We start from the raw sequence: 41,294 nt of genomic DNA, 5'->3' as shown, positions 1-41,294 counted from the left end.
TTGGCCGGGTCGGTGGAGGTGCGGTAGGAGAAGGCGGTGCCGCCCCACTGGTAGGCCAGGACCCAGATGTTCTTGGGCGCGAAGTAGAACAGGGTCGGGGCGACGGTGGAGAAGTTCATCTTGGTCTGGGTGGCCGAGGCCATGTCCGACCAGTTGGTGAACGGGGCGAAGTTCATCGAGCCCCAGCTGCTGCCGGTGTCGTGGGTGGTGGCGTAGACCAGGTGCTTGCCGTTGTAGACGACGTTGGTGAAGTCCTTGAGCGACACCCAGCCCGACTTCGGGTTCGCCAGCGGGCCCGTCGAGGTCCAGCGGTAGCTCGTGGGGAGGTTGCACGTACCGGGCGACGTCGGAGTGGACGTCGGCGTGACCGTCGGTGACGGGCCGGTGGAGGGGCTGGTGGAAGGACTGGGCGAAGAGGTCACGCCGCCGGTGCAGGTCACGCCGTTGAGGGCGAAGCTCGTCGGCGCCGGGTTGCTGCCGGTGGAGGCGCCGTTGAACCCGAAGTTCGTGCTGCCCCCGGTGGGGAGGCTGCCGTTGTAGTCCACGTTGGACACGGTGACCTGGGAGCCGGACTGGGTGTGGGAGCCGCTCCACAGCTGGGTGATGGTCTGCCCGGCGGAGAACGACCAAGTCAGCTTCCAGCCGTTGATCGGGTCACCGAGGTTGGTGATGTTCACGCTCGCGCCGAAGCCGCCCGGCCACTGGTTGGTCACCGTGTAGTCCACGCGGCATCCGGCTGCGGCGTTGGCCGCCGGTGCGTTCACCGCGCCGACCGTACCGGCCACGCCGACCACGGTGGTGACCCCGGCGGCGAGCCAGAGCCGGAAACGAGGGATTTTCATGCGCACTCCTGGGGTGTTTTCCGCGATGAGAAGCCGTCAACGCTCATATGAAAATCCCGGCGCCCTCACGAGCCGGTCTCAGTCGCGCCCGGGTGAACCGCCATGGGCGCGGCGGGAGGAGATCCCCGTGCCCCTGTCACCAGCACCGGTGTTTCCCGGAATGCTCAGCCGCGGTCGACCGGAAAGGCCGTCGCGAGCGTTCCGAATGCAGAGAGCCGCATTCCGGCCGATATTCCCGTGAATGTTCGGCGGAAGTGGCGGTACGGAATCCCGCCCGTGGCGTCGCCGTACCCGGCCGCGAATGACGACCTCGACCCGGTGTTTGAGGACGACCATTGATGTTAGCGTTAACATTATCTCGCCGACTGACTCTCTTCTCTCGGTGGTGTTCTCTGGGTGGTGGTGAGGCGGAGCAAACCCGACACCGCCGGGCCGCGTCAAGTCCCGCCCCGGGCTCCTCGCCTCTCCACGTGGGGTTCACCGTCCCTTTCCTGGGAGTGGTCGCAACGCTCCGGGCGGGCCACCCTGAAAGTTTCACCTCCCGGGGCACGGTCCCGATCGGGCGGCCGGGCCTGCGAACGATGCCGCACACCAAACGGGAGATACCGTCTCGGGGCACGGTCCCGATCGGGCGGGCGGGCCCGGTGACGACCAGGACGTGCCGGCCGCGCCTGGTGGCCGGAGTTGCCGACTCGGGAGGTGACGGCTTCGATGAACCCCGTGTCCCGCCCGTCCTCCGCGCCCGTATTCCGGCACCGGCCGCTCCGCCGGATGCTCGCCGCCGTCCTCATGCTCATGTGCCTCGGTCCGCTCACGCTGACGGGCTGCACCCGATCGGAGGGGCCGCCGGCGCTGCCGCCCGCCGGGGTCTACGAGCACGCCGCGGCGGATGAGAGCTCGCGGGCCGAACCGGTCCCGGCCGGCGGCGCGTCAGGGGCTCTCACCCGGCCACTGCGGGAGGCCGGTTGGTTCTGTGCGCAGGTCCGGGCCAATGCGGACGGCCGTGCCCTGTGGTGCCGGATCGGCCGCCGCGACGAGGCGGACACGGTCCAGCAGCAGGTGGCGCAGTTCCTGCTCGACCGTGACGACCGGCTCGCCTGGGCGTGGTTCCCGCCCGCCCCCGCCGGCCGCGAGGACGACCAGGTCGCCGCGGCCGCCGCGCCGGCGCTGACCGCGGTCTGGCCCGGCGCCGGTGACCGTGTGCGGCAGGAGATCGACGACTTCGACCTCGAGACCCGTATGACGCGGCCGAGTGACGGCATCTCCCGGACGCGGTGGCGGGACGCGCACGCGGACTACGGCTACGACGGGCACAGCGGACTGGTCGTCACCGCCCGGGACGCCTCCGTACGGCGCTGGCCGTTCGGCTCCGAGCACTACGCGACCACGATGAGCTCCGCTGTCGATGATCTTCTGGCCGGTGGTTACGACTGCTTCTATCCACCCCAGCAGAGCTGCAACCGCCTCCGGTCGAACGGCTACTTCCATGTCACCCTCCGCGGTGACCAGATCATCACGGCCCGGTTCGGCATCGGCAGCCTGATCGAGTCGGGGCGGCAACGGCACCCGATCGCCGAGGAGTTCCCGCACGGCCTCACCTTCCTCACCGAGGCGGTCCGCCGTCCCGTCACGGAGCGCATCGAACGGTCCCGGCGATCCGGCACAGGCTTCACCGGCATCGTGGCCGGAACGGTCGTGATCATCGATGCGAGCCGGGGCGCCGTCGAGGGAGACGACCTGGTGGCGTACTTCGACATCCAGATCGGCGCACCGCTGGCCGCGACCTGATCACACGGGCCGGAGCGGTGCCTCGGGCAGCTTCGCGACTCCTCATGGGCGGTCGATCCGGCGGGCGGGTGAGGGCCGTGGAGACGATCGATGCCCGGATAGGGGATATGTTTCCGGCCCGGTCTCACGTGCCCGGAGCGGGTGACGGGAACCGAACCCGCGCCGACGGCCTGGAAAGCGCGTGAATCACGCCTCATAAGGCGTTGAGCTGGGTGTCCGGCCGGGCGCGGACAGCCGTGGCGGCCCCCGTCACGCTGTCCGGCGGCATACGGCGACCGTTCGGTAGGGGCCCCTATCAGCCACCCCCAGAAAATAGGTTTATTCCATGTTCATTCTAGATTCATTCATTGTTTATGTGCGAAACATGTAGCGAGCGCGGCGGTGATGACTCGCCGTTCGGTAATACCTCTCGCTACTGGAGGCGATCCCCATGTCAGCACCGGTGTCCCGTCGTTCGTTCCTCGGCCGCAGCGCCGCAGGAGGTCTGGGAATCGCTCTCGCAGGAAGCATCGAGGCCATCGCGGAGACCGGCACCGCCCGGGCCGCCACCCGCACCCTCCAGGGGTACGGCCCGCTGGTCCCCGATCCGGCCGGGCTGTTCAGCCTGCCTTCCGGGTTCTCGTACAGGATCGTCGCCGAGGCGGGCGTGACGCGGCTGGACAGCGGCGAGCCCACTCCGAGCGACCCCGACGGCATGGCCTGGTTCGCCAGGCGCGACGGCGGGGCGCTGGTGTGCAATCACGAGATCGTCTTCGAAGAGCCCTATGCCGTGCCCACGCTGCCCCGCCTCACCTACGACCCCGGCGCGCGCGGCGGCACCACCACCATCGAACTCACCGCCGGAGGCGAGCGCGTCAGGGAGTACGTCAGCCTCGCCGGCACGCTCAACAACTGCGCGGGCGGCCGCACCCCGTGGAACTCCTGGCTGAGCTGCGAGGAGGCGGAGTACCTGGCGACCGGGCCGCTTCAGAAGGACCACGGCTACGTCTTCGAGGTGCACGCCCTCGACCAGGAGGCCAACCTGGACCCCGTTCCGCTGAAGTTCCTCGGCCGCTACGCGCACGAGGCCGTCGCGGTGGACCCGCTCACCTACGCCATCTACCTCACCGAGGACGCCGACAGCCCCAACGGCCTGTACTACCGCTGGCTCCCCCCGCAGCGCTTCCGCGGCGGCAAGGGAGCCCTGCGCGCGCTGGCCCTGTCCCCGGGGGGCGACACCGCGGGGCAGCTGCAGGTGATGAGCTGCTACGAGGGCCGCAGGCACGTCAACGACCTGTCGGAGGCCACCCGGCCGGGCACCACCTACCAGGTGCGCTGGGTGGACGTGCCCGACCGCGACGCCCGCACCACCTCGATCCGCCGTCAGCTGACCAACGGCCAGGTGACCCGCGCCCACAAGCTGGAGGGCGCCTACTGGGGCGAGGGCGGCGCGTACTTCGTCTCCAGCTTCGCCCGCGCCTCCGACGGCAGCGCCCGCGAGCACGACGGCCAGGTGTGGTTCTACGACCCCCGCACCGGCACGGCCACCCTCAAGACCATCTTCGGCGTCAACCCCGACCCCGCGACCGGCTACGACGGGCCCGACAACATCACGCTGTCACCGCACGGCGGGCTGATCCTGGCGGAGGACGGCGAGGGCTACAACCATCTGGTGGGGGTGACCCGGGACGGCGTCCCCTACCTGCTGGCCCGCCACGAGGCCAGCGAGAGCGAGCTCTCCGGCCCCACCTTCAACGGCGACGGCTCGATCCTGTTCGCCAACATCTACTCGCCCGGCCACGTCCTGGCCATCACCGGCCCGTGGAAGCGCACCTGAGCACTCACCGGTATGTTCGGCCGGCCGTGAGTGACCGCGGCCGGTCCCCCGTCACCCTGTCCGCCGGCACGCTGACGGAACGGCGCTCAGGCTCGTGATCTCAGCCGTCGCCACGCGCTCTGGACGGTGTCGCCGGCGAGGTCGTCCCGGGCACGCCTGCCCTGTCCCGTGCGGGCGGTGGGTCAGACGGCGCCGGTCTTCACCGCGGCGACCGCCAGCGTGGTGTAGGCCATCGTGAAACGGCCCCCGATCGCGTCGACGGCGGTCCCGACGGCTGCCAGCACCTCGGCCAGTCTGTCCGCCGGAAGCCGGGTGAGGCCACCGGTCGTGGGCAGCAGGTCCAGCCATTCATCGCGGGTGTAGGGCTGCTCCCAGTCGAACCGCCACTGCTCCGGGTCGCCGAACCCGCTGTCCGTCTCCCGGATTCCGTCGGAGAACGTGGCCATCATCGTCTGGTAGACGTCAGCTGCCTGCCTCGGCGGCCGGCCGTTGAACGGCGAGTCGGGCACCACTCGCCGGTAGGCCGTGGCGAAGGCCTCCGCGACGGCGGGGGGAGGGGCGAAGGCGTGCGCGAACACCGCCAGCAGGCCACCGGGCCGCAGCACCCGGGCCGCCTTGACCGCGCCCGCGACCGGGTCCACCCAGTGCCAGGACTGGCCCGCGATGACCGCGTCGAACGATCGGCCGGCCGGATCCCATGCCTCGAACGTCGCCACCTCGACCTCGATCCCGCTGCGCCGCGCGAACTCGGCCATCCGCGCGTCCGGATCGACGCCCAGCACCGTGCAGCCGGCCGCCTGGAACTGTCTGGCCTCGATGCCGGTGCCGCAGCCGACGTCGAGGACGTCGGGACCGGGGGCGACGGCGATGATCCGCTCCACCAGGGCGTCGGGATAACGGGGCCGGGCCCGGTCGTAGCGTTCGGTGTCCACCCCGAACGACTCCGCCATCCGCCGGGCCTTGTGAGGTTCGTTCCCGGAAGGGGGTGATTGTTCCTGCGGTTTAGTGGGCATGCGCCCACCATAGTGGGCGTGTGCCCACCTGACAATCGGGTAGCCTTTCGCGGGGAGCGTAAGGAGGGATGTGCGGTGCCGACCGGGGTGCACATCCGCGACGCGCGCCGGCAGCTGTTCGACGCCGCCGAGCGCGTCCTGCTCCAGGACGGGCCGAACGCGCTGACCAGCCGCGCGGTCACCATCGAGGCGGGCGTCGCCAAGGGCGTCCTGCACCGGCACTTCCCCGACTTCGACGCCTTCCTCACCGAACTCGTGCAGGACCGCATCGCCCGGATCGATGGTCAGGCCGCTGCCCTCCGCGAATCCGCCGGAACCGGCACCGTCGCCGGTAACCTCACCGGCGCGCTGATAGACCTGTTCGACCCCGTCGCGGTGGCGATCGTCAGCCTCGTCATCTTCCGGGACGAACTGCGCGTACGGCTGCGCCGAGCCAGGCCGGCCCATGGCATCCCGGTCCTGGCGGAAGCCACGGCCATGCTCGCTTCCTATCTCAACGACGAGTGCGAGATGGGCCGTATCGCAGCCGACGCCGACGTCGACGCGCTCGCGCTCTCACTGATCGGGGCCGGGCATCTGCTCTTCGCCGGCAGAGAGGACGCCCCGCCGGAGATCGGAGCCGTCGACACGGTCGTGACCACGGTCATCGCCGACGTCATGCAACGACGACTGCTGTAGACCGCCCAGCGGCGAACCGCTCACCGCAGGGCCATGGGAAGCAGGTCGCGCCCTGACGAATCATGACCAGTACGGTGCGGCTGCCGCCACAGACCGTCTATGACGTTCTCGACGCTTTGGAGCGCGCGGAGCTCGTCGAAGCGGTTACGGCCCTGCGTAGCTGAGCGAGAGCCGCAGCACCGGATGCCACAGCCATCAAGTGCAATCGACGCCCCGCATGCACACCACTGATCGCTCCCCTGACAGGAACGCGAAGCGTCTGCGCCTCCGTCGTCCTGATGCCCGGTGGACCGGGGAAGCCATGGACCGTCGATCGCCCCCGACTCTCACAAGGATCACATGAAGGTGGCACCGGTCCAGGATGCTTCGGTTTCCCCGGTCACGTACGGCCCTGGCTCGGGTAGCGTGATCACTACGGAGCCGGGGTTCCCTGGGAGACAAAAGAGGTCGAGCATGCGAGATGAGCAGGCTCCCTTGTGGCGAGTGGGTCTTCGTGGTCTCGGGCAAGGCGCCGCCGGAGGTTTTCTGGCAAGCCTCCTCCTGCTGTGGCTCTGTAACAGCGATCTCTGGCCCCTGAGTACGGTCTTCGATTGGCAGAGCGTCATCGGTTATACGGTGATCGCGGGCTGGATCAGAGGCTTGAGCGTGGTCCTCACTGAGCACAAACGCCGGAAGGCGGCCACCAAGGAGGCCGGCCAAGTGGCGTCCGGCTCGACGGAGCGTGCCGCAACCGACGAAGCCTCATAGGCATCCCGATACTGCGCCGAGCGCATCGGGGCGACGGCATGACCCCTGCTGCCGGCCGTCTACGGCACGGTCCAGGACGCCTCGGGTACGGCACCGGCAATGGTGGAGGCTCTGCTCCCCGCCGATCGGCACGAGCTGGAAGACGCCTATCCGATCAGCTTGAATTCCGCTCTTCCATCGTCCGCCTCGTCCAGCCCCGAAGGGGCAACAGTTCGGGGAGAGCGGGGCAGGCGGGCCGACGCGCCGAGCGCGAGCAGCAGCAACCCCGCCGCGACCCATGCGGCCCAGTCCCCCAGGGCGGTGTAGAGGGTGGCCGTGCCCTCCTGAGGCAGGGTGGCCGTGACCGTGGTCATGCCCGTCATGCCGGTGCGGCGCTCGGTCACGATCCGGCCGCGGTCGTCGCTGACCGTGAGCAGTCCCCCGCGTGCGGCGCGGGCCACCGCCAGGCCGTTCTCCACGCCGCGCACCACCGCCATGCGGCTGTGCAGCCACGCGTCCTCGTCGAAGTCCCAGGACGGCGCGAGCAGGGCGGCGACGCCGGCCTTGCCGTACTCCCTGACCAGGCCGGGGAAGTCCAGGTCCTTACAGATGATGAGGCCGAGCCGGTCGCCGTCGAGGAAGGCCAGGCCGGTGCCGGGCCGGAACCCGAGCTCCACTCCGGGGATCATGTGGTGCTTGTCGTAGCGCACGCCGGAGGGGTAGCTCACCGCGCTGTTGGTCGCCATGGCGATCCCCGCGATCACCTCCGCGCCTGGTCTGGCGAACGGCAGGTCGGCGGTCTTGAAGACCTTCTCGGGCAGCACCACGATCTCCGCGCCGCGGGCCACCGCGGCGTCCACGGCCTCGCCGTACCGGCGGACGAGATCCTGGGAGTCGTCCGTCGCGATCAGCGCGACCTTCCGTCCTCCGGTGTCGGCAGGCGTCGCGAGCCGCACGAAACCGTGGGTGAGCGTGAACGCGACCAGTACACCCGAGACCACCGCGGCGCGTGGCCGCAGGACCGCGATGGAGGCGGGCACGAACAGCAGGAGGAAGGTGATGCCCCAGACCCCGGTGACCGAGGCGGTCTGCAGGACGGGCAGGCAGTCGGCCTGCGTGTACGCCAGGTTCCACCAGGCGCCGTGCGGTGCGGCGAGGTTCATGACGTATTCGGTGGTGACCCAGACGGCCGGTACGGCCGAAGCCGCCAGGAGCGGCCTGCCGCGCACGATCAGCGTGCGGAAGAGCAGCACGCCCAGGCCGTAACAGATCGCGGGGACGGCGATGAAGGCGGCGGCCAGTACGGGTGGCATCTCAAGGGGTCCGGTGAAGTACGGCCACATCTGCGCCTGGCTGATGAGCCAGACCAGCGTCCCGGCGGCGAAGGCCGTACCTCTGCCCGCCCGGCGAGCCAGGAACAGGACGGGGAGCGGCGCGAGCCAGGTGACCCACCAGACGGGATGGAGACCGGTGCCGAAGTGCGTCAGGACGGCGGAGGCGAGGGTGAGGAGGATGCGTTGCATGCCGACGATCGTGCTTTTCCCCACCCCGCGGGCGCGTCATCCGCGGGTGTGATCTCCGTTGTCACTCCTGCCGGCGACCACCAGCCCGGACTCGTAGGCGAGCACCACGGCCTGGACCCGGCCCCGCAGGTCCAGTTTGGTGAGCATGCGGCTGACGTGTGTCTTGACCGTGTGCTCGGTGACCACGAGCGCGGCGGCGATCTCCGCGTTCGACAGACCGTGCGCGACCAGCCTCAGCGTCTCGCGCTCGCGTTCGGTCAGTGCGTCCAGCCTTGCCGCCAGCCGGGGGACGACGCCGTGGGCGGGTCTGCGCACCAGGTCCTCGAGCAGCCTCCTGGTCGCCGCCGGGGCCAGCAGGGCCTCACCCGAGGCGACGGTACGGACGGCGTGAGCCAGCTCGTCACGCCGGATGTCCTTCAGCAGGAAACCGCTCGCTCCCGCCCGGACCGCGTCGTAGACGTACTCGTCGAGATCGAACATGGTCAGCACGAGCACCTTGGCGGCGGTGGTGGCACAGATCTCCCCGGTCGCCTCGATGCCGTTCTTACCCGGCATGCGCACGTCCATCAGGACCACGTCCGGCCGGAGCCGCCTGGCCGCGGCGATCGCCTCCTCACCGTCGGCGGCCTCACCGACCACCTCCATGTCCGGCTGCGCCCCCAGGATCAGCCCGAACGCCGCACGGAAGAGGTCCTGGTCGTCGGCGATGAGCACCCGCAACATGCGGCCTATTCAAGCGGAAATTCGGCTCTCACCGTGAACCCCCCGGCCCGCCCCGGCCCGGCCCTGAGCGTCCCGCCGCATGCCGCCGCCCGTTCCCGCATCCCGGTCAGCCCGTACCCGCCGCGCTCGCCCGGCCCCCGCCCGTCGTCGGTGATCTCCACCGTCAGGCGCTCCCCCCAGGTCAGAGCGACGTGTACGGCACGCGTACCGGAGTGCTTGCGCACATTGGTGAGCGCCTCCTGAACGATCCGGTAGACGGCGGCCTCGACGCTCTCGGGGACCGGGCGCGGGGGACCGGCGATCGTGCTCACCACATCCAGACCGCTGCGGCCGAGCAGCGCGGGGAGGTTGGCCAGACGTGGCTGGAACAGCAACTCGCTCAGGCGCTCGTCGGCATGGCCGCCCACCGGTCCGCTGCCTCCGCCGGGGGTCCGCAGCGTGGTGAGCACCTCCCGGAGTTCGGCCAGCGCACCTCTTCCCCTGTCGGCGATCGCATCGAAAACCGCTTCGGCCCTGTCCGGGTCGTTGCGTGCCACCACCGGCCCGGCTTCGGCCTGGACCACCATAAGCCCGACGGAGTGGGTGATGATGTCATGCATGTCGCGCGCGATCCGAGTGCGTTCCTCGGCCGCCGCTGCGATGTGCTCCTGCTCCTGCCGCCGCGCCCGCTCGGTGAGCTCGGTGGCTCGCGAGCGGCTCGCCCTGACACTGGTGCCCAGTGCGTAGGCGGCCACGAAGGCGGTCCCCACCAGCCGGAAGGTCTCGTCGTTCTCCCCCGGCAGCACCAACGAGGTCCCCACGGCCACCACGATCCCCGGAATGGCCGCCAACCTCTTCCACGTGGGACTCAGGTCGGCGATCGTGTAGACGGCGAGCAGCGGCCCGAAGGGCAGCAACGGCTTCTCCCACATCACCAGCACCGACATCGCCGCCCCGACCACCACCGCCACCGCCATCGGCGCCCGCCTGCGCCACCCCACCGGCGCCGACGCCAGCAACCCCAGCCCGATGATCCACCACGGCGCGGGGGCGGGCAGGAGAAGCGGCATCACCGTGGCCAGGACCACGCCCGCCGTAAGCGCCCCGTCAACCACCCTGTGAGTCCGGCCCGCTGTGAACATCCGCCCATTATCTGGATCCGTCCGCCCGCCGCCCTCACTCTCAAGAGTGATCATTCCGGCCACGCCACGCAGCGGGACGTGAGCTCATGGGCCGCCTTCCATGTACCCATGGCAGACAGGACGATCAGGCTCCTACCTCAGCTGCTCACAGACCGGCCGCGACGAGCACGCCCTTGGCGATCATTCCGGAGTCGGAGCGTCCGGCAGGGGCCATGAGGTTGAAGGGGTGATGATTGCGGCTGGACCGGTACGTTTTGCACATGCAGATCATCTACCGTCCACGTTGGTCGCTCGCCTTTTTCTCCGGTGGAGTCGGTGCCATCGTGCTCGCCGTCGTCTATTGGGCCCTGGCCATCGCCCTCGGCCTGCCCGCGAATCTGACGGCAGGGGTCGCCCTGTCCGTGAGTGTGCTGTATCTGCTCTTCATCGTGATGAAGGTGCGGCGCCGGAGCCTGACGGTCACCGAAGAGGGAATGATCTCTCAGAGAGATACCTTCAGGGTCGCGGTGAACTGGGCGGACTTCGTTGGTGTGCAGTCCGAACGCATCGGAGGTCTGTATTCGGTCGACGTGATGACCTTCAGCGTCGGCGCCGTGGAGCCGGTGGATGTGAAGGGCCGTAAGCGGAAGGCGGTTCCCCCGAAGGTGCACACGATCGGTGCCGATCGACGGATTCAGGTAGGCGTATACGCCTCTGATTGGCATACGGGGCCGATCGGCGAACTGGTTGCGCGTCACTCCTCGCAGGGCGAGGCGGTCGGGTAGGAGCCAGGAAAGTCTCGCCCTGATGTGGCGGTGCGCCGCGGGGGTCGGTGTCTGCGTTGGGTACGGCGGGTGTGCGGGGCGGTGGACGGCCCTGGGCGCCGCCGGCCGGGACCGGCGCTCACGCCGCACGCCCGCCCGGTGGACGGAAGCGGGCCGGGTACGGCGCCGCCATTTGATACCCACAAGAACGATTCGGCAAGCTGTACCTACGGGGAGAGTCTGCCCCATATGACGGAGGAGCTGACCTGAATGATCCTCTCAGTGATTCAGGGCGTTGTGTTTTCGGCAGGGTGTCTGAACGCCGTAATGGGCATCTATTCCGTGACGACCAATCGGCTTCCCCCGCTGATTCCAATCCGAAAACGTGATTTTTACAAGCCTCGCCTCTATGGGTGGGGAGTGCTGCTCGTGGGGATCTTCGTCTTTCTCGTGCTGCTGGGCCAGTGGGTGATGGATTGGTCGCCTGATCTGACATTCGCACTGATGATCCCTGCGATCGGATGTGCCGTCGCAGGGCCGTTCCTGGTGCTTTCGTCGAAGTCTTCCTAACGGGTGTCGTAAGACCTTGCGATATCGCCATTCGAGTAGTTCAGGGCGGTGTGCCGTAAGGACTCTGCGGACGGTGACATATCGCTCGTGGAATTCCTTGGTGAGAGCTTCGCGGCGGTGGCGCTGCCGGATGATGCGCTCCAGGTCCCCAGCGCGGTTGACGAGGTCGGTGAGGGAACGGCGGTCGATGAGTGGTTCGACGCGCTTGATCAGGAGGATCAGGAGACGGCGGTGTTCTACGTCGATCTGCTGGCCGAGCGTGGTGTCCTGCTCGACGAGCCATACACCCGGCAACTCCGCGGCAAGCTACGAGAGCTGCGGTTCCACCTGCACCGGGAGGCGGTACGGATCACGTACTGGATCGCTCCGGGAAGGCGGATCGTCATGCTGACGGTGTTCCGCAAGCAGCGGATGCGGGAGTCCGTCGAGATCGAGCGTGCGTGGCGGGCCATGCGGCGGTGTATCGCTGAGGCCCACACCGCAGATGAGGAGTGAGCGGCATGGGGGAACGCAGAGCGTGGGCGGACAAGAAGGCCGAGATCATGAGCCGCCCCGGTGCAGGAGCGGCATACGAGGCGGCCAGGATCCGCTTCGAGCTGGGTGAGGCGGTGCGGCTGCGGCGTGAGCAGCTCGGGCTGACCCAGGCGGAGCTGGCCGAACGCACAGGGCTGAAGCAGCCGGCGGTGGCGCGGTTCGAAGCGGGGGGACGATGCCCACCATCCCGATGCTGGAGCGGCTGGCGGAGGCTCTGGAGATGCGGCTGAGCGTCCGGTTCCAGCCGCTGCGGGAGGCGAGCTGATCTCACCGGATCGGCATTCGACCTCAAAGGTGCTGGAACCATCTCTGAAACAATCAAGGCCCAGGGCGGGAGTCTGTCCTCACCTGGGCCTTTGAGGGTGGAGCGGGTGACGGGAATCGAACCCGCGCTGTCAGCTTGGGAAGTACATCGAGTACGACTGGTAGGGCTGCCGGCCTGGGCTTCGAGCCGGTCGTGAGTGACCGTGGTTGACCCCTCGTCACCCTGGTTAATGGCCCGCTAATGGCCCGGCGGTCACCCTGGCTCTACCTCGCAACATGGGATCCTCGGCACATGTATACGATCATGAACAGCTTTCCCGATCCCCTACCCGAGTTCTCTGCTTGCGGCTGCTCGGACATCTACTACTGCCCGCAGTCCAGAGAGGTCGAATGCCCCCGGCACAGTGGCTTCGATGTCTGCTGCGACGTACTTGATCAGCACATCCTGCTCCATGCATGACCACCAGTTTGGAAGGCTTCGGGCCATCGTCGCTTGACTTGCGGATGTGCAGGCCAGGAGGCATACGACACTATCCGCGAGTCCCCGTAAGTACCCCTCATTGACTGCCTTGTCTGGCACGACCGTGGCACGAGAATTCATTTCTCGCTAGTTCACATGAGAACTGACATGATCCATACCCCGCTATGGCAGGAATGGAAGGGCACGCTGCATGAGTGAAAGCGCACCGGAGTTGACTGCTGAGCTGATCGTGGACAGCGCCGTTCCCCTGTATCCGGTGGTCTCCCCGGACGGCCGCTGGGTCGCCTATGCGGTCACCCCGATCGGAATGCGGGAGGAGCATCCGACCGGCGCCCTCTGGGTCGCCGCCGCCGACGGGAGCTCACCCCCCAGGAAGCTGACCGCGGGGACGGCGAAGGACTCCGTCCCGCGGTGGGCGCCGGATTCGGCGTCGCTCTTCTTCGTCTCGGACCGGATGAAGCGGGGCGTCCCCCAGTTGCACCGGATATCGCTCGACGGCGGGGAGGCCGAGGCCCTGACCGCTTGGAAGGGCGGGATCTCCGATCATCTCCCGCTCGCCGATCCCCATGTGGTGGCCGTGGTCGCCGCGGACGAGCCGACCGAGGAGGACGAGCGCAGGAAGGCCGAGCGCGACGACGCGAAGGTGTGGGGAGAGCGGGTGCCCTACGGCCGGTTGCGGCTGCTCGATCTCGGCACTGGAGAGCTCCGGGTGGTGGAGCGACTCGGCGACAGGCACGTCGTCGAGGTGGTCCAGCGGCCGGACGGCGGCCCGTTGGCGGTCATCAGCTGGGCCTGCCCTGAGCTCGATTCCAGCGCTTCCACCGCCGGGTTGCACGTGGTCGATCCTGTCACCGGTGCGGTCCACGATCTCGGCCGGATCGAGTGGCAGGCGTGCTCGCCGACCTGGTGGAGCCTCCACGACGTCTGGCATGTGGCCTACCTGGCGGTGACCCCGCCCAGCCCGGTCGGAGGCCTGGCCGTTCTCGACGTCACCGTACCCGCGGCCGATACCGCGGGCGAGCAGCGCAACCTGACCGCGGGCATGACCGTCTGCCCGACCGACCTCGCGCAGGTCGCGGACGGCCCGCCGCTGGCGCTGTTCGCCGACGGGCTCGACACCGCGATCTACCGGCTCGACCCTGAGGCGCAGCGCTTCGTGCGGATGTCCACGCGAGACGGCCGTGTCGATTCGCTCACGGTGAGCCGCTCGGGTGAGGTGGTCGCCGCTCGGGCGAGCACGGCCTACGAGCCCATGAACGTTCACGCCGGACCTCCCGGCGGTCGGCTCATCCGGCTCAGCGACACCAGACCGGAACTGCGCCAGATCAGGTGGGGAACCCAGGAACGGCTCTCCTACAAGGCGTCCGACGGCCTCGACCTCGACGGGCTCCTGATCCTGCCGGCGGGCAGGAGCCGGCAGGACGGCCCGTTCCCGCTCGTCACCCTGGTGCACGGCGGTCCCGACGACCGGTACACCGACGAGTTCAATCTCGCCTGGTTCCCCTCGGGGCAGTGGCTCGCGACCGCGGGATACGCGGTCTTCCTGCCCAACCCGCGAGGCGGTTGGGGACACGGCCATGAGTTCGCGGCGGTGGTCGCGGGCCGGGTCGGTCTGGAGGAATGGACCGACATCGTCAGCGGGATCGACCTGCTGATCGCCGACGGAGTCGCGGATCCGGACCGGCTCGGAATCGGCGGAGGGAGCCACGGCGGATTCATGGCCGCCTGGGCGATCGGGCAGACCGACCGGTTCAAGGCCGCGCTGATGGGCTCCGGCATCAGCGACTGGGGAATGCTCGTCGCGACCGGCGAACAGGCAACCTTGGATGCGGGGCTCGGCGGCAGTGCCGGCTGGGAGGGGTCCGGCCCGCACCCGCACGACCGGCTCAGTCCGATCTCGTTCGCCTCGAAGATCCGCACCCCGGTGCTGATCCGGCACGGCGAGAACGACACGAACGTGCCGCTCAGCCAGGCGACGTTCTTCCACCGCGCGCTGCGTCACTTCGGCGTCGAGCACGAGTTCGTCGTCTACCCGCGAGAGGGACACTCCTTCAGGGAACGCAACCACCAGATCGACGTGCTCCGGCGTACCCGCGCGTGGTTCGACCGATGGCTCGGTGACCCGGCATCGGATCAGAACCGGATCTGACCCGGCCGCCCTGTTCCCGCAGAGTGGGTTCGCCGCCTCCGGGGGACCTTGGTGGTGCCTGGGCAAGGTCGAGGGGCGTGGCCGGCGAAATGCAGTAACCACCCGTAGGAGGAGAATCGACCCCCTGACCTACAGTTTGCAAGACTGCGGCGTGGAGCCTCATGAGCTGCTGTACTCCAGGTTAGAGACGATTTCGCCTTGCCCGTGAGTCCCCGTGATTCCCTTTCGGCGCCCCTCCTGACGGGCACGCAACGGGCACGGCGTCAGTACACACCTACCCAAGGCGTGGGGGCCGGTCGTGGGTGACCGTGGTCGCCCCCTCCCTCGCTTCTGTACGGCAACGGTGAACCAGTTGGAGGCGAGGTGCGTCGTAGAAGGCGTGAGGGCTTCTCAGCTCGTACTGGTGGCCGGCGCGATTGTGCTGGCCGGATGCGGCCAGGGGACCGCCTTGGTCGCCCCCAAGTTCGCCGGACGCTGACGAGCACGCGGCCGTGGTCGCGGAGCGGTGGCGGACTACAGGGCTGTCCGAGGAGTGGGTGCGCGGGTTCGTCCCCCAGGAGACACTCACGGTCTTGGGTAAGGATGTCCGGTTCACCGATCGCAGCAAGTTGGCCTTCGTCGCCGGGAAATGGGAACTTCACGCGGATCTGCCAGGCAGCGCTCCCTCCCACGGTGAGATCCGGTGGCTTGACGGGACGGCAATGACATTGCCGCTGCTGCGGGCTTCGGCGGCGTACGAGCAGATGAGTGTGCCTAACCTGCACCAGAAGTGCGCTCCAGGCGAGTGCGGGCTGCTCACGGTCATTGGGGCGCGCCTGGGCGAGGTCCAGATCCAGACCAGCCGGGGTCCGGCCATCGTCCCGGCGTGGCAGTTCAGCGTGCGGGACGTACCAGGCACGTTCAGCCGGGTTGCGATTGCTCCGACGGCACGCTCCAGCCCTCCCCCCGCTCTCGGAGCGGCCGAGGTCAACGGCTACCAGCCGGGGGAAGGGACGGCCGTCCGGCTCGAATACATGTCTGGCAGCTGTGACGAGCTGCACGGCGTGCGAAGCTTCGAGGCGGACGACCTGGTGATGGTCGATCTCGATATTGAGACGTCCGACGGTGTCTGCACTGCTGTGGGATTGGTCGGGGCCACCGAGGTCACACTGGCCAAGCCACTCGGCGACCGGATCGTGCTGGACGCGTCGAGTGGGCTGCCGGTGCCGTACGGGGTAAACCAGTCCCCGGCTATGCCACCGCCGGATATTTCACTGCCCTCGCCGACCCCGGATGTCTCCCTGCCAAGTCACGCCTCGCTGCCACCGTGGTCCCCCTCTCCAGGATGAGTCCGGATTGTCTTGCGCGGTGGGTGGCCCGGAGTGAAGGAAGCCCGTAGAAACGATCAAAGCTAGGGTAGGGAAATCTGTCCTTGACCTGGGCCTTCGAGCTTGGAGCGGGTGACGGGAATCGAACCCGCGCTGTCAGCTTGGGAAGTGCATGACTCGCGCCTTGGTCTTGCCTGCGCGGCGCGCACACCCCGTCCGCCTGATCATCCCGTCTGCCGTCGGCCCGCCCGTAGGGGAAGCGGGGCAGGGCCTGAGGGTCAAGGTGGAGCGCCCCACTGGACGAACGACCTTGACCCTCAGGCCCTGCCCCGCTCGGCTTGTCCCGGGTCGATGGCAGACGGGATGAGCAGGCCCCCTACCTCAGCCACTGACGGGCCGGGGATGATGAGCAAGCCTTCGGTGGTCATCCCGGAGCCGGAGCGCCCCCGCCGGAGGCGTTGTAATGTCGCCGAGTGGATCTCTACCTCGCTGATGTCCCTCCGGGGCTCACTCGTAGGGCACGCGACTTCATCCAGGCTCATGGCCTGCGGGTGGACTCCCTAAAGGTTGATCAGTACCGGGACGGCTGGCTCTCGTCGGGCATCCCGAAACCGGAGATCGATCGGGTCGCGGAGTATGCGGCTCGCTGGGGTGGGCTTGTGCTTCCTCCGGCTCCGCATTACGACGGTGGTCCTTGGACCCTGTGCCCGGATATCCCAGAAGGTTCACCGGCTGAGGGTTGGTGGTTCGAGGCCGGTGCACCGCGGACGGCGGTTCCCTATTCCTTCATGATCGGCCCTGGTGGTGAGTTCGGTGTCCAGGGCGATCGTTGGGTGCCGCTACACGCGACGGTCGAGGGCTGGGTGGAATCGGTGGCCCTGGCCTATCACGCGGCCACGTACGCCAAGAAGATCGTGAAGGTTACGGCTGACGAGGTCGAAGCGATCCGACTCGAAGGTCATGAGCCGGTGCGGGAGGTCGCAGGGCTGGCGGACACCTGGTGGAGGGGACCGGATTCACTGGTGGCCGTCTACAGAGGAGAGGCAGAGTGCATGTCTGCTCCCGTGTGCCGGACCGCGTTCATCTATACGGGCCTGGACCACTGGGGCCTGCATGGCTGAGATTCACCGTGGTGATAAGCGAACGTAATCCGCCTTGGGGCGGCGGCGGTGCGGCCCCAAGACGGCGGCGAAGGGGTGGGTACGGCGAGTGTGCGGTGCGGCGGGCGGCCCGCGGTCCCGCCGCCGGCCGAGACCGGCGCCCACGCCGCACGCTCGGGCGGCGTCCGGGCGGCGGGCCGTGCGGCGGCGCGCCGTGCCGCCGCCTTGATATCTATGAGCACAATTCGGCAACGTAGGTGGCAAAACGCCTGACCAGAGAGTCTCAAGAGCGAAAATGTCGGTGCTCCCACGTAACGTCCTAGCTATGGAGACGGAGGCCGTCATTAAAGGATCACGCGCGCGAGAGGACAGGCCATACAAGGAGCTAACGACAGCTCGCACCATCTTAGTAGCGGCCAGCGTGGCCGCCGTCGGGCTGATCATGCTCTACATAAGCGGCCTCAATGTATTTCCTGATGGAATTAAAGCACTTCTGAACAATCTCGGCTCGGCATTCATTGTTTCGGTGGCGCTCGCTGTGATTTGGGATCTGTGGGGACGCAGATCATTTAGTCGTGAGATTCTAGAGACGGCGCGAACGGCAGCCGAGGTAGAAGCTTCAGGACTTACTCATGTTGGCACTAATTATGTTGAAGATCCCGATTGGGAGAATCTATTTCAGGGCGTGCGGAAGCTAGACATATTTGTTGCGTATGGCAGGACGTGGAGAAACGCTCAGCTGCCCCGGCTTAAGGCCGTTGCTTCTCGACCGGACGCCCGTATCCGGGTTTATTTGCCAGATCCAGAGGATGCAGAAGCGATCAAGCATCTAGCTGATCGATTTTCTATGAGCCCCTCGGACCTGGTTAGTGCAATCAAGGAGGCGAAGCGGGACTTTGGAGCTCTAAAAGTTGATGGAGGTGCCGCTGTAGAAATTTACTACCGCAAAGGAGATGCGGTCTTTAGTTGCTACAGATTCGACAAGACGGCGATATTTATTCTGTATTCTCATGCACGCAAGCGGGCTCAGGTCCCTACGTTTGTTTGTCGAGCTGGAGGATCGCTATATCAGTTTGTGCTTGACGAATTCAAGGGAATACACGACCAAAGTACCCTCGCCACATAAGGAGGCGCGTACGTGATGGCAGACATACTATCCGCTAATGGCGATATCTCGGAAAGTATTGCTAAAAAGCTGCGACTCTCCGGTCTGGTTGCTTGTGACATAGAAACTAGTGGACTTGACTGGAGGGCGGAAAAGATCGGCACCTGTCAACTCTACTCGCCGTCAACAGGGGCTATCGTTGTAATTGTTAATGAAAATAATCCTCCACAGCGTCTAATTTCTCTGCTGGAGGATCCTAATGTGACAAAAATATTTCACCATGCGCCGTTCGATCTTAGATTCTTGAAATATCACTGGAATGTGCGCGCGCAGTCTATAGTGTGCACTAAAGTTGCTTCGCGGCTACTGTGTCCAGGAATTCCAAGAGGAAAGCATAGTTTAAAGAGTCTATTGTGGAGATATCTAAGTATAGATTTAGATAAAACAGAGCAGGTAAGTGACTGGACCGCGACGAATCTGAGCGATGCTCAATTGCGCTATGCGGCAGCAGATGTAAGTCACCTCATCAATTTGTGGGAAACTTTAAAAACCCGCATGCTGGAGGCTAGGTTGATGGAAATCTATGATAGCTGCATGAGATTCCTCCCAACTCAAGCCGCTTTGGAGGTGAATGGAATTTCCGACATATTCTCTTATTAGAGAAATTTAGTTTCCCTTAATCAAGTGCTTCTGGTTTGCGCATGGCAAGAGCATGACGAGCGCCTATGTAGCGCTCATGGAAATCTTTGGCGAGAGCTTCACGGCGGTATCTCTGGCGTAGGACACGGTCTAGATCTCCAGCCCGGTTGACGAGGTCGGTGAGGGATTTGCGCTCGATGTCGAAGGCAGCCATGCCCTGTTCGACGGCGGCGTCGAGGTCACCACGTCGGGCCTGGACAATGCCGAGATCTATGTGTGCGTCGGCGACGCGCATAGGTGCATTCGACGTGCCGTCCGGGCGGGTGTGCATCTGGATCGTCTCCAGCGCGTGTTCCTCGGCCCGGTCGTTGTCCTCCAGCCAGGTGTACGCGGTGGCGGCGTAGAAGACCCACTTGGCGTGGTCGAACACAAAGTGATGGTCGGGGTTGCTCGGCAATGGGAGCTTGGCGAGGATGTCGGCGCCTCGGGTGAGGGCCTTATCGGCTTCACGCCGGTCGCCGATGCGGGCCAGGCCACGGGCCTCCTGCAAGATGAGTTGCACCATGGCGCTGGACTGGCCGGCGGCGGCCTGGCCCATGCGGGCGGCGATGACCACGTCCTCATAGCGGCCTTCTACAAGGGCGAACCACGCGGACATTTCGTAGGCCCATCCCATGAGCTCACCGTGCCCGACCTGGCGGCCCATCTCATAGGCGGTACGGCGGGCGGTTTCGGCCTCCTCTCGCTCGCCCAGGTCGTAATGCACACACCCCAGGAGCGCGGTCAGCCATCCGGTGATGACCAGGAGTTCGCGGTGCTGGTCGAGGGTGATCCGGCCGGACAGCAAGCGGGTGATCTGTGCGAGGCGCTTCTGGGTCCGGTCGCGCAATGTGGCGGCGGGAACGACCGGGTAAGCCCGGCACAGTAGATCGACAGCCTCGGCGAGCGCTTCGAGCGTGCCGGTTCCGACGTCGGATGCCTGGAGCTGCTGGGCGAGTTCCATGGTCCCGTACAGGTCGGCCTCGGCGCGGAGCGCGTCTATCGGCATGATGGTCGTCGCCTCGCTCAGGCGGCTTTGGCCGCGCCGGTTCTGGCGGAACCCCAGGGCCTCGGGTTGCAGGCCGGTCAATTGGATGAGGGCGCGCCGGTAGGAGGTGTGCGGCCAGGAGACCTCGCCGGCCTCCCATCGTCTGATCCGTTCCTCGTCGCATGCCAGGCGCTCGGCGATGCCGGTCGGGGTGGCGTTGATCCGGTCGGCCATGTCGGCGCGGGTGAGTCGGTGCTCGTTGCGCCAGGCCCGGAGTTGGATGTTCGGGATGTTGTCGGGCATCTCGGGTCTTCCTCCTGGCTGGGGGCTCAAGAGGGGGAAGAAGGGGGGTCTTTCGGGGTCCTAGTGATCGCGATTCGCCTGTGGACTTGCCGTCAAGCAATCACGGTACGTCAACCCGCCTTCCGCCGCAGGGAGCGCGGATCAAATCGAGGAGATGGCGACGGTGACCAGGCCAGACGAGAACAGCGCGACACGCCCGTTCCCTGTGTGCCGGGGACGTGGAACCAAACTGCGCAGCTCGCGCCGTGCACTTCTCCTCGGCGAGAGCAGCGATGACCACGAGACGTACGGAGAACAGGAATGTCTCGACTGCCTCGCAAGCGGCCGGGTCGAAGGGAACGCCAGATGAATCCGATCATGCAGGCCGCCGCGGCCTTCACTGAGCACCAGCGTCAGCAGCGTGAGGCGTTCGCGCTCACCCGGTTGCGCGATGAGCTGCTGAAGCACGGCATCCATGCCGAGCTGCGTGACGACGACAGCGCCTTGATGGTCCACCGTCCCGGCGGTGCCGGTCTTCCGGTGTGGGTGTTCGTCGGGTACGGCGGGGCCTACTACTCCTGGCGGTCCGCGGAGAAGCGTCACCCGGTGAGCGACCTTCAGGGCGCCGCACAGGTCCTGGCCGACTACGTCGGTCGCTGAGACGGGCACGGCGAGGCGGCGAGTCCGCCGGCTGGAGGGGGCCGGAAGGGCGTTACCCCTTCCTCGCCGTGTCCCCTAGCTCCCCGGCGGACAGTAGAGCACGGTCGCGCGGCCCACCCCCTGTCCGCGCGTCTTTCCCCCGTCTCTCCTGCCTGCCGGGGCCGCTCCACAGCCGATCGTCGCACGCGATGACGGCGATGAAGATGAAGCGGTTGGGACCACTGAAACGTTGGTACCTGCGGGATGATCGAGATATCCGGAGTTGAGGGCATCCCTGGCCGGGTCACATGTGAAGCCAACGCCCGTCCTCGTACTCGGAGGGGATCTCGTCCCTCCACGGGTCGATTCCACGCTGCTCCAACTCCTCGAACCATCGATCACGCTGGGAATCGGGCAGGCGGCTCCCGCACCACGGACAGAAGGCGATGCCGATGACCGAGGTCCCGCCGTCATGGATGATCAGACCGTACTCCTGGAAGTCAGCGTTGAACCTCACGAGGGCGTCCGGGCATTCGAACGGATCCTCGTGGTCTTCGCAGCGCCACGTCACCCGACGAGTCATCGCCTCACAGCAGTGCTCGCTCATACGAGTAAGGATCTCGTGAACGGAGATCGGCAAGCTACCCGATCGAACTCTGAGGTGGCCGACCGGCGGAAGGCAGGGCTCCATGTGCCGCCTCGGGCGAGAGCCAATGGCACATGAGGATCAAAGCGCCCTGAAGATGATCAAGGCCCGGGTCTGGATGTCTGTCCTGACCTGGGCCTTTCGGGTGGAGCGGGTGACGGGAATCGAACCCGCGCTGTCAGCTTGGGAAGCTGATGTTCTGCCATTGAACTACACCCGCAGCGGTGTGCCGCGTCCACCACTGTAGCGGAAACTCGGAGCGCTCTCATCCGTCCCCGGAGGAGTTTTCCGGCCGTCACATGGGCCGTCGCACGGGTCGTCGCATGAGTCCTCACGCGGACTCTCGCACGAACCCTCGCACGAGGATCACGGAGCGGCGGCCGGGGGCGCCGGGCGGAGGTTCCCGGCGTGCCCGGGGTGCGGCGTTGGTAGGTTGCCCACGTGCTGCTTTCCGATCGTGACATCGCCGCGGAGATCGAGGCCGGCAGGGTCAAGCTCGATCCTTTCGACACCGAGATGATCCAGCCGTCCAGCGTCGACGTGCGCCTGGACCGTTACTTCAGGGTCTTCGAGAACCACCGGTACCCGCACATCGACCCCGCGGTCGAGCAGCCCGGTCTCACCCGGCTGATCGAGCCGGACGGCGACGAGCCGTTCGTCCTGCACCCGGGGGAGTTCGTCCTCGCCAGCACCTACGAGGTCGTCAGCCTCCCGGACGACATCGCCTCGCGGCTGGAGGGCAAGAGCTCGCTGGGCAGGCTCGGCCTGCTCACCCATTCCACGGCGGGCTTCATCGACCCCGGCTTCAGCGGCCACGTGACCCTGGAGCTCTCCAACGTCGCGACGCTTCCGATCAAGCTCTGGCCGGGGATGAAGATCGGTCAGCTGTGCATGTTCCGGCTCAGCTCGCCCGCCGCGCATCCGTACGGCTCGGAGCGGTACGGCTCGCGTTACCAGGGCCAGCGGGGGCCGACGCCGAGCCGTTCCTACCTGAACTTCCACCGGACCGTGATCTGAGCGACCCGGACCGGGGTCGTCCGCCGCCCCGGACCGGACTGGGCCCGAGCCTGCCCGTCCACCCTCGAACCGGACCGGCCGCCGGCCCGGACCGCCCGCCGTCCCGCGCAGAGCCACCGATCCGCCGGCCGGGCCCGAGCCGCCGGTCGGGCCGGACGGTCCGCGTACGGCAGCGGTACGGCGAAGCCTCTGGAAAGTGAACGCAAAGTGAATATCAGATGAACACGGGACCAATGAGATCTGCTCGGGCTGATGGGGAACGGGGTATTCGGGGGGTGGCGTGACCGAAATCACGGCCCCCGTCCGAAACCCCCGAGTGGCCGGGGTCGCGTCCTCGCAGGTGGGAAGGCCCATGCGGGCCTGAGGTGCGGCGATGGGTGCGTGCGGGGAGAAGAAAGCGCGGCATGTGGATCAAGCGGCAGCTGGCGACCCTTCTTGTCGGCCCCAGCTCAGCGTAATATGGCCCAAAACCAGCAAAACGGTCATCGGAAAGATGAGCCCAAGGCTTCCTCCCGAAGGGTGCCGCCAGGTATACACCGGGCAGCGGCAGTTGGAAGAGTAGGCGTCTACTGGGTGAAGTTCGGATTTCCGCTGGTAACCCGTACCCTTCTCTGCGGACCATCCCCGCACATCTGGAGAACGACGTGCGCCTGCGTCTCACGCCTAGTGAGGACAGCTACTACGACTTGTTCGCCGACTCGGCGAACAACCTCGTCACAGCGTCCCGGCTACTGGTCGAGATCATCAGCGACGGATCGGACAGGGACGCCCTGGCCGAGAAGATGCGTGCCTGTGAGCACGCCGGTGACGAGCGTACTCACGCGATCATGAACCGGCTCAACGAGAGCTTCATCACGCCCTTCGACCGCGAGGACATCTACCGTCTCGCGTCGAACCTCGACGACGTGATGGACTACATGGAGGCCGCCGCCGACCTCATCGGCCTGTACCAGATCGACCACCTCCCCAAGGAGGTCGTCCGTCAGGTGGAGGTCCTGGAGCGCGCCGCCGAGCTGACCGCGGAGGCCATGCCGCGGCTGCGCTCGATGCGGAACCTCAACGAGTACTGGATCGAGATCAACCGTCTGGAGAACCAGGCCGACCAGGTCTACCGGCGCCTGCTCGCCAAGCTGTTCGGCGGGGAGTACGACGCGCTGACCGTCCTCAAGATGAAGGAGGTCATCGACCAGCTGGAGATGGCCGCCGACGCCTTCGAGCACGTGGCGAACACGATCGAGTCGATCGCGGTCAAGGAAAGTTAAGTGGACCTCACGCTCGTACTCGTCATCGGCGTGGTCGCCGTGGCGCTGGCGTTCGACTACACCAACGGCTTCCATGACGCCGCGAACGCGATCGCGACCTCGGTTTCGACCCGCGCGCTGACGCCCCGGGCCGCCCTGTTCATGGCCGCCGCCATGAACTTCCTGGGCGCCCACCTGGGCACACAGGTGGCGGCGACGGTCGGCAAGGGCATCATCGAGGCCCCCAAGGGGGTCCACGGCCTGGTGATCGTGGTGTCCGCGCTGGTCGGGGCGATCACCTGGAACCTCATCACCTGGTACTTCGGCCTGCCCTCGTCGAGCAGCCACGCACTGATCGGCGGACTCGTCGGCTCGGCTCTGGCCTCGTCGAGCGTCGTCCACTGGAACGGCGTGGTCGAGAAGGTCGTCATCCCGATGATCCTGTCCCCGCTGGTCGGCTTCACCCTGGCGGCGATCGTCATGATCGCCATCCTCTGGGGCTTCCGCCGCTCCCAGCCGGCGAAGACGAACCGGGGCTTCCGGCACGCCCAGACGGTCTCGGCCGCGGCCATGGCCCTGGGCCACGGCCTCCAGGACGCGCAGAAGACCATGGGAGTGATCTTCCTGGCGCTCGTCGTCGGCGGGTTCCAGCACGAGGGTGACGCGATCCCCCAGTGGGTGATCCTCTCCGCGGCGACCGCCATCTCGCTGGGCACCTACGCCGGCGGCTGGCGGATCATGCGGACGCTCGGCCGCCGGATCATCGCGCTCACGCCCCCGCAGGGCTTCGCCGCCGAGGCCGCCGCGGCCTCCGTCCTCTACACCGCGGCCATCGGCTTCGGGGCGCCCATCTCCACCACGCACACGATCACCAGCGCGATCATGGGCGTGGGCGCCACCAAGCGCCTGTCCGCGGTGCGGTGGGGCGTCGCGGGCAACATCGTGATGGGCTGGATCCTCACGATCCCCGCCGCCGCGGCCGTCGCCGCGGTGTGCTACTTCGCGGTCCACTGGATGGTCGAGTAGCGAACCGGGCGGTCAGCGGAGCGCCGGTCGGGGACCTCCCGGCCGGCGCTTCGCCGTCTCCGCAGTCTCCGCCGTCTCCAGTGGTGAGCGGTGAGCGGCGCCCTACCTGCGGTACATGACGTCGACGTCCCACCGGGAGAAGCCCAGCTTCTCGTAGAGGCGGACCGCGGCGACGTTGCTCTCGTCGGCGTACAGCATGACCTGGGAAAGGCCCCGGGAACGCAGGTGGGCGAGGCCCGCCAGGGTGAGCGCCCTGCCCAGCCCGCCGCCCTGCTCGTCCGGATCCACACCGACCACGTACACCTCCCCGATCGGGTCGTGCGCGTGGTCGCCGTCGCCGTGCACCTTGGTCCAGTGGAAGCCGACCAGCCGCCCGCCCCCGGCACGTCCGCCGCCCGGCCCCTCGGCCGTCCCGCCGTACGGCTCACCGCCCGGTCCACTGCCCGGCCCGCCGTAAGGCCCGCCACCCGGCCCGCCGTAAGGCCCGCCACCCGGCCCGTCGTACGGCGCGCCGGGCTCCCGGCCCGGCGGCTCCTCGGCCGCCCGTTCTGCGAGGAAGAAGCCCGCAGGGTCGAACCACGGCTCCCGCTCGCGCCGCCGCAGGTCGTCGAGCGTCCACGACCCCTGCTCGGGGTGGTGGGCGAACGCCTTGGCGTTGAGAGCGACCCACGCCTCCTCGTCCGGGGAGCCGGGCTCGAACGTGCGCAGCCGTACGCCCTCGGGCAGCCGGAAGGGGGGCAGGGGCTCGGCCAGCGGGCGGCGCATCTGCCACAGCGACCTGACCCTGCCGAACCCCGCCGACGTGGCCAGCGCCTCGGCCCCCGGGTGCCCGCCGTGCGCCCACAGGCGAAGTCGTCCCCCGGTCAGCTCCAGCACGGCCGCGAGCAGGCGCCGTCCGTGGCCGCGCCGCCGGAACGCCGGATGGACCACCAGCTCCCCGCTCGGCCCCTCGACCGGGTCGGTCGGGTCGACGTGGGCGTAGCCCGCGAGGACGTCCCCGTCGTAGAGGAGCACTGCTCCCGCCCGCTCGTCTCCGCCGTAGCGGAGATGGAGCATCACGTGTTCGTTGAGCGGCCCGACCCCGTCGGCCTCCGTGGCGGCCGCGACCATCTCCAGGACGGCGGCCACCTCCGCCTCGCCGAGCCTTCCTCGCTGTTCCACACGCACGTTCATGCTCTGGACTCTAGGCGGAGCCCGGAACGCGGGGGGCGGCCGGATCGGCGGAATCACCCCTTCCGGGCAGGGTGAATCGTTACCTCCTGGACATTGTTTACATAGATTGCCGCTTTAGGGTCTGGGGTCATGATGTCTCGCTCCCTCAAGCGGCTGGCCCTCGCCGGTGCCCTCGCCGGCAGCGGTCTCGCCCTCGCGGCGGGGCCGGTCCAGGCGGTCGACCGGTCCGCCAGGACGGTGCCGGTCCGCCTGCTCGCGCTCAACGACTTCCACGGCAACCTGGAGCCCCCGACCGGGTCGTCCGGCCGCATGGTCGACGAGACGGGCGCCACCGTCGAGGCCGGCGGCGCCGCCTACATCGCCACCCACATGGCGCAGCTGACCGACAAGAACACGCTGAAGGTCGCCCAGGGCGACCTGATCGGCGCCAGCCCCCTGATCTCCGCCGCCTACCACGACGAGCCCTCGGTGGAGTTCCTCGGCAGGCTCGGCGTCACCGCCTCCGCCGTCGGCAACCACGAGTTCGACGAGGGGTACGGCGAGCTGCGGCGCATCATGTACGGTGGCTGCCACCCGGTGGACGGCTGCTCGCCCGCCGGGCAGTGGAAGGGCGCGCGCTACGACTACCTCGGCGCCAACGTCCTGTTCAAGCAGCCCACCGGGACCGCCGAGAAGCAGGCGCTCGCCGCCTTCGGCGCCGGGAACCCGGCCTCGCTGCGCTCGCTGCTGAAGGACTACGGCATCCCGGCCCTGCCCCCGGTCGCCGTCCGCTGGATGAACGGCGTGCCGATCGGCTTCATCGGCCTGGTCACCCAGAGCACCCCCGGCATCGTCACCTCCGAGGGCATCAAGGACCTGCGGTTCATCGACGAGGTCAAGGCCGCCAACGTCGCCTCCAGGCTCCTCTCGCTGGTCGGCGTCAAGGCGCAGGTCGTGCTGGTGCACGAGGGCGACCAGGTCGCCGCGGGCAAGTCGCCCGACTCGTGCAGCGCCGAGCCGGGCGCGGGCACCCGCATCGCCACCCAGGTGGACCCCCAGATCGACATGGTCCTCACCGGCCACTCGCACCAGGCGTACCTGTGCCAGGTGACCGACCCGGCGGGCGGCAAGCGGCTGTTCAGCCAGGGCGGCTCGTTCGGCCGGGTGATCACCAAGGTGGACTTCCAGGTGGACGTCCGCACCCGTGACGTCGTGCGCTCCACGGTCGCGGCCGACAACCAGGTCGTCACCCGGACCGTGGATCCGGACGAGGACACCGCCACGTTCGTCCGGACGTGGAAGGACCGCGTCAAGCAGATCGCCGACAGGCCGATCGGTAAGATCACCGCGGACATCACCAACACCGCCGCCCCGTCCGGGGAGTCGCCCCTGGGCAACCTCATCGCCGACGGCCAGCTCGCCGCGACGAAGACCGGCGGCAACGCGCAGATCGCGCTGATGAACCCGGGCGGCGTGCGCGCCCCGCTCACCTACGCGGGCTCTCCCGCCGGCGAGGGCGACGGGGTCGTGACGTACGGCGAGGCCTTCACGGTGCAGCCGTTCAACAACCTCATGCAGGTCGTCACGCTCACCGGCGCCCAGCTCAAGACCGTCCTGGAGCAGCAGTTCACCGGCGGGCCCAACGCCCAGCCGTTCACCAAGATCCTGCAGCCGTCGTCGAACTTCACCTACACCTACAGCGCGAGCGCGCCGTGGGGTTCGAAGGTCTCCGACATGAAGATCGACGGCGTCGCCGTGACCGACGCCCAGACGATCCGGGTCGCCGCCAACAACTTCCTCGTCGGCGGCGGCGACACGTTCCAGGGCTTCACGGCGGGCACCGACCTGTGGAGCGGCCCGCTCGACATCGACGCCTTCACCGACTACCTGACCGCGGCGGGGACGATCGCGCCGCCGGTCCCGGACCACATCACCGTCGCGCCCTGACCCGGCGCCGAGCCCGATCGGCCGCCTCCCGCCACGCGCGGGGGGCGGCCGTTCACTTGCGGGCGGGCTCGCGCCTGTCGCCGGTCTCCTCGCCCCGCTCGGGGACGAAGCGGTACCCGACGTTGCGCACGGTGCCGATCAGCGCCTCGTACTCGGCGCCGAGCTTGGCGCGCAGCCGCCGGACGTGGACGTCGACGGTCCGGGTGCCGCCGAAGTAGTCGTAACCCCAGACCTCCTGCAAGAGCTGGGCGCGGGTGAAGACCCGCCCGGGGTGCTGGGCGAGGTACTTCAGGAGCTCGAACTCCTTGAAGGTCAGGTCGAGCGCGCGGCCGCGGAGCCGGGCGGTGTAGGTGGCCTCGTCGATCGTCAGGTCGCCGTTGCGGATCTCGTCGGGGACCTCCTCGGCGGCCGCCTGGTTCAGCCGGCCGACGGCCAGCCGGAGCCGGGCCTCGACCTCGGCGGGGCCGGCGGTGTTGAGGACGACGTCGTCGGCGCCCCACTCGGCGGTCATCGCCGCGAGCCCGCCCTCGGTGACGATCACGAGGAGCGGGCAGGTGATGCCGGTGGTCCGCAGCAGCCGGCTCAGGCTCTTGGCATGGACGAGGTCGCGGCGCGCGTCGAGCAGCACGGCGTCCGCGGGTGGCGCGTCGATCAGGGCGGACGCCTCCGCTGGGGCGACCCGGACCGGATGCAGCAGCAGCCCCAACGCCGGGAGCACCTCCGCAGAGGGCTCGAGGGCGTTGGTGAGCAGCAGCAGATTGCTCACAGTGCCTCCTTCCGCGTCGTGCGGCGAAAAGCCGTACAAACACGTAAAGGACCCGGGGGCTACGTCGCCCAGGTCCCGTAGTAGGTGAGGATAGCCCACGGGGTCGAAGGATCCAGCGAGCGTCCACCTGATGAACACCGGTTACACCGGTGGGTTACCCGTGACGACGCCGTCACCACGCGTTTTCCGAAGGAGTTGGTCAGAAGATGGCGAAAGGTGTGATCCGCTACTGGGCCGCCGCGAAGGACGCGGCAGGCGTCGCCGAGGAGCCCTTCGAGGCGGAGACCCTGGCCGGTCTCGTGGCGGATGTCACAGCGGGCCGCGAGCCGCTGGCCCGGGTCGTCGGGAGGTCGTCGTTCCTGGTGGACGGGGCCCCGGTGGGGTTGCGGGCGCACGAGGCCGTCGTGCTTCCCGAGGGGGCGACGGTGGAGGTGCTCCCGCCCTTCGCCGGGGGGTGACGACCGGGCTCCCTCCCGGGGGCGAGGAACTCCGCCCCGGAGACAGGAAGCTTCGTCCCAGGGACGGCGGGCTCCGCCCCGGGGACGGCGGGCTCCGTCCCGTGGGCGACGGGCTCCACTTCGGGGGTGAGGGACTCCGCTCTGGGGACAAGAAGCCAAAAACGCCATAGACCTGGTAATGATGGGGCGTTTCCCGGGAAATTACCCGGGAGCGCCGCCGTGGCGTTCGGGCCTGACCCGGTACGGACAGGGAGTCGGATGCGTAAGCTGATCGCTTTTCTGATTGTGCTGCTCGTCCTCGCGGGCATCCTCGACCGGGTCGCGGCCGCCGGGGTGGAACGGGAGATCGCCACCCGGGCGACCGCCCAGTACGACCTCTCCTCCCCGCCCGAGGTGGACATCAGAGGCATCCCCTTCCTGACCCAGGCGATCTCCGGGCGGTACGACGAGGTCCGGGTCGCCACCGGTGCCCTGGAGGTCTCCGGCATCCGGCTGGCGGGCGTCGACTTCACCCTCTACGGGGTCACCGCCCCGCTCCGGGACCTGGTGACCGAGGGCGGCAAGGCGAAGGTCCGCGCCGACCGGGTCGCCGGTACCGCGGTCGTCTCGCTGGACACGCTGAACCGCAGGGCCCCGCAGGGGTTCAAGGTCGCGGTGGACGGCGACGCCCTCAAGGTGGACGGCGAGCTGACCGTCCTGGGCCGGAAGGTGGCCGCGGAGGCCCGGATGAAGATCGCGGTCGAGGGGGACGGGCTGCGGATCGTCCCGGAGAAGGTCACCCTGGCCGGCGGCATCCCGGTGCCGAACGCCGAGAAGGCGATCTCCTACCGGATCCCGCTCAGGAACCTGCCGTTCAACCTCAAGGTGACCGGCGTGAACGTCGTCCCGGAGGGACTGCGGATCTCCGGCGAGGCGACGGGCGTCCCCCTGCAGGGCTGACCCGCCCGGCCCCGCCACGCTCCGCCCCTGCCCGGTCCGCCTCGGCCGGCGTGCCCGGTCCCTTTCCGAGAGGCCGCCGCCCTCTCCATGAGTCCGCCGCCCGGGGTCGCCGTGGGGGGACCGTCGTGCGGGACGGGCCGGCGTGTCCGGAGCCGGCCGTTCTCCGTGGTCGACTGGAGAGGTGTCCGAACCGATCCGCCCCGCCGTACGTCATGGTGGTGTGAGCCGAGCCGGAACCGCCGACGAGCAGCTCGTCAGGGCGCTCTTCGACGAACACGGCGGGCCACTCTACGGCTACGTCCTGCGGCTGACGGGTGATCCGGGGAGAGCGGAGGATGTCGTGCAGGAAACGCTTCTGCGGGCCTGGCGGCACCCCGACGCGCTCAGCGACCGTCCCATCCGGGCGTGGCTGTTCACGGTGGCCCGCAACCTCGTCGTCGACCAGCATCGGGCGCGCAAGGCGCGTCCCCCGGAGACGGGGGACGAGGCGCTCGCCGTACTGCCCGCCGACGACGAGCTGGAGCGGGCCGTCGAGTCATGGGCCGTCGCCGAGGCGGTGGCCACTCTGCGGCCCGAGCACCGCGAGGTGCTGGCCGAGGTCTACTACCGGGGGAAGTCGGTCAAGGAGGCGGCCGAGACGCTGGGCGTGCCGGCCGGAACGGTGAAGTCGCGCACGTACTACGCGCTTCGGGCGCTGAAGCTGGCGCTGGAGGAGCGGGGGCTCGCGCCATGATGATGACGTGTGACGAGGTCCGGATGTCGCTCGGCGTCTACGCGCTGGGCGTGCTGGAGCCCGAGGAACGAGTGCTCGTGGAGGCGCACCTCGCCGAGTGTGCCGCCTGCCGTACGGAGGCCGAGGAACTGGGCGGGGTGGCGACCCTGCTCGGCAGGGTCGCCGAGGAGGACGTGGCGCAGGCGGTCAGCCCGCCCCGGGCGGTGCTCGACCGGCTGCTCAGCGAGCGGCTGCACGACGAGCGGGCCAGGAAGCGCAGGACGTCCCGGGCGCTGCTGGCCGTGGCGGCCTCGATCGTGGTCGCCGGGATCGGCGGGGCGGTGTGGACGGCCGCCGGGCAGCCCGCCGCGGACCATCCGGCCGCGGCTCCGGCGGTCTCGCGGTCCCGGCCGGAGACCTCGGAGACCAACGGTTTCTTCCGGGACAGGAAGGCCGCCCCGGATCGCTCCGCGGCCTCCCGGAGCTCCGCGCCGTCCGGGAGCCCCGATGACGAGGTCAGGATCCTGCTGGAGGCCCCTCAGGGCCGCGAGTTCGCAGGTCGCGGCGGTGCCGCCCGCGCCACGGTCACGGTGACGGCGGGCGCGGAGCCGAGCGCCGGGCCGAGCGCGGGATCGGGCGCGTCGGCCGGCGCGGAGCGGGGCGGAGCGCCGAGCACGGTCACGGTCACGCTGACCGGGGTGCCCGGCGGTACCCGCTGCCGCCTGGTGACGGTCGGCACGGACGGCGTCCGCCGGACGGCCGCCGAGTGGACCGTCAGCCGGGCCGTCCACGCCGACCCCGGCGTCTCCGCCGGGAGCGAGGTCACCGGGACCACGACGCTCCGGCCCGAGGACGTCGAGAGGTTCGAGATCGTCGCCGGCGGCAGGGTGCTGATCCGCCTCACCCCCCGCTGACGGCCGCCGCATCCGCTTCCCGGCGGCGCCCGTCCGGGACGTCGTCCTGCCGGGGCGCCGTCCGCGCGCGTCCCTCCGTGCCCGGTCGTCCTCCGCCGGGACACCATCCGGGACGCCGCCCGGGACGCCGCCCGGGACGCCGTCCGGCAGGGCGGGAATGACCGTCGGCGGCGGCGCGTTGTCGGCTCCGTGACCGGACTGGCGGTGCTGCTCGTCACGCTCGCCCTGGCGACACTGACCGGGGTGGCGCTGCGGCGGCGCGCGACGCCGCGCGACGTGGGAGGCAGGGGGAGAGGCGGGATGGAACGCCTGACGTCCAGGCAGCTCGCGGCGGAGCTGGGGGAGCGGGCGACCCTCGTGCAGTTCTCCAGTGCCTTCTGCCAGCCCTGCCGGGCGACCCGCCGGATCCTCGCCGAGGTCGCCGGGATGGTGCCCGGCGTGGCGCACGTGGAGATCGACGCCGAGGCGCGGCTCGACCTCGTCCGTACGCTGAACATCCTGCGCACGCCCACCGTGCTGGTCCTCGACGGGTCGGGCCGCGTGGTGAGACGCGCCTCCGGCCAGCCCAGGAAGGCCGACGTCATCGGGGCGCTGGGACTCGCCGTCGGCGACTGAACCGCGGGTCTCCCGAGCCTGTGTCCGGGGCTCGGGGCTCTCCGGGCCGCGGGTCCCCGAGCCTCGGACCTGCGGTTCCGGGCTCTCCGGACCGCGGCTTCCGGGCCGCTGACCTGCGGTTCGGCGCCCTCCCGGCCGCGGGCCCCCGAGCCACGGGCCGCCCGTGTGCCGAACAAGGATGTCTCACGAATTGGACGGGGATGTGACAGAGGGCGGGACGTCGGGGTAATGTCGTTCGTATGATCCTGACGACAGAGCTGCTGACGAAGCGGCGCCCGGTCGACTTCTGCCGCGTGACCACCGCGCTCTGTCGCGTTTCCTGAGGGCGATCTCAAGCGGCTTCGCGCCGCGCCGATCCGCACACCCTTGGGGAGCATCGAGCGATGCACGCCGATCCCAGAGCACTCCGTTTCTCCGCGTCCGTGACGACCGTCGTTCTCGCGATCGTCCTGGTCACGGGGAGCACGTGGTTGCTCGCCGTCCAGACCGTGGTCTTCGGGCTGGGCCTGTTCGGAGCGTCGCCGTACGGGATGGTCTTCAAAGGGATAGTGAAGAGCCCACCCAGTGAGCTGGAGGACGCCGCCCCGCCGCGCTTCGCGCAGGGGGTCGGCCTCGTCTTCGCCCTGGCGGCCCTGGTCGGATACATCACAGGAATCACGCCGCTGGCCCTCGGCGCCACCGCCGCGGCCCTCTTCGCCGCCTTTCTCAACGCCGCCTTCGGCTTCTGCCTCGGCTGCGAGATGTTTTTGATCATCCGCCGATCACTGCCCGCAAGATAATTCCGGAGGATTGCCATGAGCCGTTCCGCCGCACTGGTGGACGCAGACTGGGTCGAGGCCAACCTCGACACGCCCGGTGTCGTCCTCGTCGAGGTCGACGAGGACACCAGCGCTTACGAGAAGGGTCACATCCGGGGCGCCGTGCGGATCGACTGGAGGACCGACCTCCAGGACCCGGTCCGCCGCGACTTCGTCGACCGCGAGGGCTTCGAGGCCCTGCTGTCCGCCCGGGGGATCTCCAACGACGACACCGTCGTCCTCTACGGCGGCAACAACAACTGGTTCGCGTCCTACGCCTACTGGTACTTCAAGCTCTACGGCCACGGGGACGTCAAGCTCCTCGACGGCGGCCGCAAGAAGTGGGAGCTGGAGTCGCGCGAGCTGGTCAGGGACGTCCGGGAGCGTCCGGCGACCCAGTACCGCGCCCAGGAGCAGGACAGCTCGATCCGCGCCTTCCGTGACGACGTCGTCGCCGCGATCGGCAAGCTCAACCTGGTCGACGTGCGCTCGCCCGACGAGTTCACCGGCAAGCTGCTCGCCCCCGCCCACCTTCCGCAGGAGCAGGCGCAGCGCGCCGGCCACGTGCCGACCGCGCGCAACATCCCGTGGTCGAAGGCGGCAAACGACGACGGCACCTTCAAGTCCGACGAGGAGCTGAAGGCCCTCTACGAGGCCGCCGGCGTCGACTTCGGCAAGAACACCATCGCGTACTGCCGCATCGGAGAGCGTTCGGCCCACACGTGGTTCGTGCTGCACGAGCTGCTCGACCAGGCCGACGTCAAGAACTACGACGGTTCGTGGACCGAGTACGGCTCGCTCGTGGGCGTGCCGATCGAACTGGGAGAGGCCCGATAATGACTGACGGATGCGCTGCTCCGGAGCAGACTGTTGCTCTTCCGGCCGGGATCGACCTCTCGACCCAGGCCGTCATCCAGGGGGTGGTCTCCGGCGCCGGCACCGCTTACGCGCGCCTGCTGGACCACTCCGGCGAGTTCACCGGCGAGGTCGTGGTGTCCGAGGAGGGCGTCTTCCGCTTCTTCGCCGCTCCCGGTGACTGGACCGTCCGCATCATCGCGGGCGGCGGCGTCACCAAGGACGTCCCCGCCCAGGCCCGCCTGGGCGAGGTGACCCAGCTCAGCGTGGCGGTCTGACCGCCCGGACCCGGGCCCGTCCCGGCGGCCGGCCCGTCCGGTCCGCCTCACGGCTCTGAGGGCCGGCGTCCCCACAGGGGGCGCCGGCCCTTCCGCGTCTCCCGACGGGAACGAACGCCCGGCGGACTCCGGCTCCGGCGCGCGCCGGATTCGGACTCCGGCTCCGGCGCGCGGCCGGATCCGGGCTCCGGTGGCGGGCCCGCGGATCCGGTACGGCCGGCGCGCCGGCCGCCGCCGATCGCTACGATTCGTCAGGTGCCCGGAACGCCTGTCATGTCCCAGACGTCAGCTCCGCCGCCGTCGCGGGCCGCCGTCCGGGCCCCGGCCGCGCCCACGGCGTACTCGCTCCCCCTCCACATGTTGCGGATCTTCGGGTCCCGCGCAGTGTCGCTGGTGCTGTGGTTCTCGGCGGGGAGGGCGATCCGCGCCGGCCTGATGTGGGCGGGCACCGAGGTCTCCCACGGCGACCACCGGCAGGTGCGCCTCGTCGTCACGATGCTGATCTTCACGTTGATCGTGCTGAACGAGCTCGTGGTCATGGTGGGCATGCTGCACTCGGTGCGCGGCGCGCTCCGGGAGATCCGGGTACGGCGGACCGGCGACGAGGCGGACGAGAGCCTGTTCGGCGCGCTCAACCGGGCCACGCTGGTCTTCGCCACCATCTACCTGGCCTGGAGTTTCCACGCCGAGGACGCCAGGGAGTTCGTCGCCCTCGACCGCACCCGCAACGCGGGTGAGGACCTGCTGCTCCGGCCGCTCATCGGTGAGGAGTCCACCACCGGGACCGGCCTCATCGGCCTCGACGTCCGGCTCTCCATCGTCATCGCCGTGGTCGCCTACCTGCTCAGGGGACTCTTCGGCTGGTGGCACGCGCAGGGCAGGGTGAAGGGCAGCGGCGTGCTGACCACCTTCTTCGAGCTGGCGTTCGCCTTCTACGGCATCAACGCGGTGCTCGCCTTCGTCGAGGCCCGGTCCGACTGGGTGTCCCACCGGGTGGTCGTCGACGCGCTCGGCGACCAGGTCAAGCGGCTGGAGGAGAGCGTCCCGGGCTGGAAGGAGGCCGCGGCGTGGATCGGGGAGGTCTGGCCGTACGTCGTGGACGCGCTGATCGAGCCGCTGACCTGGCTGACGGTCGCGGCGCTCGTCTACGGCGCGTTCGCCGAGGACACGAGGTCGGTCGTGCGGGGGACCCGGCTGGACGCCGTGGCCGACCGGATGGAGCGGACCCACTCTCTCACCCGGTCCGTCGCGACGCGGATGACGACCGGGTTCCAGGAGCGCTGGGTGCCGCCGGTGAACGCCTTCCGGCTCGCCGCCCGAGGGGGCGCCGCTCTGTTCGGCATGTTCTGCCTGTGCTACGTGCTCGTCCGGGTGGGAGCCGACTACACGACCCAGGGCGTCAAGATGCTGATCGGCAATCCGGAGCCCTTCAGCTGGGTGGCGTGGGGGTCCGCCGCGTCGGTCCTGCGCGACCTCGTCGTCGACACGCTGACGGTCTGCCTGCTGGCGGCGACGTTCGACATCGCCGCCACCCGCGCCAGGGAGAGCGGCCGGACCGTCGGCGACTGAGGTCCTCCGGCGGCCGGGAGACCGCCGGCCGCCGGCCGGTCCACGCCGGTCGCCGACGGGGGACGGGCGAGGACGTCAGCGCCTGAAACAGAGGACGTTGTCGTTCAGCTCGTTCTCCCGCGCGGCGCGCTTCATCGAGTCCTCGAAGGACTCGTTCTCGATCGTCCGGACGGCGCTCGGGCGCACGCACACGGACACCTCGCGGGCGAGCGCCCTGGGCACCAGGCTGAGCACGTCGTAGTGGTACGGCGTGCCGATCCGGTGCTCGGCGGCCTCAAGGGGCACGTCGTCCTTGGCGATCTGCGCCGCCCACGACCGGCCGTCGGGGTGGCGCACCTCGATGTCGGGGGTGCCGCGCCGGATCACGCCCTCGGGGTCCAGGGCGGTCCGGGTGACTCTGATCCTCAGCCACCGCCGGTCCGGCTCCAGCGGGCGGTCGCCGGGCAGGCCGTCCGACTCCGTCACGGCCACCTGCCAGGAGACGTGCCGGAACGTGGCGGTCCGGCCGGCCGCGAACGTGTGGACCTGGTCGTCCGGACGTGCGTCCTTGTAGGTCAGGTACCCGTTCCACGTCGGGACGGCCACGGCCACGGCCAGTGCCAGGACCGCCGCGGTGACCCGGAGCGCGGTGCGGGCCGGACGCCGGGCGGGCGCCGGGGACCCGGGGAGGTCCGCGGGGGCCTCAGCCGCGGTTCCGGGGACCTCCAGCGGGCCGGGGGGCGGCACGGACCGGGGCAACGGGGCCGACCTGACCGCGGGGAACGGCTGCGTGGAGGCGCCCTGAGGCTCGTCCGGGACGACGGGGGGCCAGACCTGGCGGTCGGGGAAGGCCCGGCGCCCACCGGACAGCCAGGGCGCCCCGCCGGCGCCGGGCCCGGGGGTCGCTCCCGGGTGGGGAGCCGCCGCGGGCCGGGGACCGTGAGGAGGAGCCATGGGCTTCACGGGCCCGGGGCCGGAGGGAGGGGCGTCCTGGGGGCGCGGGGTGAACCAGTCGCCGGGGCTCCGGCCGCCGGGAGGCGCCGTCACGGCTTGCCCGCCGGCGTGTGGACGTCCTTCGCCGTGGAGACCAGACGCGCCGCGGCGGCCTCGTCCAGCCCGAGGTCGATCTCCACCTCGGGGGCGGAGGGCTCGACCAGCGCCCCGTTCCCCTCCTGCGGGTGCACCACGATCCTGGCCCCGGCCAGTTCGGCGGGCGGGACCTCGAAGACCGCGGCCCTCCTGGTCCACCAGCCCCACTGGATGAAGGGGCTCGTGATGGTCAGGTCGCCGTTCACCTTGTCGGTGGCGGAGTACCGGCGCCCGCTCTCCGTCAGGAGGGCCGGCGGGGCGATCCGCTGCGGGACGCGGACGGACGTCGCGGCCAGGTCGACGACGAGGAAGATCCCCTTGGTGGTCGCCCGCTGCTTCGCGCCGGACGAGGAGCCGGACGACGAGGAGCCGGACGACGTGCTGGACGACGTGCCGGGGGAGGCGCCGGTCTCGATCGCCCTGGCGGCGTGGACCCCCTCCACCCGCACCGAGATCCGGGAGGCGGTGACCGTCTCCCCGGGACCACCGGTCCAGGTGAGGGGGCCGCTGTAGTCGTCGCGGGAGAAGGCGAACGACTGGGCGGCGACCGCCGCCACGGCGAGGACCGCCCCGGCGAGCAGACCGCCCAGCCTGCGCCACCGGCCCGGGGTCGCGGAGCCGCTGCGCCGGGCCCGCGCGCCGGAGCGCCCAGAGGGCCCCTGAGACGTCGACGCCCCGCCGAACCCGTCCGCTCCGCCAGGCCCTCCGGGGACGGCGGGCCCGGGGACGGCGGGTCCGGGGCCGTGGGGATCGCCGGGTCCGGGGCCGCCGAACCCGCCCGCTCCGCCGTGTCCGGGCGCCGGTGCGGTCATCACCCGGCCGCCTTCCGGACCGGCAGGGTGACCTGTGCGGCGACGGCCGGGGGCCCGTCGTCGTCCTTCTTCACCAGAAGCCAGCCGATGTCCTGGGTGAACCCCTCGGGGTGCTCGAAGGCGCCGACGTCGAGCAGCACCCGCTCGGGCGCGCGCCGTCCTTCCGGCAGCTCGTACCGGACCACGACGGTGGACTCCATCCCCGGGTGCAGCTGCCTGCCGGGCACGCCGTCACCCTCGACGAACACGTCGGGGCCGAAGTCGCCTCCGAGCTCCGGGGTCATCCTCAGCAGGGACCCGGCGAAGAGGTAGCCGGGTTTCCCGCCCTGCCCCGGCGCTCCCACGCCGGTGGTCTCGTCCCCCTTGTTGGTCACCCGGAACACGACCTCCAGGTAGCGCTTGTCCGGCCCGCCGTACCGGCCGGGCCGGACGGTGGTGCGGGACTCCACGAACCTCGTGGTGAACTCCCCCTGGTCGAGGACGGCGCCGGGGCCCAGACGTCTGGGCGGGTCGTCGGGGGCCTCGCCGAGCCCGCCGAGGGCCGCGGTGATCCCCAGGCCGGCGGCCGCGACGAGCACGGCGATCGGCACCGCGACCGGGCGGCGCCTTCGGGCCGCCGCGCCGGGGGGAGACGTCATGGCACAGGATCGTAACCGCTGATCTTCATGTCATTCGCCTCGCAAGTCCCACGAGCACTGGATAACCAACGGAAAATACAGCAGATTGGTGAGAACGCCGCTCGGAACGGAGATCCAGCTCCTACGCTGTCACCGAGGCGGCGAGGGCCCTATGGCGGAGGTTCCGTGGCGGACGTGCATCCCGAGCACGCGCAGCTCCAGGCGGACCGGATCTACCTGGGCTGGCAGTATGCCCTGCTCCACCCCGACCCGGGGCCCGCGCCCAGACGTCCCTCTCCCGCCGACGAGACCGTCGCGGCCGAGGCGCCGAAGATCGACCCCGAGTGGGCGCGCCGGGAGCGGCTCAACGAGGACCTGCTGAACCGGCCGATGCGGACCTTCCGCGCGTTCATGGGCGTGCTCGCCGCGCTCATCCTCGTCCTCGGCGTCAGCCACCTGCTGAGCTGGTCGTTCGCGGTCGCCGGGCTGGTCGCGACCTGCGGGGTGGCGGTGTTCTGCAGCTACTCCATCCACCAGGGCGGCAGGGCGGTCCGCCACCGCATCCGCGAGCACGAGGAGGCCGGCGACCGGCTGCGCCGGGAACGCGACAGGAGCCTGTACCGCGCCCAGGAGGAGCACGCCGCCCGATACCGCGAGTGGGCCGAGAAGAAGGAGCGCCACGACCGCCAGCTCACCTGGTACGCCGTGACCGTGCCGGACGAGCTCGACCGGATCGACGTCGCCGGGGGCACGCTGACCGGCTGGTCGGCGCTGATCACCCTGCTCGGCGCGACCCGTCTCTACAGCGGAGGCCACCTGACGGTCCTCGACCTGTCGGAGGGCGCGATCGCCAAGGACCTGATCGAGCTGGCCCGCCGCGGCGGCGACGACCCGTTGGTGTGGGTGCTGCCGGTGGACCTGCCCCGGCTCGACCTCGGCGCGACGCTCGCGCCCGAGGCGTTCGCCGACGTGCTGGCGCACGTGGTGAGCGTCAGCGAGGAGCACCGCACCACCCGCGACCTGTCGTTCGACAACGCGATCCTGGAGCGGGTCCTGGAGGTCCTCGGCGAGAACGCCACGATCAACCAGGTCACCGCCGCGCTGCGGGCGCTGGCCCAGGTCGGCGACCCCCGCGAGGACCTCAGGCTCGGCCTGATCACCGCCACCCAGCTGGAGCGCATCGGCACGCTGTTCGGCCGGGGCGTCAGCGACCGGGTGGTCATCGAGCGGGCCTGGGCGCTGGAGTCGCAGCTGCGCAAGCTGGAGACGCTCGGCTCCGAGGCCGTACGGCTGCCGCCCGCGCGGCTGCGGGTGGTGTCGATGGACCGGCAGGCGGGCGTGTTCGGAAACCGGGTCCTCGGGACGTACGTGGCGACGGCCCTCACCCACATCCTGCGCCAGTCGCCCGCCTCCGAGCGGCCCTGGTACCACACGATCGTCGTCGCGGGCGCGGACAAGCTCCGCGGCGACGTCCTGGACCGGCTGATGGACGCCTGCGAGACGTCCAGGACCGGGCTGGTGCTCACCTACCGGTCGCTCACCCCGACCGTGCGGGAGCGGCTCGGCCGGGGGCACGCGGCGGTGACGTTCATGCGGCTGGGCAACGCGGAGGACGCCCGGGTCGCCAGCGAGCACGTCGGCACCGAGCACCGCCTGGAGCTGGCCCAGCTCACCGAGACGATCAGCGCCGCCGGGGCCGGGATGGACGGCGGATACGTCTCCACCATCGGTCACACCGACGACGGCGACGACCGCGACGCCGGCCGTCCCGACCTGAAGGAGGACATCACCTCCTCCACCGAGTGGGGCCGCCGCGCGACCGAGGCGATGGGCGAGACCGAACGGGTGCTGCACCGCTCCAGGGAGTTCCTCGTCGAGCCGCACGAGCTGCAGCAGCTCCCCACCACCTCGGTGATAGTGACCGACGCCACCGCCCAGGGCCGCCGGGTCCGTCTCGCCGACGCCAACCCCGCGATCCTCACCTTCCCCAAGACGACGCTGGGGGAGTTCGAGGAGATCAAGGAGGCCGTGCTGGAGCGGGGCCGCAAGGAGGAGGAGCCGGAGCCTCCCGAGCCGGGGCCGTTCGTGGACGCGCCGCCCAACCTGGGCCCCCCGCCGGCCCGCCTCGACTGGCGTACGCGCTGATGACCGGTCCGGCGCGGCCTGCGTACGCGCTGACGAACGGTCCGGCGCCCGCGTACGCGCCGGTGGCCGGCCCTGCCCGTCCGGAGCGTCCGCCGGTGACCGGCCCGGCCCGGCCCGCGTGCGCGTCAACGAAGCGTTCTTTTCGGGTAAGGGGATGGTCAGTGAGCGGGTGTCCTCCCCCGTGGAGGTTCGACGCTGGTGGCCGGGGTGGTCCGACTCCCGGCCCGCACCGGCCGGTACGGCGGGACCGCCCGTGACGCGTCAACACCCCGGCGTAGAGCCGGGTCCCCCGGGTGGAGACCAACAGATGCAGCCAAGCGTGTCCCTTCCCGCCGGCGGCCTGACCGGCCCCTGGTACCGGATCCAGGCGATCACCGCGCCCTCCCGCAGCTCGTCGGCGGAGTGGGACTTCGTCACGGTCCTGCCGGCCGTGCTGTCGGCCGCCCAGCGCGACCGGCCGTTCGTGGTCGGCTGGCTGTCGCGCGGCTCCGGCGCCCCGCTGGAGCTCGTCACCAACGCCGGGCCGCTGACCCCGCCGCGTCCGCCGCGCCGGTCGGCCGACAGGACGGCCGAGGCCGACCCGGTCCCGGCCGGCTCGGAGCCGCTGCTGTTCCCCGCCGGGGCCAGGGGCGTGCGGATCGGCGACGAGT

The 41,294-nt window shown here is 69.4% G+C and carries 42 protein-coding genes and 1 tRNA gene (1 of these 43 only partly in view); 30 read left to right on the top strand and 13 right to left on the bottom strand.

The features are described 5' to 3' along the window. Window positions 1-842: non-reducing end alpha-L-arabinofuranosidase family hydrolase (locus tag ACZ6W9_RS31790; RefSeq protein WP_470121038.1), on the bottom strand; the 842-nt coding region annotated here is incomplete at its 3' end. A gap of 711 nt (window positions 843-1,553) precedes the next feature. On the opposite strand from ACZ6W9_RS31790, the gene ACZ6W9_RS31785 reads away from it, so the two are divergent. Together ACZ6W9_RS31785 and ACZ6W9_RS31780 are read left to right on the top strand one after the other, a co-directional pair. After that, on the top strand, window positions 1,554-2,630 hold the full coding sequence (locus ACZ6W9_RS31785) for a hypothetical protein (protein ID WP_389962201.1): 1,077 nt from the start codon (window positions 1,554-1,556) through the stop codon (window positions 2,628-2,630). Between the two features lie 430 nt (window positions 2,631-3,060). Further along, window positions 3,061-4,446, top strand: coding sequence for an alkaline phosphatase PhoX (locus ACZ6W9_RS31780; protein ID WP_389962198.1), 1,386 nt, complete (start codon window positions 3,061-3,063; stop codon window positions 4,444-4,446). Window positions 4,447-4,628: 182 nt separating this feature from the next. Here the strand turns inward: ACZ6W9_RS31780 and ACZ6W9_RS31775 are convergent, their stop codons facing one another. Continuing rightward, the gene (locus tag ACZ6W9_RS31775; RefSeq protein ID WP_470121036.1) at window positions 4,629-5,459 is read right to left on the bottom strand and encodes a class I SAM-dependent methyltransferase; all 831 of its coding nucleotides are present in this window, start codon (window positions 5,457-5,459) and stop codon (window positions 4,629-4,631) included. Window positions 5,460-5,534: 75 nt separating this feature from the next. Here ACZ6W9_RS31775 and ACZ6W9_RS31770 point away from each other — a divergent pair, with 75 nt between their 5' ends. The 3 genes from ACZ6W9_RS31770 (at window position 5,535) to ACZ6W9_RS31760 (ending at window position 6,884) form a co-directional block, all read left to right on the top strand. Continuing rightward, entirely contained in the window at window positions 5,535-6,137 is a 603-nt protein-coding gene (locus tag ACZ6W9_RS31770) for a TetR/AcrR family transcriptional regulator (protein ID WP_470121034.1), read from the top strand. 62 nt (window positions 6,138-6,199) lie between these two features. Then, window positions 6,200-6,301, top strand: coding sequence for a VapC50 family PIN domain-containing toxin (locus ACZ6W9_RS31765; protein ID WP_470121032.1), 102 nt, complete (start codon window positions 6,200-6,202; stop codon window positions 6,299-6,301). 289 nt (window positions 6,302-6,590) lie between these two features. Beyond that, on the top strand, window positions 6,591-6,884 hold the full coding sequence (locus tag ACZ6W9_RS31760) for a hypothetical protein (protein WP_389962189.1): 294 nt from the start codon (window positions 6,591-6,593) through the stop codon (window positions 6,882-6,884). Between the two features lie 146 nt (window positions 6,885-7,030). Here ACZ6W9_RS31760 and ACZ6W9_RS31755 read toward each other — a convergent pair whose 3' ends face one another. From ACZ6W9_RS31755 to ACZ6W9_RS31745, 3 genes are read right to left on the bottom strand one after another with little or no spacing between them, the layout of a single operon-like run. Then, a complete protein-coding gene (locus tag ACZ6W9_RS31755) occupies window positions 7,031-8,386 on the bottom strand; it encodes a hypothetical protein (protein WP_470121031.1) in 1,356 nt (451 codons plus the stop codon). A 36-nt stretch (window positions 8,387-8,422) separates the two neighbouring features. After that, on the bottom strand, window positions 8,423-9,109 hold the full coding sequence (locus tag ACZ6W9_RS31750) for a response regulator (protein WP_470121029.1): 687 nt from the start codon (window positions 9,107-9,109) through the stop codon (window positions 8,423-8,425). 5 nt (window positions 9,110-9,114) lie between these two features. Further along, complete coding sequence (locus tag ACZ6W9_RS31745) at window positions 9,115-10,203, bottom strand: sensor histidine kinase (RefSeq protein ID WP_470121028.1); 1,089 nt, start codon at window positions 10,201-10,203, stop codon at window positions 9,115-9,117. A gap of 287 nt (window positions 10,204-10,490) precedes the next feature. Between ACZ6W9_RS31745 and ACZ6W9_RS31740 the strand changes: the two genes are divergently transcribed. The 9 genes from ACZ6W9_RS31740 to ACZ6W9_RS31700 all read left to right on the top strand — a co-directional run bounded on the left by ACZ6W9_RS31740 (window position 10,491) and on the right by ACZ6W9_RS31700 (window position 19,143). After that, window positions 10,491-10,994, top strand: coding sequence for a hypothetical protein (locus ACZ6W9_RS31740; RefSeq protein WP_470121026.1), 504 nt, complete (start codon window positions 10,491-10,493; stop codon window positions 10,992-10,994). Between the two features lie 249 nt (window positions 10,995-11,243). Next, complete coding sequence (locus ACZ6W9_RS31735; protein ID WP_470121024.1) at window positions 11,244-11,543, top strand: hypothetical protein; 300 nt, start codon at window positions 11,244-11,246, stop codon at window positions 11,541-11,543. An 87-nt stretch (window positions 11,544-11,630) separates the two neighbouring features. After that, a complete protein-coding gene (locus ACZ6W9_RS31730; RefSeq protein ID WP_470121022.1) occupies window positions 11,631-12,038 on the top strand; it encodes a type II toxin-antitoxin system RelE/ParE family toxin in 408 nt (135 codons plus the stop codon). Between the two features lie 5 nt (window positions 12,039-12,043). Further along, a complete protein-coding gene (locus ACZ6W9_RS31725; protein ID WP_470121021.1) occupies window positions 12,044-12,307 on the top strand; it encodes a helix-turn-helix domain-containing protein in 264 nt (87 codons plus the stop codon). A gap of 705 nt (window positions 12,308-13,012) precedes the next feature. Next, on the top strand, window positions 13,013-14,971 hold the full coding sequence (locus tag ACZ6W9_RS31720; RefSeq protein WP_470121019.1) for a S9 family peptidase: 1,959 nt from the start codon (window positions 13,013-13,015) through the stop codon (window positions 14,969-14,971). Between the two features lie 572 nt (window positions 14,972-15,543). Further along, window positions 15,544-16,299 carry a hypothetical protein gene (locus tag ACZ6W9_RS31715; protein ID WP_470121017.1) on the top strand — a complete coding sequence of 252 codons (756 nt, stop codon included), beginning with the start codon at window positions 15,544-15,546 and terminating at the stop codon, window positions 16,297-16,299. A gap of 452 nt (window positions 16,300-16,751) precedes the next feature. Next, complete coding sequence (locus ACZ6W9_RS31710) at window positions 16,752-17,399, top strand: hypothetical protein (RefSeq protein WP_470121016.1); 648 nt, start codon at window positions 16,752-16,754, stop codon at window positions 17,397-17,399. 304 nt (window positions 17,400-17,703) lie between these two features. After that, on the top strand, window positions 17,704-18,504 hold the full coding sequence (locus ACZ6W9_RS31705) for a hypothetical protein (RefSeq protein ID WP_470121014.1): 801 nt from the start codon (window positions 17,704-17,706) through the stop codon (window positions 18,502-18,504). Window positions 18,505-18,519: 15 nt separating this feature from the next. Further along, window positions 18,520-19,143 (top strand): ribonuclease D, encoded by a 624-nt coding sequence (locus tag ACZ6W9_RS31700; RefSeq protein ID WP_470121013.1) that lies wholly within the window; start codon window positions 18,520-18,522, stop codon window positions 19,141-19,143. A 16-nt stretch (window positions 19,144-19,159) separates the two neighbouring features. Here the strand turns inward: ACZ6W9_RS31700 and ACZ6W9_RS31695 are convergent, their stop codons facing one another. Then, complete coding sequence (locus tag ACZ6W9_RS31695) at window positions 19,160-20,452, bottom strand: hypothetical protein (RefSeq protein WP_470121011.1); 1,293 nt, start codon at window positions 20,450-20,452, stop codon at window positions 19,160-19,162. Between the two features lie 345 nt (window positions 20,453-20,797). Between ACZ6W9_RS31695 and ACZ6W9_RS31690 the strand changes: the two genes are divergently transcribed. Beyond that, on the top strand, window positions 20,798-21,091 hold the full coding sequence (locus ACZ6W9_RS31690) for a hypothetical protein (RefSeq protein ID WP_470121009.1): 294 nt from the start codon (window positions 20,798-20,800) through the stop codon (window positions 21,089-21,091). Window positions 21,092-21,374: 283 nt separating this feature from the next. Here ACZ6W9_RS31690 and ACZ6W9_RS31685 read toward each other — a convergent pair whose 3' ends face one another. Then, entirely contained in the window at window positions 21,375-21,677 is a 303-nt protein-coding gene (locus tag ACZ6W9_RS31685) for a DUF6980 family protein (protein WP_470121007.1), read from the bottom strand. A 185-nt stretch (window positions 21,678-21,862) separates the two neighbouring features. Next, window positions 21,863-21,936 (bottom strand) — tRNA-Gly (locus tag ACZ6W9_RS31680). Between the two features lie 221 nt (window positions 21,937-22,157). Here ACZ6W9_RS31680 and dcd point away from each other — a divergent pair. The 3 genes from dcd (at window position 22,158) to ACZ6W9_RS31665 (ending at window position 25,000) form a co-directional block, all read left to right on the top strand. Continuing rightward, window positions 22,158-22,733: a dCTP deaminase gene (dcd, locus tag ACZ6W9_RS31675; protein WP_389962156.1), complete on the top strand. Its 576-nt coding sequence runs from the start codon at window positions 22,158-22,160 to the stop codon at window positions 22,731-22,733. Window positions 22,734-23,377: 644 nt separating this feature from the next. Then, window positions 23,378-23,995 (top strand): DUF47 domain-containing protein, encoded by a 618-nt coding sequence (locus ACZ6W9_RS31670; RefSeq protein WP_179819942.1) that lies wholly within the window; start codon window positions 23,378-23,380, stop codon window positions 23,993-23,995. Next, the gene (locus ACZ6W9_RS31665; RefSeq protein ID WP_389962154.1) at window positions 23,996-25,000 is read left to right on the top strand and encodes an inorganic phosphate transporter; all 1,005 of its coding nucleotides are present in this window, start codon (window positions 23,996-23,998) and stop codon (window positions 24,998-25,000) included. Window positions 25,001-25,102: 102 nt separating this feature from the next. On the opposite strand, the gene mshD is transcribed toward ACZ6W9_RS31665, so the two are convergent. After that, window positions 25,103-26,173 carry a mycothiol synthase gene (gene mshD, locus ACZ6W9_RS31660; protein WP_470121005.1) on the bottom strand — a complete coding sequence of 357 codons (1,071 nt, stop codon included), beginning with the start codon at window positions 26,171-26,173 and terminating at the stop codon, window positions 25,103-25,105. Window positions 26,174-26,302: 129 nt separating this feature from the next. Here mshD and ACZ6W9_RS31655 point away from each other — a divergent pair, with 129 nt between their 5' ends. Further along, entirely contained in the window at window positions 26,303-28,099 is a 1,797-nt protein-coding gene (locus ACZ6W9_RS31655; protein ID WP_470121003.1) for a bifunctional metallophosphatase/5'-nucleotidase, read from the top strand. Window positions 28,100-28,151: 52 nt separating this feature from the next. Here ACZ6W9_RS31655 and ACZ6W9_RS31650 read toward each other — a convergent pair whose 3' ends face one another. Then, the gene (locus tag ACZ6W9_RS31650; protein WP_362940849.1) at window positions 28,152-28,865 is read right to left on the bottom strand and encodes a winged helix-turn-helix transcriptional regulator; all 714 of its coding nucleotides are present in this window, start codon (window positions 28,863-28,865) and stop codon (window positions 28,152-28,154) included. 206 nt (window positions 28,866-29,071) lie between these two features. Here ACZ6W9_RS31650 and ACZ6W9_RS31645 point away from each other — a divergent pair, with 206 nt between their 5' ends. The 9 genes from ACZ6W9_RS31645 to ACZ6W9_RS31605 all read left to right on the top strand — a co-directional run bounded on the left by ACZ6W9_RS31645 (window position 29,072) and on the right by ACZ6W9_RS31605 (window position 36,002). Then, window positions 29,072-29,323 carry a MoaD/ThiS family protein gene (locus tag ACZ6W9_RS31645; protein WP_362940846.1) on the top strand — a complete coding sequence of 84 codons (252 nt, stop codon included), beginning with the start codon at window positions 29,072-29,074 and terminating at the stop codon, window positions 29,321-29,323. A gap of 258 nt (window positions 29,324-29,581) precedes the next feature. After that, on the top strand, window positions 29,582-30,262 hold the full coding sequence (locus ACZ6W9_RS31640) for an LmeA family phospholipid-binding protein (protein ID WP_362940843.1): 681 nt from the start codon (window positions 29,582-29,584) through the stop codon (window positions 30,260-30,262). Window positions 30,263-30,482: 220 nt separating this feature from the next. Next, a complete protein-coding gene (locus ACZ6W9_RS31635; RefSeq protein WP_362940840.1) occupies window positions 30,483-30,995 on the top strand; it encodes a sigma-70 family RNA polymerase sigma factor in 513 nt (170 codons plus the stop codon). Next, window positions 30,992-31,888, top strand: a complete 897-nt coding sequence (locus ACZ6W9_RS31630; RefSeq protein ID WP_389962144.1) for an anti-sigma factor family protein — start codon at window positions 30,992-30,994, stop codon at window positions 31,886-31,888. Before ACZ6W9_RS31635 ends, ACZ6W9_RS31630 begins: the two co-directional genes overlap by 4 nt. A 300-nt stretch (window positions 31,889-32,188) precedes the next feature. Continuing rightward, window positions 32,189-32,503 carry a thioredoxin family protein gene (locus ACZ6W9_RS31625; protein WP_362940904.1) on the top strand — a complete coding sequence of 105 codons (315 nt, stop codon included), beginning with the start codon at window positions 32,189-32,191 and terminating at the stop codon, window positions 32,501-32,503. A 383-nt stretch (window positions 32,504-32,886) separates the two neighbouring features. Continuing rightward, entirely contained in the window at window positions 32,887-33,282 is a 396-nt protein-coding gene (locus tag ACZ6W9_RS31620) for a DUF4395 domain-containing protein (protein WP_362940828.1), read from the top strand. Between the two features lie 15 nt (window positions 33,283-33,297). Beyond that, on the top strand, window positions 33,298-34,137 hold the full coding sequence (locus ACZ6W9_RS31615; RefSeq protein WP_362940825.1) for a sulfurtransferase: 840 nt from the start codon (window positions 33,298-33,300) through the stop codon (window positions 34,135-34,137). After that, a complete protein-coding gene (locus ACZ6W9_RS31610; RefSeq protein WP_362940822.1) occupies window positions 34,137-34,433 on the top strand; it encodes a DUF1416 domain-containing protein in 297 nt (98 codons plus the stop codon). The genes ACZ6W9_RS31615 and ACZ6W9_RS31610 overlap by 1 nt, the downstream gene beginning before the upstream one ends. A gap of 255 nt (window positions 34,434-34,688) precedes the next feature. Further along, window positions 34,689-36,002 carry a hypothetical protein gene (locus ACZ6W9_RS31605; protein ID WP_389962137.1) on the top strand — a complete coding sequence of 438 codons (1,314 nt, stop codon included), beginning with the start codon at window positions 34,689-34,691 and terminating at the stop codon, window positions 36,000-36,002. Window positions 36,003-36,077: 75 nt separating this feature from the next. On the opposite strand, the gene ACZ6W9_RS31600 is transcribed toward ACZ6W9_RS31605, so the two are convergent. From ACZ6W9_RS31600 to ACZ6W9_RS31590, 3 genes are all read right to left on the bottom strand, one after another. After that, window positions 36,078-36,935 (bottom strand): hypothetical protein, encoded by an 858-nt coding sequence (locus ACZ6W9_RS31600; RefSeq protein ID WP_389962135.1) that lies wholly within the window; start codon window positions 36,933-36,935, stop codon window positions 36,078-36,080. A gap of 89 nt (window positions 36,936-37,024) precedes the next feature. Then, entirely contained in the window at window positions 37,025-37,882 is an 858-nt protein-coding gene (locus ACZ6W9_RS31595; RefSeq protein ID WP_470120998.1) for a hypothetical protein, read from the bottom strand. Further along, the gene (locus ACZ6W9_RS31590) at window positions 37,882-38,520 is read right to left on the bottom strand and encodes a DUF4352 domain-containing protein (protein ID WP_389962131.1); all 639 of its coding nucleotides are present in this window, start codon (window positions 38,518-38,520) and stop codon (window positions 37,882-37,884) included. Before ACZ6W9_RS31590 ends, ACZ6W9_RS31595 begins: the two co-directional genes overlap by 1 nt. Before the next feature lie 165 nt (window positions 38,521-38,685). On the opposite strand from ACZ6W9_RS31590, the gene ACZ6W9_RS31585 reads away from it, so the two are divergent. Beyond that, window positions 38,686-40,644: a hypothetical protein gene (locus ACZ6W9_RS31585; RefSeq protein ID WP_470120995.1), complete on the top strand. Its 1,959-nt coding sequence runs from the start codon at window positions 38,686-38,688 to the stop codon at window positions 40,642-40,644. A gap of 307 nt (window positions 40,645-40,951) precedes the next feature. Beyond that, window positions 40,952-41,294: the 5' end (the start) of an ATP-binding protein gene (locus ACZ6W9_RS31580; RefSeq protein ID WP_389962127.1), read on the top strand. Its footprint extends 2,645 nt past the window's final position; the window shows 343 of its 2,988 coding nt (coding positions 1-343); it begins with the start codon at window positions 40,952-40,954; its stop codon lies off the right edge, out of view.

This window comes from Streptosporangium sp. NPDC053982 (assembly GCF_055585205.1).
Note: the sequence above shows the minus strand (reverse complement) of the source record. Positions and strands in the feature narration are given on the sequence as shown.

Bases quoted from the DNA above. Each gene is read 5' to 3' on its own strand.
- ACZ6W9_RS31780 (WP_389962198.1), top strand. From the start codon at position 3,061: ATGTCAGCACCGGTGTCCCGTCGTTCGTTCCTCGGCCGCAGCGCCGCA.
- ACZ6W9_RS31720 (WP_470121019.1), top strand. From the start codon at position 13,013: ATGAGTGAAAGCGCACCGGAGTTGACTGCTGAGCTGATCGTGGACAGC.
- ACZ6W9_RS31725 (WP_470121021.1), top strand. From the start codon at position 12,044: ATGGGGGAACGCAGAGCGTGGGCGGACAAGAAGGCCGAGATCATGAGC.
- ACZ6W9_RS31765 (WP_470121032.1), top strand. From the start codon at position 6,200: ATGACCAGTACGGTGCGGCTGCCGCCACAGACCGTCTATGACGTTCTC.
- ACZ6W9_RS31750 (WP_470121029.1), bottom strand. From the start codon at position 9,109: ATGTTGCGGGTGCTCATCGCCGACGACCAGGACCTCTTCCGTGCGGCG.
- mshD (WP_470121005.1), bottom strand. From the start codon at position 26,173: ATGAACGTGCGTGTGGAACAGCGAGGAAGGCTCGGCGAGGCGGAGGTG.
- ACZ6W9_RS31610 (WP_362940822.1), top strand. From the start codon at position 34,137: ATGACTGACGGATGCGCTGCTCCGGAGCAGACTGTTGCTCTTCCGGCC.
- ACZ6W9_RS31755 (WP_470121031.1), bottom strand. From the start codon at position 8,386: ATGCAACGCATCCTCCTCACCCTCGCCTCCGCCGTCCTGACGCACTTC.
- ACZ6W9_RS31700 (WP_470121013.1), top strand. From the start codon at position 18,520: ATGGCAGACATACTATCCGCTAATGGCGATATCTCGGAAAGTATTGCT.
- ACZ6W9_RS31760 (WP_389962189.1), top strand. From the start codon at position 6,591: ATGCGAGATGAGCAGGCTCCCTTGTGGCGAGTGGGTCTTCGTGGTCTC.
- ACZ6W9_RS31705 (WP_470121014.1), top strand. From the start codon at position 17,704: ATGGAGACGGAGGCCGTCATTAAAGGATCACGCGCGCGAGAGGACAGG.
- ACZ6W9_RS31630 (WP_389962144.1), top strand. From the start codon at position 30,992: ATGATGATGACGTGTGACGAGGTCCGGATGTCGCTCGGCGTCTACGCG.
- ACZ6W9_RS31645 (WP_362940846.1), top strand. From the start codon at position 29,072: ATGGCGAAAGGTGTGATCCGCTACTGGGCCGCCGCGAAGGACGCGGCA.
- ACZ6W9_RS31655 (WP_470121003.1), top strand. From the start codon at position 26,303: ATGATGTCTCGCTCCCTCAAGCGGCTGGCCCTCGCCGGTGCCCTCGCC.
- ACZ6W9_RS31590 (WP_389962131.1), bottom strand. From the start codon at position 38,520: ATGACGTCTCCCCCCGGCGCGGCGGCCCGAAGGCGCCGCCCGGTCGCG.
- ACZ6W9_RS31600 (WP_389962135.1), bottom strand. From the start codon at position 36,935: ATGGCTCCTCCTCACGGTCCCCGGCCCGCGGCGGCTCCCCACCCGGGA.
- ACZ6W9_RS31595 (WP_470120998.1), bottom strand. From the start codon at position 37,882: ATGACCGCACCGGCGCCCGGACACGGCGGAGCGGGCGGGTTCGGCGGC.
- ACZ6W9_RS31615 (WP_362940825.1), top strand. From the start codon at position 33,298: ATGAGCCGTTCCGCCGCACTGGTGGACGCAGACTGGGTCGAGGCCAAC.
- ACZ6W9_RS31785 (WP_389962201.1), top strand. From the start codon at position 1,554: ATGAACCCCGTGTCCCGCCCGTCCTCCGCGCCCGTATTCCGGCACCGG.
- ACZ6W9_RS31735 (WP_470121024.1), top strand. From the start codon at position 11,244: ATGATCCTCTCAGTGATTCAGGGCGTTGTGTTTTCGGCAGGGTGTCTG.
- ACZ6W9_RS31640 (WP_362940843.1), top strand. From the start codon at position 29,582: ATGCGTAAGCTGATCGCTTTTCTGATTGTGCTGCTCGTCCTCGCGGGC.
- ACZ6W9_RS31775 (WP_470121036.1), bottom strand. From the start codon at position 5,459: ATGCCCACTAAACCGCAGGAACAATCACCCCCTTCCGGGAACGAACCT.
- ACZ6W9_RS31695 (WP_470121011.1), bottom strand. From the start codon at position 20,452: ATGCCCGACAACATCCCGAACATCCAACTCCGGGCCTGGCGCAACGAG.
- ACZ6W9_RS31625 (WP_362940904.1), top strand. From the start codon at position 32,189: ATGGAACGCCTGACGTCCAGGCAGCTCGCGGCGGAGCTGGGGGAGCGG.
- ACZ6W9_RS31740 (WP_470121026.1), top strand. From the start codon at position 10,491: ATGCAGATCATCTACCGTCCACGTTGGTCGCTCGCCTTTTTCTCCGGT.
- ACZ6W9_RS31690 (WP_470121009.1), top strand. From the start codon at position 20,798: ATGAATCCGATCATGCAGGCCGCCGCGGCCTTCACTGAGCACCAGCGT.
- ACZ6W9_RS31620 (WP_362940828.1), top strand. From the start codon at position 32,887: ATGCACGCCGATCCCAGAGCACTCCGTTTCTCCGCGTCCGTGACGACC.
- ACZ6W9_RS31685 (WP_470121007.1), bottom strand. From the start codon at position 21,677: ATGAGCGAGCACTGCTGTGAGGCGATGACTCGTCGGGTGACGTGGCGC.